Below are 57,671 nucleotides of genomic sequence, written 5' to 3' on the forward strand. Positions count from 1 at the left end.
ACCCGCTACGCCAAACGAGCCGCCTACTACCAGGCCGAACTCACCATCGCCGCCATCATCCTCTGGCTGCGATGACTTACAGGACACGTCCTAGTCGCCGCCGAGAGATTCGTGCCGCACACCCGCAACGACAACGCCCGCCAAGAGGAGCGAACCGCGTACGTCGCCAGAATCGTCTCCGCGGCACGGCGAGTACGGGCGACGACTCCGCACGCGGATTACCTGCGTGGACTCCAAGTCGCGGCGGACGCCGTCCATGCGAGCTGTGCGCACGGCACCGTCGTGCTTTCCGGCTCGGGGTTGCAGGACACGGGGGCGATGAATTTCGCACGCGACGGGCTGCTGGAGGCCGATGGCGACGAGGTCGTCGCGTTCCTGCGCGAGCAAGGACAGTTGCCCGATCTTCGTGAGCTGCGCGTCGTACTCGCCGGTTTCGGAGACACCACTGACCCGCAGAAGACCCTCGACCAGGCACACCGTGATCGTCTCCTCGGTATCTGGAGGGCGGTCCTCACCGCCGCGGGCGCTGAGGTCCAGGTGGACGGGTCGCCTCGGTCGGGAGCGGCACCCGCCTCTGTTCCGGAGGTCACAACGGTCGATGTCCCCGATCCGGCTCCGTTCCCGCACACGTGTTCAATTCGGAACTTTCGACTTCCCGACACCGGGGCGGTGGGTTTTCAGGAGAACACCCCGGCCCTGCGGGAACCGACCGCGGCGCGGCAAGCCGTCGAACAGATCGTCGCTGCCCTACGGGCCTGTCCCGGCGTGCGTATCCAGCTGACGGGAGCCACCTCCAGTTACGGTGACCAGACTCCGGCGGGTGAGGCGGATCGGCGGTGGCTGTCGTTGGCGCGTGCCGATGCGGTGCGGGGTCTGATGACGGCGGCGGGACTCGATGCGTCTCGGATCGAAATCCGCGGCGACGGATACCATTTCGATGGATATGTTCCCGATCGGGACGGCGCCGGTGTTCTGCTGCCGGGCCCCGCGGCCCAGAACAGGTGCGTGTTGGTGAGCCTGGTCTGAGACTCGTAGCGGCGGCGAGCCGGAGATCGGCTCGTCCGCCGCACCTGGGACCACACCTTTAGTGCCGCGACGTGGACCGGATCCCAGACCGGCGAGAACGGTGGGGCGTAGCCCAGGTCCAGCGAGATCATCTGCTCGACAGTCATTCTCGCGGTCAACGCCCCCGCTGCGATGTCGATGCGCTTGCCGCGCCTTCGCATTCGACGACGACCTGCACACCCAGTAAAGCGACCTGTTGTTGTTCCACGAGCATCTTCACCGTCATGAGCTCCGGCGCGGAGTAGCGGGTCAGGCCGGGTCCGGCTCGGAGACCAGGCCCTGGGCTATCAGATTGGCGGACTCACGGTCCAGGATGTCGTTTCGATAGTTCACCGAAACGTGTACGCGATCAGCGGCTTCGATGATGTTGACGCCGATGAAATCGGGGCCCGGGGGTGGGAGAAACATGAGGATGCGCGGTGGGGATTTCTGGGCGGGGGTCGGTGGGGTGAGCCATTTGCTGCCGTACGACATCATCAAATGTGTGGTCGGCGATTCGGTGGGACGGGATGGTTTGGCCTTGCGGTGTTCTCTGCGCGCGTGCACAGCGCGGCAGAATATCAATAGCGGGAGGCCGGAGTCGAGAATCTTCGATACTCGACCGGCCAGTTCACTCGGGTCATTCGGCGGCGTTGGGATTGATTTCGACCAGCTGAAATTTCCGTCGACGGTCATTCGCGCGGGGAGGTAGCGGCGCATATCGATCATCATCACCATTCGGGGGGCGATCACGATGCCCTGGGACCGGAACAAGGTTATCGCGCGAATCGAGAGGATCGACATGATCGTCGCCGCCGGACAGCGACGGTCGCGCTCCTCGCGCATCCTGTTCAGGAACCCGGCATCACTGGTCGCCGACGCCACGTCGAAGCGGTGGTCGTCGCCCGTCGAAGAGTCGCAAACAGGGGGACGACGCACCGGACGAGCGAGCTCGCGCTGTACGCGGATGGCCCTGGCGATACGAAACGGCGAGCGCCCGAACGAGTTCAGCAGCGCGCGTGGAATCGGTGCGAACGTCGGCCGGTTGACTCCCGGGAAGGGCGCGGGCTCGGTGTCGAGGAGGAATCCGATGAAACTCCAAGTCGATACGGCATCCCCGAGCGCGTGCGAATAGCGGATCTCGGCCCAATCGTGGCCGAGCGTCAATGTGAACGGGAGCCCGTCGAGGCGATCATTGTCTCGATTCGCAGATATCGGCGGCGATTCGTCCGCCGAAGAAACCACCAGCGCGCGAATGAACTCGTCCGCGCAATCGGCGGACGGACGGCCACTGACTCCCCGGTCGATATCGAGCAGACGCCATCTGATGTCATCGCCGTGCCGATGGGCGCATTGTTTCAACCGGGCGCGCACCGATTCGACGTCCGGAGTCCGAATCGAGGTGATCACCTTGATCACCCGTACGTGCCGCCACACACGGTCGCGGCGGCGCAGCGGGCGAATATCGACCGCGGTCCACCCGGCGATACTACCTACCCGACCGGATCGATTCAGCATCGCGAAATCCTGTCCATTCTTTGAACCGCCACGAGCGTTATTCGAGAGAGGGATATTGTGCGGTGCCGCGCCGTCAAATAGTCTGCGACCAAACGTCATACATATTCCGCAACGTCGTCACCTCGACCTCTCGCCCCACGATCGGGCTCAGAATCGGCCGCCGGAATTTGCCCAGTGACGGGAACGTCGCGCAGTCGACCGTCGTGCAGTCGTGCTTTTCGGCGGTTTCGATGAGGTATCGGAGGAGGTGGAGTTCGGGCTGCGGGGTGGGGTCGTAGGCGAGGATCTGTTGCCACAGGCGGCCGAGGGGAGCTCGGAGAGGGTTGCCGGAGTGGGCTCTGGTGAGGCGGAGGTCGGATTTGGGAAGGGCGGTGCGCGCGGTGAGGAGTTCGTCGTAGAGGAGGCGCTCGCCCTCGTCGAGGTCTGGGTACGTCAGTTTCGCCACGGGATGTCCTCTGGGTGTGGGCCGCTGTCGGCGGGCGGTCCTTGTTCCCCAAGGTCCCAGAACGGGTGCGGTGTGGCATGCGTATCGAGGTACTCGATTCAACTTCCCTGGCGTACGGCTCCCCAGACCTTACGGGCCGCGACGAGGACCGGATCCCAGACCGGCGAGAACGGCGGGGCGTAGCCAAGGTCCAGCGAGATCATCTGCTCGACAGTCATTCTCGCGGTCAACGCCACCGCCGCGATGTCGATCCGCTTGCCCGCGCCCTCGCGCCCCACGATCTGCGCACCGAGCAAACGTCCGGTCCGCCGTTCCGCGAGCATCTTCACCGTCATGGGCGCGGCGCCGGGGAAATATCCTGCGCGACTGGTGGATTCGATGACGGCCGTGTGGAACTTCAACCCGGCCCGGTGCGCATCCCGCTCCCGAAGCCCGGTTCGAGCCACCTCCAGATCGCACACCTTGCTCACGGCGGTGCCGACGACGCCGGGGAACGTCGCGTAGTCGCCCCCGACGTTGAACCCGATGATCTGCCCGTGCTTGTTGGCGTGCGTGCCGAGCGGAATGTGTCGGCGAGCGCCGGAGACCAGATCCAGTACCTCGACGCAATCGCCTCCCGCCCAGATGTTCTCGTGATCACGCACCCGCATGGACATATCCGTCAACAACCCGTCGTTCAAGCCCACCGGAAGCCCGGCCGCCCGAGCCAGCTCGGTGGCGGGCCGAACCCCCAGCCCCAGCACCACCACATCCGCCGGGTACTCGTCCTCGGCGGTGGCGACGCCCCGGGCCCGACCGGAGTCCGTCAGGATCTCGGTCACCTCCGCGTTGCCGACGACCCGAATCCCCATGCCCTCCATGGCTTTCCGGATCAACACCCCCATATCGGGATCGAGCGTGGACATCGGCTCGGCGCCACGGTTGATCATGGTGACGTCGAAGCCCCGATTGATCAGGGCCTCGGCCATTTCCACGCCGATGTACCCGGCCCCGACCACCACCGCGCGGCGGCCGGGGGTCGAGTCCAGCGTGTCCAGCAACGCCTGCCCGTCGTCGAGGGTCTGCACGCCGTGGACGCCGGGCGCGTCGATTCCGGGGAGCGAGGGGCGGATGGGGGTGGCGCCGGTCGCGAGGACGAGTTTGTCGTAGTGCCACCAGGTTTCGTCGCCGGTCGCGAGGTCGCGAACCCTGACCCGGGTGCCGGGAACGTCCAGTTCCACGGCCTCCGTGCGCAAGCGGAGGTCGATGTCGCGGGACCGGTGTTCCTCGGGCGTCCGGGCGATCAGCTGGTCGCGGGAGTCGACCTGGCCGCCCACCCAGTACGGGATGCCGCAGGCCGAGTAGGAGGTGAAGTGGCCGCGGTCGAACACCACGATCTCGAGTTCGTCGTTCGACTTCAGACGCCGGGCCTGGGAGGCCGCCGACATGCCCGCGGCGTCGGCGCCGATGACCACCATCCGTTCGCTCATACCGATGACGGTACGGACCCTCGGATCAGGCCGTCTCCGAGCCCTGTTCGCGTTGCACGACGAGGGCGACGTGCAGGCGGGACGGGCAGCGCAGGCGCAGCATCACCTGGCGGAGGTGGTTGACGACCGTCCACTCCGCGATGCCGAGATGACTGGCGATCATGCGGTTGGTCATGCCGCGGGAGACGAGAACGGCGACCTCGCGCTGCCGGTTGGTGAGCGCGGCCAGCGACGGGCGCGATTCGGCGGGGCGGGATTGAGGGTGAAGCATAGGATCCATCGAGACACTCGCTTTCGGCTACGGAAATGCATGCCCCACATTCCGATGAGATGACGTCTCATGTTCCGGGCGCGCGCACGCGGCCGGGTGCTTCCACCCCCCTTGCGAGAATACCGACGAGCGGAACCCCCGGTTCCGACGACTATTCCGATGCTACGTATTGTGTGCCCCGTTGCGATGATTGATCTTGCCGTATTGCATGTTGAAGTGAGCACAAAGTGATCCAAGTCACACTATAAGATTCCCATGCCATTCTCGTATCATTGCTGGTGAACAGGGCTGCGGGGGCGTTGCCAGGCCCCCTGGGAGGGTCTTCTCGCTCGTATTCCTCGGGTTTGCCAGGGGCCTTGCCCGGTTGTTTCCTGGAGGTAACAATCAACACCGCTCGTCCCGCCGAGAGCTGTTCGGTGGCCGAACGGTGTGCCGAGGTGCTGTCATTAGCCGGGGTGGTTCGTCGGCATTTGCGATAATCCAACTGGTCGTTCTGCTTCAGCCCTGGCAGCAGATTGCTACTTGCGAAACGTCGACATTTCGGGCGCAATATCAAGAGCCCCTCGGACACGACAACGACGTCGGCTCACCGAACTCATGCGGCTCCGGTCTGCGGGGCCGACGGCACGTCGGAGGTTGCAATTCACGATGCATCGACACTGCGCATCGCGATCGTAGGCGGGGGACCCCGGGGTCTGAGCGTTTTCGAGCGGTTGTGCGCGAACGTACGACGCGGTGGCGGCCGCGATTCGGTCGAGGTGTACCTCATCGATTCCACCAGCATCGGCACGGGGGCGGTATGGCGCACCGACCAGTCCCCGCATCTGCTGATGAACACCGTCGCCGCCCAGGTCACGATCTTCACCGACGAGAGCGTGACGATGGCGGGTCCGGTCGAGGCCGGGCCCAGCCTCTACGAATGGGCGAACTTCCTGACCAAGATCGACGACTTCGCGGGGCTGCCCGAGGAGGTCCTGGCCGAGGCCCGGCGCACCGCACCGGACACGTACCCGACCCGTGCCTTCTACGGGCACTATCTGCGCTGGGCGTATCGGCGCACCCGCGACCGGGCCGCGTCGCGGGTGCGCGCGCACGAGATCGTCGGAACCGTCGTGGATCTCCGCGACCGGGCGGACGGACTCCAGGAACTGGAGCTGAGCGACGGGCGGCGCATCGGTGCGCTGCACGCCGTGGTGCTCGCGCAAGGCCATGTGCCGCTGCGGCATTCGCCGCATTCGGCCACGCTCGCGGCGGAATCGGCGCGGCTGGGGCTGACCTATCTCGCGCCCGGCAATGCCGCGGACATCGATGTCGAGCGCGTACCCGAGCGCGGCACGACGATCATCCGCGGGCTCGGCCTGACCTTCTTCGACTACATGGCCCTGTTGACGGTCGGCCGCGGCGGATATTTCAAGGCGTCCGCGATCGCGGGCGAACTGGAGTACATTCCGTCCGGCCGGGAGCCGCTGATCGTGGCGGGCTGCCGTCGCGGGGTGCCGCACCACGCGCGCGGGGAGAATCAGAAGGGCGTCGAGGGCAGGCACGTGCCCACGCTGCTGGACTCGGGGCGGATCGCCGAATTGCGCAGGCGCGCGGATCGATTCGGGGACGTGTCGTTCCGGCGCGACGTCTGGCCGCTGGTCGCGCGGGAGGTGGAGGCGGTGTACTACGCGCGACTCATCGCCGACCGGATCAGCCCGCGCGAGCGCCGGTGGTTCCACGCGCGCTATCTGGACGCGCCGACCGCGGACGAGGTGCGGAAACTGTTGCGGGAGTACCGGATCGACGAGCGCGATCACTGGGACTGGGCGCTGGTGGCCGACCCCACGGGCGGGCGGCGGTTCGCCGATCCGGACGCCTTCCGGGACTGGCTGCTCGCCTACCTGGACGCCGACGTCCGCCACGCGCGGCTCGGCAATGTGGACGGACCGGTCAAGGCGGCGCTGGACGTGCTGCGGGATCTGCGCAACGAGGTCCGGCTGATCGTCGACCACGGCGGCATCACCGGAAGCTCCTACCGCGACGATCTCGACGGGTGGTACACGCCGCTGAACGCCTTCCTCTCCATCGGCCCTCCCGCCGGGCGCATCGCGGAGCTGGCCGCGCTCATCCGCGCCGAGGTGGTCCGGATCGTGGGGCCGGGGATGCGGGTGCGGCTCGACGCCGAGGCGGGGTGTTTCGTGACGGAGTCTCCGCTGGTCGACGGGTCGGCCGTCACCGGGGTGGCGCTGATCGACGCGTGGCTGCCCGAACCGGATCTGCGTGCCACCGGGGATGAGTTGTTGCGTAATATGCTGCATCGCAAGGAGATTCGTGGCTACGCCATCGCCGATCCGGGCGGGGATCCGTATCGCACCGGCGGTCTGACCGTGGCCCCGGATTCCCATGCCGTCGTCGACGACGCCGGGCGGCCGCATCCGCGCAGGTACGCGCTGGGTGTGCCGACCGAGGCCGTGCACTGGGTGACCGCCGCCGGGCCGCGACCCGGTGTCGACTCGGTGACATTGTCGGACAGCGACAGCATCGCCCGTTCGATATTGCAGCGAAAGGATTGATGTCCATGAGCATCGACAAGGGCCTGCTCGCCCCCGTTCGGGCGGGGGTGCCGGCGGCGGAACTGGTGTCCGACGACGCGTGGCTCGAGGCCATGCTCGAGGTGGAGCTCGCGCTCGCGCGGGCGCAGGCACGGCTGGGCATCGTCCCGGTCGAGGCGGTCGAGCACATCACCGCGGCCGTGCGCGACCATCGGTTCGACGCCGCCGTGATCGCGGAAGCCGCTCGGGGCGCGGCCAATCCGGTGGTGGTCTTCGTTCAGCAGTTGCAGGCGGTGGTGGCCGCGGCCGATCCCGCGTCGGCGATGTACGTGCATTGGGGTTCGACGAGTCAGGACATTCTCGACACCGCCACCATGCTCGTCGCCGCACGGGTGGTGACGGCGATCGTCGCCGATCTGGAGTCGACCGCGGACTCCCTCGCCGACCTCGCCCGCCGCCACCGTGACACCCCGATGGCCGCGCGGACCCTCGGCATGCACGCGGTGCCCACGACGTTCGGGGCGCGGGTGGCGACCTGGCTCCAGGGCGTGCTCGACGCCCGCGACCGGCTGCGACGGGTGCGGGCCGACGGGCTGCCGGTCCAATTGGGTGGGGCGGCGGGCACATTCGCGTCCTATCTGGAATGCGTCCGCGACAGCGGCGGGGAACTGGCGGACGCCCCGGCCGAGCGGATCTACACCCGGCTCACCGAGGAGTTCGCGGGGGAGTTGTCCCTGGCCCGCGCCGACGCGCCCTGGCACAGCGTGCGCACGCCGATCGCGGATCTGGCCGCCGCGCTGTCGATCACCTCGGGCGCGCTGGGCAAATTCGCCGTCGACGTCATCACCCAGGCGCGCACCGAGATCATGGAGGTGGCCGAGCCGGGCGCGGCCGGGCGGGGCGAGTCCTCGGCCATGCCGCAGAAGCGTAATCCCGTGCTGGCCACCATGATCCGCGCGGCCGGAATGCAGGTGCCCGCGCTGGCGTCCACGCTGTTCGCGGCCATGCTCGCCGAGGACGAACGGTCGCCCGGCGCCTGGCACGCCGAGTGGCAGCCGCTGCGGGAGTGCCTGCTGCTGGTGGCGGGCGCCGCGCACACCGCGGCCGAACTGGCGGCCGGGCTGACCGCGGACGCCGACCGGATGGGCCGCGTCCTCGCGGCGAGCCGGGGCCAACTGGTCTCGGAGCGCCTGTCCATCCGCCTGACCCCGCTGCTCGGCCGGGTCGAGGCGAAGAAGGCACTCCAGGCCGCCGCCTTCGAGGCCGAGGCGAGCGGCCGCACCCTGGCCACCGTCCTGGCCGAGAACCCGGTCGTGCGTGAGCATTTCGACGCCGACCAGATCGCCGCCCTGCTGCGCCCGGAGGACTACCTCGGCATGGCCCCGGAACTGGTGGATCGGGTGGTCGGGCGGGTGTGACGGCGTCGCCTCTGAACTGGTGGACCGGGTGGTCGGGCGAGTGTGACAGCATCGCCCCGAATTGGTGGATGGGGCGCTCGGATCGGGTGTGGCAGCACGGCTCCCGAGCTGCTGTGCCGGGCGGTCGGCGAGGTGGAGCGGTGGGTTCTCGGGCCGGTGGATCGAGAGTGACGGCGTAGCCCCAGAACTGGGGTACGGGCGGGAGGGACGGCGTGGCTGCCGGGCTCGGGTTCGGGTCGGTGGGGCGGCACTACGATGGCCGGATGGTTGAGCGGTTGCACAGGGTGCCGTCACGGTTCGTGGTCGAGCATTGGGCGCGGGCGACCTTTCCCGAGGATGACGAGTGGATCGCGTTGGTGCGGGCGCCCGAGGGGTTGACCGTGGTGCGGGAGGCGCCGCCGTGGGCGGAGGGGGAGACGTGGGTCGGGTTCTATGGTGGGGCCGAGCGGGGGGCGCGGCGGCCGGACAGTTTGAGCGCGCTCGCGAATCCGCTGGCGGACAGCGGGATTCCGGTGTTCGTGGCGTCGACGTATCACGCGGATCTGGTGTTGGTGCCCGAGGAGCGGTTCACCGAGGCCGCGGCGGCGTTGCGGGGGGCGGGTTTCGCGATCAGCGAGTAGCGGCCAGGCCGTAGAGCAGGGGGACGATCGGCTCCTCGGGCGGGAGTCGCCACCAGCCGTTGTCGGTCGGCACCATCTGCGGGAAGCGCGGCCACGGGAGCAGTTCGGTCTCGGTGAGCGCGGTGATGCGCAGCCCGGCGGCCAGCAGGGCGGTGATCACCTCGCCGAGGCCGTGCCGCCATTCGTAGGCCGTGGTGTCGCCGGTCAGGGGCGGGCCGTCGGTGTAGGTGTGCGGGCTGTCGCGGAGCAGCGCGCCCCGGCCCGCGAGGTAGTCGTCGTGGAGCAGCAGCGCGCGCGGGTCCGCGCCCGGCGGGGGCGTCGGGCCCAGCGCGTGCAGCAGCGGATGGAATTCGACGATGTACACCAGCCCGCCCGGCCGCAGCAGCCCGGCCAGCACCCGCGCCCAGCGGGTGAGGTCCGGGAGGTAGCAGAGCGCGCCCTTGCCGGTGTACACGATGTCGAACGTCGCCCCGCCGAGCGCGGACACCGCGTCGTGCACGTCGGCGCAGACGAATTCGACGGCGTCCCCGGCGAATTCGCGGGCGTGGCGCAGGGACTCGGCGGAGAAGTCGAGGCCGACCGCGCGGGCGCCGCGCCGCGCGAATTCGACCGTCTCCGTGCCCAGATGACATTGCAGGTGCACGACGTCGCGATCGCGCACGTCGCCGAGCACATCCCATTCGAACGGCGCGAACCAGAACCCCGGCTCGTGGCCGCGGTAGAACTCGCTCGCGGCGTGGATCGGCGCGCGAGCGTCCCAGTTCCGTCGGTTGGTCAGCAGCGGGTCCATCGGGTCATGGTAGGGGCCGGGACCGCCGCGCGGGTGTCATCCCGCTGCCGAATCCGCCGTCGCGGTCGCCTGTGCCGACAGCGCGAATTGCAGGTCACCGCGCCGGGCCACCGAGAGTTTGCGGTAGACGCGGGTCAGGTGCTGTTCGACCGTGCTCGTGGTGATGGCCAGCGATTCGGCGATGTCGCGATTGCGTTTGCCCAGCGCGGCCAGCTCCGCGACGCGGCGTTCGGCCGGGCTGAGGGTTTCGGCGCTGCGGGCGGTCGCGCGGGGACGCGGGCCCGCGGCGGGAGCTCGGTCGCCGCGTAGTCGCCGGACCAGCGGCACCGAACCGCACGCCTCGGCCAGCCGCACGGCCTCGCGCAGCAGCGGCCGGGCCTTGTCGGCGTCGCCGATGCCGCGGTGGGCGCGGCCCAATTCGGTGAGCGCCGTGGCCAATTCGTGGTCGTCGCCGCCCGCGCGGGCCACCGCCACCGCCCGGCGCAGCAGCATGACCCGCCGATGCGGGTCGCCGGTCGCGGCGAGCAGCCGCAGCGACACCGAACCGGTGCGGTGCCGGTCCGCGCCGCCGATCAGTTCCAGGTGCATGGTGGCCAGGGTCTGGGCGCGGCGCTGGTCGCCGAGCTCGAGATAGGCCGCGGCCAGATCGTTGCGCCAGGGGACCAGCCACGCGAAGTCGAGATGCCATTGGCGCATGAGGTTTCCGCACTGGCGGAACTGCCGCAGCGCCTCCTCGGGCCGCCCCGCCGCCAGACAGTGCTGACCCCAGGCGTGCAGATACGGCAGCGCGAACCGGGATTCGAACATCGCCCGCGGCACCGGGCGGCCCAGCTGCGCGGCGGCCTCGGTGTGCCTGCCCTGCGCGGTCAGCGCCCGGACCAGCACCGCGATCGGGCGGCCGACCCAGACGCCGAGATGTTCGGCCGGGACGAGATTCAAGGCGAGCGTGGCGTTCTCGATCGCGCCGGTGAGATTTCCCTTGCGCAGCAACGTCTCCGCGCGCAGGGCGGCGAAGACCGAACGCCAGGTGGGCGCGCGGCGCGCCTGCGCCTCGGCGAGCAGCGAGGTGCACCAGGCGTCGGCGGTGTCGAGATGGTCGCCGTAGATCAGGCTGTCGACGGCCGCGACCAGCGCCTCCACCGAGGTGACGGCCAGCCGGTGCCCGGCCAGGATGCGCTGGGCCAGCCCGGCGATCTCGGCGGGCGGATGCTGCACGGTCTGCGCGCCGAGCAGGTCGGCGGCCTGGCGATGCGGGGAGCGGCGGTCGAAGGCGGCCCGCCCGCCCTCGCCGACCCGGGTCGCGAACAGGCGGCGATGCCGGTCGACGTGCGGCGGATGGGTGTAGCGCAGCCAGGCGCAGAGGAAGTCGACGGCCGGGTCGACGATGCGGTGCGGGTCGCGGTCGAGCCGGGCCAGCGCCTGATCGGCGTGCTGGGTGTTGCCGTGCCAGAGCATGTGCAGCACGGCCGTGGGCAGTTCGGTGTCGGGGACGCGGCCGGTGTAGAGCGCGGCCTTGAGGCGCGCGAAGTTCCGCGTGCGCGCCGAGGGATTGACCCGGCGTTCCACCGAGACCAGCCGGGTGGCGATCGCGGCGCGCGCTCCCGCCCGGCGGCTGGCCCGATAGGCCAGTTCCAATCGTTGCGCGGCGCCGTCGATATCGTCGTGGACCAGCGCCTCGTCGGCGGCCTCGACGAGTACCTGCGCGGCCCAGGAGCTGCGCGGTTCGCCACCGGCCACCAGCTGGGCGGCCACCGCCGCGGCGGGAAAGTCGTTGCGATACAGCACCTCCGCCGCGCGGGTGTGCAGATTCGCGCGATCGTCGGCCGGGATCGCGCGCAGCAGATGCGCCGCCACCGCGGGCGGATGCAGCCGCTGTCCGTCCACCATCCCCATCGCGGCCAATTCGGTGACGGTCTCGCGCACCGAATCCGGATCCGTCTCCAGAAGTTCGGCGACGAATTCGATGTCGGACGCCGCCCCCAGCACCGCCATCGCCTGTGCCACCCGATGTCGTGCCTCGTCGGCTGCCAATACGGCCGCCAGACTGTCGCACTCCAGTCGCGCCCCCCGCGCGAGCTGGGGTTCTTGTGGACCGATGACGACCGCTGCCCGGCCTCGGTCTCGAGCGACCGACCGCTGCATGCTCGTTGTCCCTTCGTCGATTCAATGGCCCCGACTGAAGGGGAGTACGTCTCGGGAGACGCGGTCTTGCAGGGAGCGGCAACGTTGCAGCTGTGCGTCGCGGAACACACGGGAATTCAGCCGGTGCACAATGGTTTTCGGCGACCACCGGGGTGCATCCCATCACCACCGGCGACGATCTGTCGCGTGAATTATGCTACATGTCAAGCTGTTTCGCGTATAGATCGACATCTTGCCGATCGGCGCGAATGGGCACGTGCCGATTCGCGACGCGAGCCGTCCTCGCCCCATCGAATCGGCCCGGACGGATACCGCGAGTGCGCCTTTTCCGCACAAACTCGGCAACCGCCGATACGCCGCCGATCCGGCCGTCGGAGACCGCGGAATCCGCTGCCCCGCAAGCCCGTTCCGGACGGCTGACCAGCAGGAAACCCGTTCGGGTGACCAGCTTCGCGCGGTTCGGCGTGAAATCTTTCGCGGCGGCCCAGCGCTCAGCCGGAAAATAGCCGCGACCGGGCCCGCGCCGCCGACACCCGCCGCCCCCGACGGGCATCGGGTGCGCGGCGGCGGGGGCGGGCGAGCGAACCGGAGAGACGTAGATCACATACTTGTTCCGAATGCCCGTGATTGGTTCGAGATTCGACGGACCCCGCGTCGCGGGCGCCGCGAACCGCGCGGCGGCCCCGCCGGGCGTGCCCGGCCGGACCGTCCCGGTCGATTCGAAACGTGCGTGCATGGACCCCTGCTCTCTCGACGGATTACCGATTCCCTCGAATTCTGTTGCGAAGAAAAGGTATTGGCGTCGCTGCCGAACCGGGAGATTACCAGGGGAAGTGCGGTGAATTTTCGTTCGAGGCGGCGTCGTTATCCCGTTCGTGATCCGAAACGGCAAGGTGAGGGAACTTTTCGGAGGATTCCTTCCGGCATATTCCAATAGGGGGTCATAGGGGTTCCGACAACTGGGGGTCCGGCGGCATCGGCCCAGGTCGGCAAGGCTGTCGGACCCGCCTGGCATAGTTCGGTCGCGATGGGATCCCTCGACGACGACGGCGCGACGCCGCTCCCGACTTCGCTGCTGAGCGTGCTGGTTTCGTGGCGCTCGGCGCACGCGCTGGACGCGCACGCGCTGTTGCTGGCGGCCGACGGCCGGGTGCGCTCGCGCGCGGACGCGGTGTTCTTCAACGCGCCGCGGCATCCCTCGCAGGCGGTCACGCTGGATCAGCGGCCCGAGCCGCGCACCGCGCGCTTGTCGGTGTCGTTGCCGCGCACCGAATCCGAGGTGACGCGCGTGCTCGTCGCGGGTTCGGTCACCGACGGCGCGCTGGCCGATCTCGAGCGCCCGGAGGTGACCGTGTTCGACGCCGAGGGGCCGGTCGCCCGCTGCGATGTGGCGGCCGTGCCCGGGGCGCGGACCATGGTGCTGGCGAGCCTGTTCCGGCGCGACGGGCGCTGGTGGTTCCGGCCCGAACACTCCGGATTCGACGGGCTCGCGGACCTGTTGGCGGCCTTCGGGGTTCGCGAGGTGTCGACGATCCGCGCGCGGGTCGCGGCGCGCGTGGACGACACGCCCGCGCCGCCCGGTGACCCACGACCGGACTGGCACGATGATCCGCGCGACGCCACGATGTCGCGCTGGTGGGACGGCACGCGGTGGACCGAGACCACCCGCGAGCGCGTCCCCGTCGACCCCCGGATCTGCGCGCGCTGCGGCCGCCCGCGACGCTGGCGGCTGCGCGGCACGCCCACCCCCTGCCGCGCCTGCGAGGCCGAGATCGAGCGCTACCTCGAGGGCTGGCGGGCGCGGGCGTGGCGGGTGCTCACCGCCGACGGGCCCCGCGGCCGGGCGTGGGACGAGTTGTGGACGGCGTTGCGCTACCGGCACATCGACGCCGAGCGCGGGCGCGCGGCACTGCGCGGACCGGGGCTGGCCTACGCCGAGCGGCTGGCCGCGTTCGCGGTCGCCGACGGGGAGGTCGGCGCGGACGAGGTCGACGACTTCGACCGCACGGTGGCCGCGCTGGCGCTGACCGGTCCGCAGGTGGACGAGTTGCGCCGCAGGCTTCGTCGCGGCCGCGCGCTCACGCGGTTGCGCGCGGGCGAGTTGCCGACCGTGCGCGCGCCGGGGCTGCACCTGGACCCGGAAGACGCGGTCCACCTGGACATTCCGGTGACGCGGGTGCGGCAACTCGCCCGCGGACCGCGCGCGACCGACGGCAGACTGATCTGCTCGGCCCGCAAGCTGCGCTTCGTCGGGCCGGAGGCGGGCATCGAAATGCCCTGGGCGCGCGTGGTTTCGGTGGTCGTCGCCGACGACACGGTCGTGGTGGCCGCCACCTCTGCCCGCGGCGGGGCGACATTCCGGGTCGAGGACCCGGATCTGGTCGCGGCCGTCCTGGAAGGCGCGCTGCGCGTGGCCAAGCGGCTCACCCTCGCACCCGGTCGCCGCGACCGTCGTTCCATCCCACCCGAACTCAAGGCCCAGGTGTGGCAGCGCGACGGCGGGCGCTGTGTGGAATGCGGGGCGACCCACTATCTGGAGTTCGACCACGTCATCCCGCTCAGTCGCGGCGGTGCGACCAGCGCGGCGAACCTGCAGATCCTGTGCCGTGCGTGCAACCGGGGCAAGGGTGCTCGCATCTGATGATGTGATGCGGCAACCGTGGCAAGGGCGCCCGCGTGTGGCGATACGACGCTTGCGACCAGGCCAAGGACGCTCGTATCTGACGATACGACACGTGCAACAGTGCCCGTGTATGGCGCGATACGACCGGTTGGTTCGGGGCGGCGGGGGCACTTCGTCGTGCGGCTCGTCGTCCGACACTCGCCTCGTCGCGGGTGCCTGTCGTATCGGATCCTCGATCGGCTCGTCTTTCCGGGGGTTGACCTTCGTCCGGTTTCGAAACGTGCTGGGCGGAAGTTTCGTTCGGTGGGTCAGTGCGCGCCGAGGGCGCTGAGTACGACCTGACGCAGGACGCCGAGGACGTCGGCGGTCTGTTCCTCGCCGGTGCCGTAGGTGTGCGCGGCGATGGTGAAGCCGCTGCCGTAGGAGGCCGAGGCGACCTCGGGCGGGCCGAAATCCGACCAGCCCCACTTGGTTCCGAGCACGCCCGGGAGTTTCGCTGTGCCCCAGTCCTGTACGGTGCCGTCGGCGGCGACCGGATCGGCCTCGGCCATCCAGGTCAGCAGCCGGGAGTCCGGATCGGTGCGCAGTTTGGCGTCGAGGAAGTCGGCGAGGTCGGCGGTGCTGGTCAGCGAGGACTCCCACGATCCGTTGCGGCGGGTGGCGGTGAGGTGATACTCCGCGGCCACGGCGTCGATGGCCGTGGGGTATTTCGCGTCGAGTTGCGAGGCGGCGGCGTCATCTGATTTGCGAATCATTTGCTCTCCCAACCGAATATCATCGGGGGAGCCGTCGCCGTGGCGCAGTGCGTAATCCACCAGATAGAGCTTGACCATCGACAGCGCGCTGTGCGGCTCGTGGTCGTTGGCCGTGTCCCAGCGCATCCAGGGCAGCGCCGAGCGGACCGCGATGGCCGTGCGTGGTGGCACATCGGCGGGATCGGGCAGGTCGGGGGCGGCGGTCGCGGGTCCCGCCGCGACGATGATCGCGCCCGTCAGCAATCCGGTCAGCAGCGCCCGACAGTTCATGTCTCGCCTCCGCGGTCCGTGAACACGTGCTCCCCAGAATGCGCCCGGATTGCCCGGAATGCGGCGTGTCGCGAGGCGACACACCGATTGCTGTTTATTCGCCCGAGGTCAGGCGGTGGTCCGGGCATGGGCCACGGCGGTCACCGCGTCGAGCGCGGCGGCGGCCTTGAGGACCATTTCGCGGTATTCCTGTTCGGGATCGGAATCGAGGACGATCGCCCCGCCCGCGCCGACCCGCCAGCGGCCGTCGTGGCGCACGGCGGTGCGGATGACGATGTTCAGATCGGCGGTGCCGCCGAGGCCGAGGTAGCCGAGGGTGCCCGAATAGATGCCGCGCGCCTCGGTCTCCAACTCGTCGAGGAGCTCCAGCGTGCGCAGTTTCGGGGCGCCGGTCATGGAACCGCCGGGGAAGCAGGCCCGCAGGCAGCCGACCGCGTCGATCTCCGGGCGCAGGGCGCCGCGGACGGTGGTCACGAGCTGATGCATGGTCGCGTAGGTCTCGGCGGTCATCAGGCTGGGGACGTGCACGCTGCCCGGTTCGCACACCCGGCCCAGATCGTTGCGCAGCAGGTCCACGATCATGAGGTTCTCGGCGCGGGTCTTGGGATCCGATTCCAGTGCGCGACGGGCGATTTCGTCGGTGCGGGGGTCGGGGTGCCGGGCGGCGGTGCCCTTGATCGGGCGGCTCTCCACCGTGCGGGCGCGGTCGATCCTGAGGAATCGTTCGGGGGAGGAGCAGGCGATCTCGAGTTCGCCGAAGCGCAGGAACGCCGCGTAGGGGGCGGGGTTGCGGCGGCGCAGGACGCGGTGGACGTCGAGGCCGGGGCAGTCGGCGTCGGTGTCGGTGTTGTCGGTGAGGTTGACCTCGTAGGTCTGGCCCGCGCGGAGATGGTCGCCGATGGCGGCGATGTCGGCGAGGTAGCGGGAACGGCCTCGATTGGGTTGGCGGGGCGGGAACGGTGGCGGGGGTTGATCGGGTAGCCGATCGTCGGGGGTCGGAGTGGACGTTATCGCGGCGCGGGTCTCGGTGAGCCAATTCCGGGCTGTCGCAAGGGAATCGGCGTCGGTGAGGGCGAGGAGGTGGGTGCGGGCGGTGTGGTGATCGACCACGACCAGGCGGTCGGCGAAGATCCACTGCGCGTCGGGGGTGGGGGAGCGGTGGCGGGCGGTCGCGCCGCAGTCGGCCTTCACCTCGTAGCCGAGGTAGCCGACGTAGCCTCCGGCGAAATCGAAAGGGACGTCCGGGAGTTCGATGCGGCGGCGGGCGAGTTCGGTGGACAGATAGTCGAGCACGGTGCCGGGTACGGTTCGGGAGCCCGATCTGGAGTCGACCCGGACGAAACCGTCGCCTACTCGGTAGTGGACCACCTCCGACAGCGGGCCGGACGCGTCGCCGAGGTACGAGAAGCGGGCCATGCCGGTTTTCAGGTGGGCGCTGTCGAGCCAGAAGGCTGTTTCGGTGTCGGCGTAGCGGGCGAGGAAGAGGGCTTCGGTGTTGGTGGGGTGGTCGATGGTTTCGTGGAGTACGTGGTATTCGAGGGGGGTGGGTTGTGGGGGGTGGGAGAGCGGGTGGGTCTCGGTGTTGCGGCGGTCCCGCTCGCCGGTCCCGGTGGTGTGGCGGCGGTCTCGCTCGCGGATCTCGGTGTTGCGGCGGTCTTGCTCGGGGGTCTCGGTGTTGTGGTGGTCTTGCTCGGGGGTCTCGGTGTTGTGGTGGTCTTGCTCGGGGGTCTCGGTGTTGTGGTGGTCTTGCTCGGGGGTCTCGGTGTTGTGGCGGTTTCGCTCGCCGGTCTCGGTGTTGCGGCGGTCTTGCTCGCGGGTCTTGGTGTCACGGGGGTCCCGCTCGCGAGTCTCGGTGGGGCGGCGGCCTCGCTCGCGGGTGGATGCGGTCCTCGCGCTCGGGGAGCCCGCTTGGGTGGGCGCGATGTCGGGTCGCCAAACCTGGATCGTCCGACGTACCTCCTCCTCCGCTGGCGTCGGTGCCGCACGGCGGGGCGGCGTTTCCCGGGTCAGCCGGGCGAAATTGGCGAGTATCGCTCGGCCGTGCTCGCTCGCCACGGATTCGGGGTGGAACTGCACGCCCCACTGCGGCCGATGTCTGTGCCGGACGCCCATGATCACCCCGTCGGGGGCGGTGGCGGTGATCTCCAGCGTCTCCGGCAGCGGCCGCCCCGCGCACAGCGAGTGATAGCGCACCGCCTCGAAATCCCTTGGGACACCGGCGAACAGACCGCGCCCGTCGTGCCGGATGCGGTCCGGGTAGCCGTGCCGGGGCAGCGGCGCGGGCACCACCGATCCGCCCGCGCCCAGCACGATGCCCTGATGCCCCAGGCAGACACCGAGCAGCGGGAGGTCGCCGTGCTCGATCAGCGCGCGGGAGATGCCGAAATCGCGGGGAACATCGGGGCGGCCGGGGCCGGGGGAGATCACCACGTTGTCGAACCGGTCGAGATCCAATTCGCCGAGATCGGCCACCTCGTCGTTGCGCACCACCACCGGTTCGCAGCCCTCGACCTCGCCGAGCAGATGGAACAGGTTGTAGGTGAACGAGTCGTAATTGTCCACCAGCAACGTGCGCATGCCCGACACGGTAATCGGTGCGGGCGAGCGGGGTGCGCCGCGCTTTGATGGCAGGTGCCCGCAGTTTCTCGCCGATCGTGGTGCACAATGTGGGCATGTCTGAGGTGCAACCGGCCGCAGTGGCGCGGGACGTGGTCGATTTCGCGGTCGTCGGGAAGTGGATGGACGAGCAGGGGCTGCCGGGCGGGGAGATCGAGGATGCGACCTCGCTCGGCGGCGGCACCCAGAACATCATGGTGCGGTTCGCGCGCGGCGGGCGGGAGTACGTGTTGCGGCGTGGGCCGAAACACTTGCGGCCCAAGAGCAATGAGGTGATCCGGCGCGAGTCCCGGCTGCTCGGTGCGCTGGACGGGACCGGCGTGCGCGCGCCCCGGGTGATCGCGGCCTGCCCGGACGAGTCGGTGCTGGGCGCGGTGTTCTACCTGATGGAGCCCATTCACGGCTTCAATCCGCAGACCGAACTGCCCGCCCTGCACGCCGGGGATCCCGAGGTGCGGCGGCAGATGGGACTGTCGGCGGTGGAGGCCATCGCGCGGCTGGGCATGCTCGACTACCAGGCGCTGGGACTGGCCGACTACGGGAAGCCTGCGGGTTTCCTGGAACGGCAGGTGCCGCGCTGGCTGGGCGAGCTCGAGTCCTACGGCTCCAACGAGGGCTATCCCGGGCCGGAGATCCCGGGGGTCGAGCGGGTCGGGGAATGGCTCGACCGGAATCGGCCCTCGCAGTGGCGGCCGGGCATCCTGCACGGGGATTGTCATCTGGCCAACATCATGTTCACCTACGACGGGCCCGAGGTCGCGGCCATGGTCGACTGGGAGATGTCGACCATCGGCGATCCGCTGTTGGATCTGGGCTGGCAGATCGCGACCCGGCCCGAGCCGGGGACGACGGGTGCGGCGCTGGTCGGCAAGCTCGGGGCGGCCGGTGGCCTGCCGACCGCCGAGGAGATGGTGGCGCACTACGGGTTGTTCTCCGATCGCGATCTGAGCGCTGTCACCTGGTACACCGTGCTGGCCTGTTTCAAGCTCGGCATCGTGCTCGAGGGGACGCACGCGCGGGCGTTCGCGGGGAAGGCGCCCAAGCAGGTGGGTGACTTCCTGCACGCCATCACCCTGGAGTTGTTCGAGCGGGCGCGGCGTCTGATGGAATGACCGCATCTCGCGGAGGTTTGGCAGTTTCTTTGTGGCGGTAGAGTTTCCGCCAGTCTAGGTTGAGTCCATGCCGATCGTGCCCGAAGACAAGGACTGGACCTGGGTCCTGGAACGCCGTTGCCCCGAGTGCGGATTCGACGGTCCCGCGACGCCCTACGAGGCGGTGCCGGGTCTGGTACGGGACGCCGCGAGCCGCTTCGCGGCGATGCTCGAACGGCCGAATGTCGCTGTGCGCCCGAACGATTCGACGTGGGCGCCGCTGGAATACGCCGCGCACGTGCGCGATGTGTGCCGCATCTTCGCGCATCGCCTCGACATCGCCCTCGGCGGCCCCGGCCCCGACCCGGGCATCGCGGGCTTCACCGGCACAGTCGGCTTCGCCGACGGCCTACCGGTATTCGAGAACTGGGACCAGGACCACACCGCCGAGGTCGGCCACTACCTCTCCCAGCCCCCGTCCACCGTCGCCCAGCAACTGACAACCGCCGCCGAAACCACCTCCGCCGCATTCGAATCCGTCCCCGAGGCCGACCGGGATCGAGCCGCCCGCCGCAGCAACGGCTCCCTGTTCACCGTCGACTCCATGGCCCGCTATTTCCTCCACGACCTGGTCCACCACCTACACGACGTCCGCGCCTGACCTCACGACACGCGCCCGACCTCACGACGTATGGGCCTGACCTCACCACGTACACCCCTCATCCAACGCCCACCTACCCCAGGTACGGCAGCCCAGCCGCACCCTTTATTCGCCGTCGCACCCCCTGCAAGGTGTGCGGATCCAGATAAAGGGTGCGGCTGAGTTGCTGTACCTGGGGGTTGTGCTCCCTGGGAGCGAAGCGCTTCCGGCGTGCGGTCCTGAGGGTGTGCGCCGACCTCAGGTGGGGCAGCCCAGCCGCACCCTTTGTTTGCCGTCGCACCCCCTGCAGGGTGTGCGGATCCGGATAAGGGGTGCGGCTGGGTTGCCGTACCTGGGGGTTGTGCCGCTTGGGGCGAAGCGCTTCCGGGGTGCGGGCCTGAGGGTGTGCACCGACCTCAGGTGGGGCAGCCCATCCGCACCCTTTATTCGCCGTCGCACCCCTTACAGAGTGTGCGGATTCGAATAAGGGGTGCGGCTGGGTTGCTGGGCTTGGGGGAGTCAGGGTTTGGTGCAGTGGATTGTGGTGTGGTGGAGGGTGCGGGCTCGGGGGTCGTCGAGGACGGCTGTGCCTAGGCGGGTGGGGATGTAGGCGAAGCCTAGGCCGGTGGTGGGGTCGGCGAAGGCTGTGGAGCCGCCGAAGCCGGTGGTGCCGTAGGCGTGGGGGGTGGAGCCGAAGGGGAAGGTGGGGGTGGGTTTGCGGAAGCCGAGGTGGTAGTGGCTGGGGGTGTGGAGGATGAGGTCTCGGGGCGGGACCCCACCGGGGGTGTCGGCGGTGGCGAGGTGGTCGAGGATCGCGTTGTCGATGGGGAGTTCGCCGGTTCGGGCGGCGGCCGCGGCGTAGACGCGGGCCAGGGCGCGGGCGGTGCCTACGCCGCCGGAGCCGGGGTGTTCGACGCCGAGGTAGTCGCGGCGGGCGGCGCGGGCGGGGGCGCCGAGGCGGGGGCTGTTCAAGGCGCGGTAGGTGGCGCCGCGCTTGGCGTAGAGCTGAAAAGCAATGCGCAGCGGGACTTCTCGTTCGTAGCGCAGCAGGTCCAGGCCGGTCGTGGCGGACAGTTCGGCGACGCGGTCCATGGGCACGTCGTCGGGCAGGCCGATGAAGAAGTCGACGCCGAGCGGGTCGGCGAAGCGTTCGGCGAAGATCCGGCCCAGGGTGCGGCCGTGCGGATCGATCCGGCGGATCAGCTCGCCCTGATACAGGCCCGCGGTGATCGGATGGTAGCCGTGCCGGGTTCCCGGGCGCCACAACGGTTTCTGATCCGCGAGGATCGCCGCGACGGCGTCGAGATCGGCCAGATCGCGCAGCCGGACGACGCGATCGAGTTCGGGCAACCCGGCCTGATGATCGATCAGTTGACGCACGGTGATCGATTCCTTGCCGTGCGCGGCGAATTCGGGCCAGTACCGCGCGACGGGCGCGTCGTAATCCAGCAGCCCGCGCGAGACGGCCTCGGCCAGGACGAACGCGGCCATCCCCTTCGTCGTGGAGAACACCGGCGCCATCGTGTCGCGCTCCCACGGCAGGGTGCGGGCCCGATCCCGGTGTCCCGCCCACAGATCCACCACGGGACGATCGCCGAGGTAGACCGCGACGGCCGCCCCGATCTCCCCGCGCCGGGCGAAGTTGCGCCGGAACGCGTCCGCGACGGGGCCGAATCCGGAATCCACATCGCCGTGGACGGCAGGCAGTGCGCTCATGACGGAGTCGATGCTAGTCGCCCGCGGCGAGGTCGTAGGCTTCGGTGCGTGCGAGCACTGGAGCAGATTCGGGAATGGCCGGTCCGGCATGCTGCGGCGGGTGTGGTGACCACGCGGGGGATCGCGGCGAGCGAGGGGGACGCCGATCGGGTCTTCGCCCTCGCCTCGGTCACGAAACCGCTTGTGGCGTACGGGGTTCTGGTCGCGGTCGAGGAGGGCGCGATCGAACTGGACCAGCCCGCCGGGCCGCCGGGATCGACCGTGCGGCATCTGCTCGCGCACACCTCGGGGCTGGCCTTCGACACCACGGTGATCATGGCCGAGCCGGGCGCCAAGCGCATCTACTCCAGCGCCGGATTCGAGGTGCTGGCCCGATTCGTGGCCGAGCAGACCGGGATTCCGTTCGAGGACTATCTGCGCGAGGGCGTGTTCGAGCCGCTCGCCATGAAATCCTCGGTGCTGCACGGGTCGGCGGGGCACGCCGCGCGCTCCTCGCTGAGCGATCTGCTGCGCTTCGCCGAGGAACTGCTCGCGCCCACGCTGGTGTCGGAGCAGACGCTCGCCGAGGCGACCTCGGTCCAGTTCCCGGGTGTCAACGGGGTACTGCCGGGCTACGGATCGCAGCGCCCCAACGATTGGGGGCTGGGCTTCGAGCTCCGCGATCACAAGACTCCGCATTGGACCGGGGCGTCGAATTCGCCGCGCACCTATGGTCATTTCGGGCAGACCGGCACGTTCCTGTGGGTCGATCCCGAGATCGGGGTGGCGTGCGTGGCGTTGAGCGACGAGAATTTCGGGGACTGGGCGCGGGCGCTCTGGCCGCCGCTCAGCGAGGGGATCATCGCCGAAATCTCGACGTCACACGACACGGGGGAAAAGTAACACCCGTAACTCGGGGCACTCCAGTAAACTCGGGCCACGCCAGCTCGACGGGCCGTTGGGGAAGACGTCCGACGTCGAGGCTGGAGGTGTACTGGTGCGCGGATCGAATCAGTTCGCGGACGGGACGGGTGGTGTCGTGTACATCCACTCGTCGCCCGCGGCGCTGTGCCCGCACATCGAATGGACGCTCTCCTCGACCCTGAAGGCCCCCGCCAAGCTGCGCTGGACCTCCCAGCCCGTCGCGCCGGGCCAATTGCGCGCGATCACCGACTGGTTCGGTCCCGTGGGCACCGGCGGCCGCCTCGCCACCGCCCTGCGCGCCTGGCCGGTCCTGCGCTTCGAGGTGACCGAGGACCCCAGCGACGGCGTCGACGGCGAACGCTACAGCTTCGTCCCCGGCCTCGGATTGTGGTGCGGCGCAACGAGCGCCAACGGCGACGTGATGGTGGGCGAGATGCGCCTGCGCGCGATCGTGCGCGCGGCCCGCGAACGGGGCCGCGCGACGGCCGCGGAGATCTCCGCCGACATCGATTACGCGCTGGGCACCGCGTGGGACGCCGACCTCGAGCCCTACCGTTGCGGCGGCGAGGGGGCCGAGGTCACCTGGTTGCGCCGGGACGTCGGCTGACCGCACCTACTCCAATTCCCTTGTGAGGCAAGAGATTTCGTTTCTCGGCCCCAGGGTGGGTCGGGGCGCAGGGCCTCAGAGCGGGATGTTCTTGGTGTGCGCGGCTTTCGCCGGGGCCGAGGCCAGGGCGGCGGCGATGATCGAGCGGGTCTTGGCCGGGTCGATGACCTCGTCGACCACGCCGATCGACAGGGCGCGGCTCACCCCGCCCGCGATCTGCTCGTGTTCGGTGGTGAGGCGGTCGAGCAGGGCCTCGCGGTCCTCCTCGGGGGCGGCGGCGAGGGCCTTCTTGTGCAGGATCTGGACGGCGGCCTTGGCGCCCATGACGGCGACCTCGGAGCCGGGCCAGGCGAAGACAGCGGTCGCGCCGAGGGAGCGGGCGTTCATGGCGATGTAGGCGCCGCCGTAGATCTTGCGGGTCACCAGGGTGACGCGCGGGACGCGGGCCTCGGCGAAGGCGTGCAGCAGCTTCGCGCCGCGGCGGACCACGCCCTCCCATTCCATGCCGACGCCGGGCAGGTAGCCGGGCACGTCGGTGATGACGACCAGCGGGATGCCGAAGGAATTGCACAACCGCACGAAACGCGCTGCCTTCTCGGCACTTTCGGAGTCCAGGCAGCCGCCCAGATGCAACGGGTTGTTGGCGAGCACGCCGACCGTGCGCCCGGCGAGGCGGCCGATGCCGGTCACCATCGAGCGGGCGTACCCGCCCTGCAACTCCTCGAAGGAGGATTCGTCGGTGCCGTCGGGGGAGGGGACGCTGTCCAGCAGCGCGTGCACGATGGGCTTGACATTGTAGGCGCGCCGCGCCGACTCCGGCAGCAGCGCGCGCAGGTCGATGTCGCCGTGTTCGGCGGCCACCGGATCGAATTCGCCCTGTTCGGCGAACATCGACACCAGCCGCCGCGCGCGATGCATCGCGTCGGCCTCGTCGTGGGCGGTGATGTGGCTGACGCCGGACTTCTTGCCGTGCGTGACCGGACCGCCGAGGGTGGCCATGTCGACGTTCTCGCCGGTGACCGAGCGGACCACGTCCGGTCCGGTGACGAAGATGCGGCCCTCGGGGGCCATGATGACGATGTCGGTGAGCGCCGGACCGTAGGCCGCGCCGCCCGCGGCGAATCCGACCACCACCGAGATCTGCGGGACCAGCCCGGACGCGCGGACCATGGCCTCGAAGACCAGGCCGACCGCGTGCAGCGACTCCACGCCCTCGGCGAGGCGGGCCCCGCCGGAATGCCAGATGCCGACCACCGGAACCCCGGAATCGATCGCGGTGTCGATGGCGTCGACGATGTGCTTGCAGCCGTCCACGCCCATCGCGCCGCCCATGACGGTGGCATCGGAGCAGTAGGCGACCGTGCGCACGCCGTCGACCTCGCCGATGGCGGCGAGCACGCCGGACTTGTCGCGGGGGTGCAGCGGCAACACCGTGCCGGGATCGAAGAAACGCTGCAACCGTCCCAGCGGATCGCGGGGATCGGCGACGGCGTCGGCGTGAGCCGGGGCCATGATGGTCATAGCGAGTCTCCTCGGCAGCGAATGTCGTTGTCCCGGCGGGTTGTTCGCCCGCCGGGACCGCTTCAGTTGTCCGATCGCTACCGGGGATCAGTAGCGGCCGAAGGCGAGCGCGACATTGTGCCCACCGAAACCGAACGAGTTGTTGATCGCGTAGTCGATGTCCTGGCGGCGGGCCTCGCCGCGCACGACGTCGAGATCGATCTCCGGATCCTGGTTCTCCAGGTTCAGCGTGGGCGGCACGATGCCGTCCCGGATGCTGAGCACGGTGAGCACCGACTCGAGGGCGCCGACCGCGCCGATCGAGTGGCCCAGGGCGGACTTCGGCGCGTAGACCGAGGCGTGCTGCACGCCCGCCTTGTGGATGGCGTTGGCCTCGGCCGTGTCACCGATCGGCGTCGCGGTCGCGTGCGCGTTGATGTGGCTGACATCGCTCGGCGACAGACCGGCGGTCTGCATCGCGCGCTGCATGGCCCGCGCCGCGCCGCTGCCCTCGGGATCGGGGGCGACGAGGTGGAAACCGTCGGAGGTGATGCCCGCACCCAGCAGCCGCGCGTGAATGGTCGCGCCGCGCGCCTTGGCGTGCTCCTCGGTCTCCACGACCAGCAGCGCACCGGCCTCGCCGAAGACGAAGCCGTCGCGGTCCTTGTCGAAGGGACGCGAGGCGCCCTTCGGGTCGTCGTTGCGGGTGCTCATCGCCCGCATCATGGAGAACGCCGCGATCGGCACCGAGTCGATGTATCCCTCGACACCGCCGGTGACGACCATGTCGGCGTCACCCATCACGATCATTCGCCAGGCGTTGGCGATGGCCTCGGAGCCGGACGAACACGCCGACACCGGAGTGACCACTCCCGCCCGGGCCTGCAACTCCAGGCCCACAACGGCGGACGGGCCGTTCGGCATGACCATCTGAACGGCCAGCGGCGAGATCTTGCGGTAGCCGCCGGTCTTCAGCTTGTCGACCGAATCGACGAGCGCGTCACCGCCGCCGAGGCCGGTGCCGATCGCGACGCCGAGACGTTCCGGATCGACCTCCGGGCTGCCGGCGTTCTTCCACACCTCGCGACCCAGCACGGTCGCCAGGCGCTCGACATAGGCCATGCGACGGATCTCGACCCGGCTCAGCAACGTGTCCGGGTTGACCTTGAGGTGACCGCCGATGCGAACCGGCAGTTCGTATTCCTCGATGAAGGAATCCTCGAGCGTGTCGATACCGCTCTCGCCGTTGAGGAGTCCCTTCCACGTCGCATCGACATCGCCCGCGATCGACGTGGTCGCCGCCAGGCTAGTTACGACGACGTTGGGGAAGTTCCCGTTCTTGGTGGAAGGAGTGGTCACGGTTCGGCCCTTACTCGCCTGCGCCGAACTTGGCCTTCAGCTCCGCGGCCGCCTCGGAGTTCTCGGCCTCGAGCTTCTGGATGTAGGCGACCGCGTCACCGACGGTCTTCAGGCTCGCGAGGTCCTCGTCCGGAATCTTCACTCCGTACTTGTCCTCGGTCTGCACCGCGATCTCGACCATCGACAGCGAATCGATGTCCAGGTCATCGACGAAGGACTTCTCCAGAGTCACCTCGGACGGCTCGATGCCCGTCACCTCCTCGATGATCTTCGCGAGTTCCTCGACGATCTGTTCCTGGGTCAGAGCGGCCACTTCGTGGCTCCCTTCTTGTTGCTCTCGGGGGTCTTTTCTTCTTTTCGGAGCGAGCCGGTCATTTGTTTCCGTCCGGCTCTGTCGTGGCCGCATCGTTGCGGGCCGCGACGAAAGCTATCCGGTTGCCGAGACAGTCGACAACTCCGCCAACGCGACGAGGTCGGCCGGGGCCTTCACCGCCAGATTCGGGGTGCCCTTCAGCTCCCGCTTGGCGATCCCGACCAGCGTTCCGGCCGGGGGCAGTTCGGCCACCGCGGACACCCGCGCCTCACGGACGGTTCGGGTGCACAGGTCCCACCGCACCGGGCGGGTGACCTGGGCGGCGAGCTTGTCGATGGCGTCGCGGCCCGAGGAGACCGGCTTGCCGTCGAAGTTCGACAGCAGGGTCCGGGTCGGCTCGCCCGGGGTGATCCGGGAGATGGCCTCGGTCACCGCGTCCTGGGCGGGTGCCATGAACGCGGTGTGGAACGCGCCCGCCACGGGCAGCGCGCGGACGCGCGCCTTCTCCGGCGGGTTGTCGGCCAGTTCGGCCAGCGCGTCCAGCCGCCCCGCCGCCACGATCTGCCCGGCCGCGTTGCGGTTGGCCGGAATCAGCTCGAGTTCGGCGAGCCGGGTGAGCACGGCGGCCTCGTCGCCCCCGAGCACGGCGGACATGCCGGTGGGTTCCAGCGCGCACGCCTTGGCCATCTCCGCACCGCGGATACCGGCCAGCCGGACGGCGTCGTCGGCGGAGATGACTCCGGCGACCGCCGCGGCGGCGAGCTCACCCACCGAATGTCCGGCGACGATGGTATCGGCCGGAACGGCCCGCGCCGGGATTTCCGCGAACGCCAACAGCGCCGCGGCGACGACGAGCGGTTGGGTGACCGCCGTGTCGGTGATCTCCTCTGCGGTGGCAGTGGTCCCGAGTCGAAGCAGATCCAGGCCACACGCCTGGGACCACTTGTCGAGACGGTCGCGCGCGCCGGGGAGATCGAGCCAAGGCGCGAGCATGCCTGGGGTCTGGGAGCCCTGTCCAGGGGCGAACAACGCGATCACGTCTACAAGAAAACACCCCGGGGGCCGATTCCACAGATGTCGACGCGGATGAAGCTTGTCGACCGCTTTTGTGTGGACCCCACAAAACGGCACGTGGGATGTCCCGATCGACCGATTCGGGTCCCGCGTTACAGTCGATCCTCGAAGAAGGTGTCACCGGCGTCTTCTGGGGCGGATGTAGGCGATTCGTTACGAGTTCGTGTCAATCGACCTACTGTGGCGGCGATCCGGAGCACGTACGCGTCCCGCGGATTCATCGGATCCCGGCCGGTGATGTCGGCGATTCGCTTCAACCGGTAGCGCACCGTATTTGGATGAACGTACAGCTGCCGCGCACAGGTCTCGACGGCTCCGCCACAGTCCAGGTAGGCGTCGAGAGTGTCCGACAGAGCCGACCCGGCGGCGGCCAACGGTAGCACAAGATACTCGTTGAGAGCGTCGACCGCAGCACGGTCGCCGAGCATCACCCGTTCGGGCAGCAGTTCCGAGGCGTGCACCGGGCGTGGCGCGCCCCGCCAGCCCACCACGGCCTCCATTCCGGCCATGGCCTCGACCGCGCTGACGTGCGCGGCGGCCAGGGTGCGGGTGGTCGGGCCGATCACGACGGGACCGTCGGAGAAGACCTCGTTCAGCAGTTCGGCGAGAAACGGTGAGGGATAACCGGTGTCGCCGAGATGCCCGCTGACCACCATCACCAGCCGCGAACCCTGCACCACGGCCAGCGCGGCGTTGCCGTGCCGGGCGGCGATGGTGTGCACCGAACCGACCGCGGCCACTTGGTCATTGACCGGGGTGCCGACGAGGACCGTCGCGGGCGCGGTGGCGTCCCAGTTCAAAGTGGCCGCGCGCGAGAGCATTTCGGGTCCGGTGTCGCCGCGCACCACGGCGTCGACGACCAGGGCCTCGAGCCGGGTGTCCCAGGCGCCGCGGGATTCGGCGGCGCTGGCGTAGACCGAGGCGGCGGCGAAACCGAGTTCGCGGCCGTAGCGCAGCACCGCCTCGGTGAGCGCGACGAGCTGGCGGTCGTTGCGGGCCAGGGCGGGCAGCCACTGTTCGAAGAACTCCATGGCCACCCGGACCATGTCGACGGTCTGGCGCAGGGTGAGCCGCCGGGCCAGATCCTGCGGGATCACCTGAAAGGCGTCCAGCGAGAAGCGGATATCGCTCTCCGGGTCCTGGAGCCACTCCAGGAAGTTCACCACCGCGGTCTGCACCAGCATCTGCACGCCCGCGCGCTGCGCGGCGTCGAGATCGCCGAAGAACGGCAGCCGGTCCTCCATCGAGGCGATCGCCTCGGTCGACAACCGGCCCGACAACTGCCGCACCCGCTTGAGCAGCGTGTCCGGCAACGGATCCCGGGTCTGCCGATTGGGCGACAGCGCCCCGGTCGGCAGATAGACCTCGTGTTCGGAGGAGCCCTCGGAGATCCGCCGAGGCCGCGGCGGTTTACGTTCCACCATGCAATATTCCCTTGCGGCCCCCGCGCCGCAGCAGACCCCCTTGATATGGGCGCGCCGCCCCGGCGAAAAGCGTGCCGGGGCCAGAGGAGGTCGATGCGCCGGGGCCAGGAGAGGTCGATGCGCCGGGGCCAGGAGAGATCGATGCGCCGGGCACGGGGGAAGTTGGCGCGCCGGGGCCAGAGAAGGTCGGCGTGCTGAGGCCAGGGGGGATGGGCGCCCTGGGCCCGAGGGGGGTGGGCGCGCCGGGCCCGGGTGCACTTGTCACGCCGGGCCCGGCCGAGGGTCGGGCGCCCAGGGGGGTCACGCCAGTTGTTCCTCGGTGCTGGTGGACTGCGGGGCCGCGTTCACGTCGTGGATGCGGTAGCGGTCGGCGGCCTCGGTGACCTTGGCGCGGTCGATCTTTCCGGCTCGGGCGAGGCCCGCCAAGGCGGCGACGACGATGGATTCGGCGTCGACGTTGAAGACGCGGCGGGCGGCGGGGCGGGTGTCGGAGAAGCCGAAACCGTCGGTGCCGAGGGTGATGTACTCGCCGGGGATCCACTTGCGGATCTGGTCGGGTACGGCGCGCATCCAGTCCGAGGCGGCCACGAACGGGCCCTGGGCGGTCGAAAGCGCTTGCGTCACATAGGGAGTGGCGGGCTCGGCGCCGGGATTGTGCAGGGCGTCGATCTCCTTGGCCAGGGCCTCTTTTCGCAGTTCGCTCCACGAGGTCACCGACCAGACATCGGCCCGCACACCCCAGTCGGCGGCCAGCAGCTCCTGCGCCCGCAGGCCGTCGGGCACGGTCACCCCGGCGACCAGGATCTGCGCGCGCACGTCGCCCTCGCCGCCGCGCTTGTAGAGATACAGCCCCTTGAGCAGACCCGCGATGTCGACGTCGTCGGGCTCGGCCGGTTGCGCGTAGGGCTCGTTGTACAGGGTGATGTAGTAGAAGACGTTCTCCCCGCCGAAGTTGTCGTTCGGCATGTGCGGATTCGTCCCCGGCAGCACCGTCGACTCCGGCGCGGGCTTGCCGCCGCCGTACATCCGGCGCAGCCCGTCGCGCACGATGTGGGCGATCTCGAACGCGAAGGCCGGATCATAGGCCACCACAGCGGGATTCGTGGAGGCCAGCAGCAGCGAATGACCGTCGTTGTGCTGCAACCCTTCTCCGGTCAGTGTGGTTCGCCCGGCGGTTGCTCCGAGCACGAAACCGCGCGCCAGCTGATCGGCCGCGGCCCACAGTCCGTCGCCGGTGCGCTGGAATCCGAACATCGAGTAGAAGATGTAGAGCGGGATCATCGGCTCGCCGTGGGTGGCGTAGGAGGTGCCCGCCGCGGTGAACGAGGCGGTCGATCCGGCCTCGTTGATGCCCTCGTGCAGGATCTGCCCGACCGTGCTCTCTTTGTAGGCAAGCATCAATTCCGCGTCGACCGACGTGTACAACTGGCCGTTGCGGTTGTAGATCTTCAACGAAGGGAACCACGAGTCCATGCCGAAGGTACGGGCCTCGTCCGGGATGATCGGCACGATCCGCTTGCCGATCTCCTTGTCGCGCAGCAACTCCTTCATCAACCGCACGAAGGCCATCGTGGTGGCCACGTTCTGCTTGCCCGACCCCCTGCGGATCGAGCGGTAGGGCTCGTCGCCGGGCAGTTGCAGAGGCTTTGCGACAGACCGGCGTTCGGGCAGGAACCCGCCCAGGGTGCGGCGGCGGTCCATCAGGTACTGGATGGCCGGGTCGTCCTTGCCGGGGTGATAGTACGGCGGCAGCTTGGGATCCGCCTCCAATTGCGCATCGGTGATCGGAATGCGCTGCACGTCGCGGAACGCCTTGAGGTCGTCCAGCGTCATCTTCTTCATCTGATGCGTGGCGTTGCGGGCCTCGAAGTGCTTGCCCAGGCCGTAACCCTTGATGGTCTTGGCGAGGATGACCGTCGGCTGACCCTTGTGCGCGAGCGCCGCCGCGTAGGCCGCGTAGATCTTGCGGTAGTCGTGGCCGCCGCGCTTGAGGTTCCAGATCTGTTGATCGGAGAGGTTTTTCACCAGTTCCTTGGTCCGCGGGTCGCGGCCGAAGAAGTGCTCGCGGACGTAGGCGCCGTCGTTGGCCTTGTAGGTCTGGTAGTCGCCGTCGGGGGTGGAGTTCATCAGGTTCACCAGCGCGCCGTCGCGGTCGCCGGACAGCAGCGCGTCCCACTCCCGGCCCCAGATCACCTTGATGACATTCCAACCCGCGCCGCGGAAGAACGACTCCAGCTCCTGGATGATCTTGCCGTTGCCGCGCACCGGACCGTCGAGGCGTTGCAGGTTGCAGTTGATGACGAAGGTCAGGTTGTCCAGGCCCTCCATCGCCGCGACGTGCGCGAGCCCGCGCGACTCCGGCTCGTCCATCTCGCCGTCGCCGAGGAACGCCCACACGTGCTGATCGGAGGTGTCGGTGATGCCGCGGTCGTGCAGGTAGTGGTTGAACCGGGCCTGGTAGATCGCGTTCATCGGGCCCAATCCCATGGAGACCGTGGGGAATTCCCAGAAGTCGGGCATCAGGCGCGGATGCGGGTACGACGACAGGCCGTGGCCCGGGCCGCCGTGGCTGTACTCCTGGCGGAAACCGTCGAGCTGATCCTCGCTGAGCCGGCCCTCGAGGTAGGCGCGCGCGTACACGCCCGGGGAGGCGTGGCCCTGGATGAAGATCTGGTCGCCGCCGCCGGAGTGGTCCTTACCGCGGAAGAAGTGGTTGAACCCCACCTCGTACAGCGCCGCCGACGACGCGTAGGTCGAGATGTGGCCGCCCACACCGATTCCCGGCCGCTGCGCGCGATGCACCATGACCGCGGCGTTCCAGCGGATCCAGGCGCGGTAGCGGCGCTCGACCTCCTCGTCGCCGGGGAACCACGGCTCGTTCTCGGTGGGAATGGTGTTGACGTAATCGGTGGAGGTCAGCGCGGGGATGGCGACATGGCGTTCCCCGGCGCGCTCGAGCAGGCGCAGCATCAGGTAGCGCGCGCGGCCGGGGCCCTCGCGATCGAGCATCTCGTCGAAGGATTCCAGCCACTCGCCGGTCTCCTCCGGATCGATGTCCGGTAGGTAGGACGCCACACCCTCACGGATCACCCGCACGCGCGCGCCGGTCGGCTTGGGAACCGACTGTGCTTCGGCCGCAGCGCCGTTGGGCGCGGAACTCGACGACATCGGGTGCATGAGGTCTGTCAAAATCAATGCTCCTCGTACATGGGGTGGACAAGCTGATGGCTCTAACCCCGGACAGCCACGCTGGTGGGCGGAGGCGGTCCGTCGAATACTGGCTGGGTCGCATCTCACATCCTTGTCGATGATGCGTCCCCGGTCATCATGTCAGCCGGAAATCCAGTACCGTTCGCTAGGCGGCGCGGTAGCCCGATCCGGATCGTTCCCGCGGGCGCCACCATCGGACATCGTCGAGGCATCGAGAAGCGGGGAGATGATGAAGCTGCTGAACCCACGCGGGTTCGGGTTGGTGTGCGCGACCGTCGCGGTCGGCATCGGACTGACGGTCGCGGGCTGTTCCAATGCCGTCCACGGTACTCCCACCGTGGACCAGGCCGACGCCGCCGCGTATCGCACCGAGATGGCCTCCTCCTCGGCGGCGGCCACGTCCTCACGCAAGGCGGCCGCGGAGGCGAAAGCCGTGAGCGACAACTGCACTCCCTTCCGCGACACCACCGGCGTCGCGGTCACCAAGTACAACGAGTTCGTCGACGCGCACGACAACAACGCGCCCGATCAGGACGCCAAGCGCGACGCGTCGGCGGAGACGCTGGAGAACGCGGCCAAGACGGTCGAGGGCCGGGTCAGCGGCGCGGGCGACGCGCTGCCGTCGGATCTGGCGCAGAAGTTCACCGACTACGTCGCCGCGGCCCGCGCGCTGGCCGCGGAGACCCGGAAGATGACCTACACCGCGCCGGTGGGGCCGCTCAACGACGCCAGCAAACGCGTCAACGACGCCCTGAACGCGGTGCGCAACGCCTGTCCGGCGCGCTGACTTCCGCCCGGGTCGGCGCGACATTTCGAGGGCCAATTGGCCGGATCGGCTTGCGTTGCGGCGGATAACCATGTTCGCTTGCAATGACCTGACTGTCGGGAGTTGAGGAGGACACCACCGTGGTCGCCGCGGCGGACGCGCAGAACTACGCCCAGAAACTTGGCCTCGAACACGATATGGCCGTCCAGGAGCTGGGCTGGGACGAGGACACCGACGACGACCTGCGGGCGAGTGTCGAGGAACTGATCGGTTCGGAACTGCTGGACGAGGACACCGACGAGGTGGTCGACGTCGTCCTGCTGTGGTGGCGGGACGGGGACGGTGATCTCGTCGACGAGTTGATGGACGCCATCGGCCCGCTCGCCGAGGACGGCGTCGTCTGGGTGCTCACGCCCAAGACCGGTCAGCCCGGCCATGTGGATCCGAGCGAGATCGCCGAATCGGCGACCCCCGCCGGCCTCACGTCGACGACCCCCGTCAGCCTCGGCACCTGGACCGGTACCAAGCTGACCCAGCCCAAGACACCCTCGAAGCAGCGCTGACCCGCGCTCCTCGATCATTGTCTCCGCCGGGGGCGTCGCGCGCGATGCCGCCGGCGGACGTCGCCACGCCGACCGGAGGGAGAATGCGCGCATGCCGCTCGAAGTGGGCTCGCCCGCGCCCGATTTCACGCTGAAGGACCAGAACAACCAGGACGTCACCCTGTCCGCCTACCGCGGCCACAAGAACGTCCTGCTCGTGTTCTACCCCTTGGCGTTCACCGGCATCTGCCAAGGCGAGCTGTGCAAGGTCCGCGACGAACTGCCCAAGTTCCAGAACGACAACGCCGAGATCCTCGCCATCTCCGTCGGCCCCCCGCCCACCCACAAGATCTGGGCGGCCGAACAGGGCTACACCTTCCCCCTGCTCTCCGACTTCTGGCCGCACGGCGCGGTCGCCCAGACCTACGGCGTCTTCAACGACAAGACGGGCTTCCCCAACCGCGGCACCTTCGTCGTCGACAAGGACGGCATCATCCGCTTCGCCGAGATGAACGGCCCCGGCGAGCCCCGTGACCAGGCGGCTTGGGAGAAAGCGTTGACTGCGTTAGATTCGTAGTTCCCCCGCGTTGTTGGGCGCGGGTTCTCTCGTCTGCTGTGGTGCGGGCGGGTTGCGGGCGTATAGCTCAGTGGTAGAGCACTGGTTTTACACACCAGCGGTCGGGGGTTCGAAACCCTCTGCGCCCACTACGGTATCTGAGGCCACCCTTCCCCGGGATCATGTCCGCAGTCCGTCGATCTGAGCCTCGTCGATACTCGTCCTGAGCCAGAAAAGAACATCCACTCGGTCGCGCTCATCGAGCGTATCGAAAACCGCACGCGCACAAGCCCGCGCCACCGGCGTGTCCGCGGCCAGCAATTCGCCGATGACCATCCACGTCAGTGACGCCCAATGGAACAGCCGTTCCGCTCGGAGCAGCGGCAATTTCGCCAACTCCGCCACCAGCCGTGCAGCCGCGTCGTCATGCGCGCGGCTCGCCAATTCGCAAACGGCGGCAACCCAATTCGGCTCCCGGTTACGGGCGAGGGCATCGAGCTCGCCCAGGCTCGCGCGTCGAAAGTCTCGGAGCGGGCGTGGGGGAACGCGCGGGATGTCATCCAGTTCGGTGAACGCCATCAGCGCGGCGATTTCCTCATCGGTGATGTCGTCCTCGTCATGGCTCACGTCGAATCCGGTCTTCGGTCGTGTCGGGCGGTTCTCGCCGAAACATTGCCTGCTGCACTGGGTTTCGCCGAATCGGATTCCGATGGTAGGTCCATTCGGTGTGGTAGGCCAGCAGTCTTTCGGTCTTCTCTGTCGTCCGCCGGAGCTTCGAGGAAGGCGAGAGGCACGCGCGGACGCCGCTGCCCCGGGGGTGCGAATATCGCTCGGCGAGACGAGCCACACAGACGTGGACGTCGCCGCGCACGCTGCCGAGAGCGTGGATTCCGCTGGCGGACATCGGCCTTTCGTCCCAGAGGCGACCGACCCCGCAACCTCCTCGAGCTGACACAGCGGTTCAGCGAGACTGTCTGGATGCGGCGGGCCCGCGCAGTTTCTCACTGGCCCGCTGGGGACGCTTGTGACCGGCTCGATGCCACCAGGTAGAAGCTTCGGTGGTTTGTTGGCGGTAGCGCAGTCGGACGGCGAGGTTGTGCATGGCATTGGTATGACCGGCTTCGGCGGCGCGCCGATACCAGACGAGGGCATCGTCGGATCGGTGGGATTTGTCGAGCATGAGGGCGAGGTTGTACATGGCGTCGATGTCGCCGGCCTCGGCGGCGCACCGCCCCCAATGCTCGGCATCGGTGTCCTGGTGGACTCGGTGCAGTAAGTCCGCGAGGTTACCCATCGCGTGTGTATCGCCGCGGCGGGCCGCTTCGAGGTACCACGGGTATGCCTCACGAAGCTTTCCCTGCGTGCACAACAGATTGGCGAGGTTGTTCATCGCACCCGTGTGCGCTTGGGCGGCGGCTCTGCGCCAAGCGTTTTCGGCTTCGACGAGGTCGCCTCGATCGGCCGCCAGTTGGCCGTCGGCGAAAATGCGGTCGGTGGTGCTGTCTGGAACGGCGAGCGGATCGATCGCCGGAGTGATCACAACATCATCCGATCGCACAGTGTCGCCAGGCGGGGTGAAGAGGCGCAGGCTCCCGGCGACGTTGACGCTTCGTCGCACTGGGCGGGGGTGACCATTGCCGTGCAGGATCCGATCGATGGTCCCGAAGAGTTGGTCGAGCGTTCGGCCGGGGTCCGCGGCGGCGGCGAGCAAGGCGGCGGTGAACGCGGTGTTCCGGTGCCCCTCGGGCGCGAGGGAGGTTTCGTTGCGGGGCGAGGACGCGATCGTGTACGTGCCGTTGATGTCGATCTGGCCGTCGACGACGGTGACCGGGGCGCTCATCGCTTCGAAGGCTCGCCCCGAGAAACAGCAGTCCAGGATCAGAATGCGGGCGCGGGCGCGGGCGGTTGCGAGTTCGTCGCGCAGGGTGGAGAACGGAATCGAACTCCATTCGGGATGGTCGGGGTCGCTGCCGGCCAAGGCAAGATGCAGGCGTCCGCGCCGATCCAACAGGCCGTGTCCGGTGTAGTACACCAGCAGGACCTCGTCGGCTTGGTCGACGGCCCGTGCGAGGAGCTCACCGACCTGCGGAGGCCGGTCGGGATCGACCAGTGCGATGCAGTGCTCAGGAGCGAGCGAAGCGTTGGTGGGCGCGGTGAGGAGCCGACCGAGGTCGCGAATGTTGTTGGCGGCGGCGGGAATATCCGTGATCGAGGGATGGCTGTATCGGCTCACCCCGATCAGGGCGGCGCGCCAGCCCGAACGGTTCTGTGCGGAGATCACTGAATCTTGTCCGCATGGGCGAGCATTGCCTGAAGCGCGCGAGCGATTTCGGGAGTCTTGACGCGCTTCGCGTCGACGGTGATCTGGGTGTGATCGAGGGTGAGGGTGACCGCGATGTCGGAGCGCCTGTGGGCGAGCCATGCGGTCAGCGATTGAACCAGTGCGGTCGCTACACCTTGCGCGCCGAGCGCCACAACGAGCACCTCGGCCAAGTCGCCCATTCGACCGGGTCGAATCGGCGTAGTCGGCATGCTCACCCGGCCGCGCAGTTCGTCGTCCTCGGTGAACCACTCGAGGAGGCCGAAAAGGTCGTCGGCACTACCGTCCGTGTGGATCGTCAACGCGCCCTGTCCATTCGGCATATCGTGCGTCCTGTTTTCTCGAAGCTATCGAAATTTGGGAGATCGGCCGTGTCGAAATGAATTGCCGTGTTATTGAACACTCGAATGCTGTATCGCAGCAAGACTTCGCCGGTAGTCTTCGGCCTCGGCGAGCTCGTTGAATTCCAAAAGTCCTTTGGTGAGATCCTCCAGATGTTCGCGTACCTCCGCCGGAGTGGCGCGGAAGAATTCGCGGCGAAGATTGACTTGGTTCACGCGTTTGTGTGCCAGGCGGCGATGGAGTTCTTCTTCTATACCCGCGGCATCGACGTCGAAGAACATGGTGTGCACGTCGTACTTGAACGGGACCGAGGAGTTGCTCAAGTCGCTGATGCGGTCGTACGGGTCGACTCGGCGAGTCATGCCGATCTGGACTACTCCCTCGCCGAAAGCGCCGATATTGGACACGACGTACACATGGCCCGCGCGTAGATTGCCCGCTCGGTTTGCGAGGGCTGTGATGTCCTGTTCCAAACTCGCGAGCTTGCTCTGGAGGTCGCGTGCCTTCGTGGAGTCGGTGTCACCGGCGGCTTCGAATGCGGTGAGGTCGGCCAGATATTGCTGATGCTGCTTCTCGAGTCGCCGTTGTTCGCGTTCGATCTCCTGTTGCGCTTTGCGTTCCTCGCGGAGGCGCTCGCGTTCATCGCGTTCGGCCTCCTTCTGACGGGCCAGCTTCTCCAGATAATCGGCCGTCAACTCCAGCTCTTGGCGGCGGAGTTGGTGGTACCAGGGGGTGACGCGCAGTTTCATGGTCGCGCCGAGTCGTTCGATGGTGACAGCCAGGCGTTCGAGGCGTTCGAGTGCGCTGTTCAGCTTGTATGGTTTGAGACTCCGGACGAGATTGTCGGCCTCGGCGTTGTACGCGCGCAGCATCAGTTTCGAATATTCACGGATCATTTTGCGGCCCGCAGCCGCAGAACCATTGACTTCCCAGACCTGGGACGCCTCGATCGCGCCGCCGTCCCGCGCTGCGGCGTACTTGATCTCACGTTGCAGTCGGTCCAGTTCCGCGCGGTAGGCCACCACGTCGGAGAGTGGATGGCGGTACTGATAGATCCCTATTTCCTGGAGCACCTGCTCGTCTTGGGTGTTGATTATCTGAGTGCGCAGGCTGTCCAGGCGTGCCTGTTCGGTGGCAACTTGCGCGGTGAGTTGCTCTCGACGGAGTTGGAGTTCTGCGATATCGAGTCCGCCGACGCTGGCCAGCTGGGTGCGAAGTCGGTGGACCTCGGCCAAGGCGTCGGCCAGTTCTCGAGATTGCCGCTTCGCGTATGCGCGAGTGCCGAACATCGGTACCTTCGGTGCCGAAGGAGAGCCCGGTACCGTCGGTGCGGGTACGTCGGTTGTGGGAGAGGGTGTCGGTTCCCCGACCCAGTGCGTGCCGTTCCAGTATCTCGAGAAGCCCGGATTCTGTGGATCGGGATACCAATTCGGTGGAGCGCTGTTCATGATCTTCCCCCTTGCTACGGTCGCACTATAGAGAATGCCATCAGCCGCACCCGCCGAACGCCGAAAGCGTGGAATTTCTGAGGGTGTCCGCGCTTACCTGATCCATCGAGGGGGCTGTCTGTCCCGATGGGCGCTGGATCGGGAGGTTGGGCGCCCGAGTCTGCGCGGACGAATTCCTGGAGGACGCTCGGCGTAGGGCGGGGAATCGAGTAGCCCACTACCCGTGCCCCACCCCACCCCCGCTCCCTAGCGTTCCCCCCGAACGCGTAGGGGCGAGGGCAAGGAGAGGGACATGCCGCTCACGCCGATTCCGGAACTCGGCGATCGGATTCTGATCGTCTTACGCGAGATGGGTGCCGGGAGTCCGGCCGAGGTGATCGATGCCGTCGGGCGGCTCGGTGGGTTCACGCCGACCGCGGAGGATCTGCGGATCGATGAGCGGACGAAGTTGCCGCGGTGGCAGGCGCGGATTTATGGGGCGCGGCGGTATCTGGGGGACGAGGGGTGGGTGCGGGCCACGCGGAACCGGTGGCGGATCACCGAGGAGGGGAGGGCGGCGGCGGATGAGGCGCGTAAGCGGTGGCCCGAGTCGGAGACGCCGCCGGTGACGCGGAATCCGGATGAGCGAAATCTGGTGCAGTACAGCGTGATCGCGCAGCCGTTGCTGGATCCGGAGATTCGGGCGCGGGTGCTGAAGCAGCCGACCGACGACGACAGTCCGCTGCCCGTGGTGATCGAGTTGAACCTGGGCTACCCCGAGGGAGTCGCCGGGGCGAACGCGGCGCTGGCGGAGCTGGTGGGGCGGCTCGGGGAGCGGCCGGGGGTGGCCGCGCCGCCGAAGCCGTTGTTCGACGAGTACGCGTGCGCCGATCTGTCCATGCGACAGGTGCGGGAGCTGGTCCGGATCGACCACGAGAATCGCAGGAACCCCCGCACGACCCACGTCATACATCGGATCTGGCCGAACTTCCCCGTCGAACCGTTGATCGATCTGTCGGCACGCACGGTCAAGGCCGACGCCGCGCGCCGGTCGTTCGACGCGGCCGGACGCGACATCTGTTGGGCCGTGGTCGATTCCGGGATCGACCGCCATCACCCGCATTACGTCGCCGAGAAAACCCTCGAGGCCGACGACGTCAAATATCTGCATCGCGACTTCACCAAGTCGTTCGCCCCCGGTATCGAGACCGTCGACTCGGCCCTCCAGGACGAACTGGGGCACGGCACCCACGTCGCCGGGATCATCGCTGGCCATCTGCCCGATGCGTACCCGCGCGAGAAGATGAAGGTCGTCGTCCGCCAGCACACCGAACCCGGCGACGCCCATCCGTTGTGCGAGGAGCGCTCGGTAGACCCCGGACTGGTATCGGGCATGTCGCCGCTGACGCATCTGGTGAGCCTCAAGGTGCTCGACAGCGAGGGCTCCTCCGACATGGTCGCGGTGATGGCCGCCCTGCGGTACGTCCGAGAGACCAACGGCGACAACGACAAACTGATGAAGATCCACGGCGTCAACCTCAGCCTCGGCTACGAGTTCGACGCCGAATGGTTCGCCTGCGGCCAGAGCCCGCTCTGCAAGGAGGTTGACCGCCTCGTGCGGTCCGGTGTCGTCGTGGTCGTCGCCGCGGGCAACACCGGATACGGGCGGTTCAGTTCCAAAGAACGGCAGACCAATGTCGGGCTCACCATGACCATCAACGATCCCGGCAATGCCGAGCGGGCCATCACAGTCGGTGCGACACACCGGGATTCGCCGCATACCTACGGCGTGTCGTACTTCTCGTCGAAAGGGCCGACCGGGGACGGGCGGCTGAAACCGGATCTGATCGCGCCTGGGGAGCGGATCACGTCCTGCGCGACCGGGCGGACCGCGGCGCGCTGGGGGTTGACCGATGTCGCCCCGGACCTGGCCTGTTATGTGACCGACACCGGAACCAGTTTCGCCGCGCCGCATGTGTCCGGCGTCATTGCCGCGTTCCTGTCGGTGCGTCGCGAGTACATCTGTCGGCCCGACGAGGTCAAGAACATCTTCATGAAGTCGGCGACCTCCCTGGGACGGGAACGGTATTTCGAGGGTGCGGGGCTGGTCGACCTCATGCGCGCCCTGCAATCGATCTGAGACACGGAGGCCGCGATGACGATCGACATCCAGGGACTGCCGCTGGTGGAACTCGCGTTCGACGCGGACGGCGACGTCGACCCGGACGGCGCCGCCGCGCTGCGCGCCGCGCTCGACGAGCACGCGCCGACGGATCTGCTGGTGTTCAGCCACGGCTGGAACAACACCCCCAGCATCGCCGACCGGCTCTACCGGGCCTTCTACGGCGAGCTCGCGCCGCTGCTCGCCCAGCACGGCGCGCCGGATCGAAAGGTGTTGCTGCTGGGCGTGTTCTGGCCCTCGGCGCGGTGGACGGACGAACCGATCCCGGACTTCGAGCCGGGCGCGGCGGTCGACCTGGGCGACGGCGGCCCGGCCGCGGGGCTGGGCGACGCCCCCGAATTCCCGCCGCCCCCGCCGCCCGACCCGGACCTGCGCGCGCTCGTGCGCGACGCGTTCCCCGCGACGCAGGGTCCGGCGGTGAAGGAACTGCTCGATCTGCTCGTCGAGCGGCCCGCCGACGAGACGGCGATCGGCCGGGCCCGCGACCTGGTCGCCGCGCTCGCTGCCGCCACCGGAACCGGCGGGGACGGCGAGCAGGACGACGCCCCGACATCGCTGGCCCAGTCCGACCCGAAAGCGGAGGCGTTCGAGCGGTTCGCCGCCGCGCTCGAGGAACTCGGCGTCGTCACCGGGAATCAGGGCGGCGCGGCCGGATTCGGCGACCGGTTCGCCCGGCTGTGGCACGGGGCGCAGGAGGTCGCGCGGCAGCTCACCTACTGGCAGATGAAGCGGCGCGCCGGGACGGTCGGCAGCCGCGGGCTGGGTCCGTTCCTGGGCGAGCTGGTGCGGGAGCGGCCGGAGCTGCGAATCAGCTTGATAGGACACAGTTTCGGCGCGCGCGTGGTGTCCTACGCGCTGACGGGCCTGCCGGACGGCGCGGCGGTCGAATCCGTCACGCTGTTGCAGGGCGCGTTCTCGCACTTCGCCTTCGCCGGGGCGCTGCCGTTCGATCAGGGCCGCTGCGGCGATCTGTTCGGGGCCCAAGCGCGCGTGCGCGGGCCGATCGTCGCCTGCCATTCGCGCTTCGATTCCGCTGTGGGCGTGCTGTATCCGCTCGCGTCGCTGCTCGCGCACCAGGACGCGGCCGCGTTCGAGGACGAGACCTACCGGTGGGGCGGCATGGGCCACGACGGGCACCAGCCGGACGCGCCCGCCGTCGCGTTGCGCGACGCGGGGGAACCGTACGGGTTCGGGCACAGTCTGGTGAACGTGGACGCGGCCCGCGTCGTGAAGAACGGGAAACCGCCGTCGGGCGCGCATTCCGACATCGTGCACGCGGAATTGGCGTGGGTCGTGCTGTGCGCCGCCGGTCTGGTGGCCCAGAGGTAGTGCGCTACTCGCGACGCGGCCGCCGTGTACGGGAAAGCTGCGGTACGCAGTACGGCTGATCGGGAGAGGCGAACGGTGCGCAGCGATATCGACAACCTTCTGGACGTGGTGATGCCGGTCACCGCCGCGTCCGATCCGTTCTGGATCACCTCCGCGAACATCGTTGCGGCGCACGGTGATCCGTTCCGATCGCCGGTCCGCGAGGTGACGGCGGTCGTGTTCGAGTCCAGTTTCGACAGCCGGTCGCGGTTCGATCCGGTGCCGGTGGCCCGCGCCCTGCGCGCCCGGCTGCCGCGACCGCCGCGGCTGGCCGTGGCGATGGTCGCGCCGACGCTCGAGATCCCCGCGGCCACCCAGCACGCCCTCGCCTACGAGACCGGACTCGCGCTCGACGTGCCCGACGTGCGCGTGGTGACCGCGAGCGACGCCCGCCGGTACGGGGACGGTGCGGAACGGGCACTGGCCGTGGTCGAGGGCGAGACGCCCGGCCAGGACGTGGATCCGATCGCGGCGGCGTTCGCGCACGCGTATCTGTCCCGGCAGCAGCGGCGAATCCCGTTCCGCTGCACACCCTTACAGCGCCGCATCCTCGACGTGGTGGCCGCCGGGACGATCGTGCCGACGACCGCCGCCATCGCCGCGGCGGTGTACTCGACGGAGAAGAAGGTCAGCGAGAGCATCGCGGAGCTGGTCGCCGAGTTCTGCCCGGGGCGCGCGGACGGGACGGGTCTGCGGGACGGACATCAGCGGCTGTACTGGCTGATGCACCGGTTCGGCGCGTGGCTGCGGCTGGTGAACGGCCGGATCCGATAACGATGCCGACCGGATCGAGGGGCGACCACGCGGGCGCCGAGGCCATCGGGCGGGACAGCGTCGTGCTCGCCCGGGTGCTCGGCGCGCGGGTGACGGAGCCGAGCACCGTCGTCGTGGTGGACGAGGTGACCTATGTGGCCGTCGCGCTCGTCGAGCGCAGCGCCGACGTCACGGCCCTGTTCCCCGCGCACTATCCCGAGATGCCGCCGCTGGTGTTCCTGACCCCCAGGCCGGGCGCGATCGGATTCCTCGCGGATGTGGCGGCCCGGCTGAGCGCGGGCGCGGCCGAACCCCCGGCCTCGGTGGCGCTCCCGCTGCCGTGGAATCTGAGCGTCGATCCGGAGTTCCGGCTGTCGAACGCGCTCGGCCGGAGCTTGCAGAAGAAGTCTCGATCGGGAAACGACCCGGAATCCGAGTTAACGCGATACCGTGCCGAAACGATAATCGGCGGCATTTCCGAAGCGTGTCGCGAAAATCGCGGATAAAAAGGCGAGAATGCGTTCGCACACCGACCCAGGCAAGCCTGACCTTGCTGTTCAGGAGTGCGAAAGCCCTCTACCATCGGCCTCGAACACCCCCTCGGCTAATCCGGCCGAGGACGCTGCGATGGAAGGAGGAATTCATGACCACGATGGAGATGCCGCACGTCAGCGAATGTACGGTCGCGGACTGCTCGTACAACCATGACGGCTGCCATGCCTACGCCATCAACGTGGCGGGCCAGAACGGCTCGGCCGACTGCACCACCTTCGTCCCACTCTCCAGCAAGGGCGGCCTCGACCGCGTCACCTCGATGGTCGGCGCCTGCCAGCGGGCCGACTGCAGCTACAACCAGAACCTCGAGTGCAGTGCCCCCTCGATCCGCGTCGGCATGGGCGCGGGCGACAACACGGCCAACTGCCTGACCTACAGCCCCGCCTGAGGTCCACCGGCGAACGGGCGGCACCCTCGCGGGCGGCCGCCCGTTCGCCGATCTCCGGTCGATTTCTCGAATTCTCTGGTTAACCCCGCGTTACCGGTATACGCTGAGACCCGTTCTGTCGACAACAGATATGCGACTTCGGTAGGCCGATCCGGCCGCATCAGAATTCAATACGCTCGCGGTGAGCCGCGAGCGGTTCCACGCAACAAACGGGTTCGCAATATGAAGTTTCAGAGATCGATCGCAACGACCGCTTTGTCGGCAACTTTTGCCGGTGCAATTCTGCTGGCTCCGGTGGTAGCCGCGGCGGATCCGCCCGATCCGGCCGACGCGCCGGATCCCGGCCTCGTCCACCCGGTCGCCTCGCAAGTCGAGAACCAAAGGGCCATGGGCGAATTCGCCACCGAGTTCGGCATCGCCGTGACGACCGGAGGGTTCATCGGATCGGCGATCGGCCTGGGGGTCGGGGCCGCGGTCGGGTGCGTCATCGTCCCGGCGGTGGGCTGCATCCCGGGCGCGCTGTCCGGCGCGTCCCTCGGCGCGATCATCGGCACCCTCGTCGTCGGCGGCCCCACCCTCGCCATCTCGGGCGCCGACCTGATCACCACCCTCAACTCCCCGCCCGGCAGCACCCGCTGGTCGGACGAGAACTACTACTACCAGAAGCCCGCTCCCTGACCCGTCGACGGCGCCCGGGGGAGCGGGCGCCCTCGCAGCGGTAGGCCCACTCTCGCCGATGACCACTACGCACGGTCCGTCGATCCTGCCCGCCTCGTAGAGCGATTCGTCCAGATGGGTGGCCATAAAGGTCATCCACCGAATCGAGCTGTGTGCCAGGGACTTACACAGCTCTCGTCGCTGCGAGACCTTCGCGTGAGCCGGGCATACGGTCGACCGCGCTGCGGTGAGCAACCGAGGACGGCTGTGCGTACCTGACCACGGATGTCGTCCGAGCCGCCGTGCACGCGCTGCCGTTCGTCGGAATCTGCTGGTAATCTCCGATGACCAGGAGGGGGCGACTATGACGTTCGAAGTGAACCCGGACGGGTTGCGGGCCGCCGGTGGGGCGTTGGCGCTGCTGCCGACTGATATCGATAACGCACCGAAGCTCGATGCCGAACCGGTGGCGACATCGCTCGCGGGCCTCACGGTCGGCGCCGAGCTGGCCGAGTCCAACGCCGCGAGTACTCGGGCGAAAGAACTACTGAAGGCGCGCTTCAACGAATTCTCGGCGTTGCTGGTGGTCCGCGCCGACAACTTTCACGGGAGCGATCAGGAAGCCGCTCAGCGTATCGCGGCGGTCGCGGATCTCAACTCCGGCGACCCGCACTCGGGGAGGTAGCCATCGCGCCGACCCCGAAACAAGTGCTGGCACTGGATATATCGGGTTTGCAGGGTGTCGCCGACCGCGCGACCCAGATCGCCGACGCGATTGTCAAGGCGGCTGGGGCCATGCACACCACGATCCACGACGGCCTGGCCTGGCAAGGTGCGGCGGCGCGAGCCGCCGGTGACAAGGCCGACCGTGAACAGACCCAGATGCGAGCGATCGCGACCGCCTACGACGATCTCAGTGCCGCCTGTGCGGGTGCGGCGCGCGACTTGCAGTACCCGGTGGCGGAAATCAAGGCGATCTTTCAGACCTATGTCGTCGGACCGGTTGCGGTATCTGACGACTGGAGTGTCACCGGCGTAGACGATCCCGATTCCGAAGCGGGCGTACAGCTTTCACGCCTGCCTGGGCTGGTGGCCAACTTGCAGTCCGCCGATGCGCGATGGGGCGCCGAGATCGCCGCCGCGAACAGCGAATTGGCGAGGATGGCGCCGGCGACCACGCTGACGGCGGTCCAGGTCGCCGACACCAGCTTCAAGTCCACAGATTCGCGGGCCGACCCCGATCGGCTCCGCACCTCCGCCGCGGCGTTCCAACAGGTTTTCGGACGTCCGCCGGTCAGTGCTTCCGATTGGAGCACGGCCGAGGTTCTCAACCCGAAGAGCTACACCCCGGAATTTCAGGGAGTCGGGCCGGAGATTCGCGTCGTACGAATCCAACCTGTTCCGGGACAGGGAGTGGTCCGTGCGTCCCAGTACATCGAACAACGTGATGTTTCCGACCTGGATCTGAACCCGTTTCATGGGAATTTCGGCGCGCGCGATTTGGGCAACAATCGCACGGCCGACCCGAATTTCGATCCTGAACATACGAAGGTTACGACGTATATCGACTACGAAAACGGGATCGTTGTCATGCGTCAGAACCCTTCTGTTCGAGAGAACCACGACGGAAGTCCGGGAGAAGTCAAAGTCGGAGCACCGGAAGGGACGGTGTGGCAGAACCCCGATGGATCGGTGCGCATCCAGTACGAGTCCGGTAATCCGCTGCCACCGGCGGTGGCTACCAAGCCGCCGTTGTCGGATGGCCATCACGTTACAGTTAACGGTGACTTGGTGTTCCAGCCTGGGCCGAACGGAGTTCAAGTGAACGGTACGCGCAGTGATTACCCCTCGTTGGAGGTATATCAGGACACTCCCGACGGTCGTACGCAGACAATCGCATTGGACCCGGCGCAATCCGGGAGTTCGCTCGGCCCCGCGATGAATCTGCCGTTCCACCACGACATCGGTGTAGGAGGTCTTGCGTTCGCGCCGTTCTCCGAGTGGAATGAGCAGTTCGATGTACCGGGAAACCCGAAACCGTCGACACGGTTCGGTTCGGTTATCGCACCCCCCAACGTACCGGCCCAGCCGCTGCCCAGCGGGACGGCCTGAATGGAGCGGTCACCGTCGGCGGATGACACCCGTTTCTGGCGCCTTGCCACCTGGAGTCTCGCGGGATTCTTTGTACTGCAAGTGGCATTCATGGCGATCACTTCGCTGATCTCGAACTCGGATACCGTTGCTACGTATGTCGGCTCGTTTGTCGCCGCTTCGATAGCCGGAACCCTCCTGGCACTGCTGGTGCGGTGGAAAACGCGCGGCGCTGGTCGTGGTGTTGCCCTCGCTGCGGCGACCGCGGCCGGGATCTGGATCGCTTCGACGGCCGCTATCGGTTTCCTGATTGCGGTCGGGTAATGCAGCAGAGGCGCGGCGCTTGGCACGGACCGCTGTCGTTTTGCAGTGCTGCGATCTTCTTGACGCTGAACGTGATTCCGCTCTTCCTCTACTTTTACCTGCTATACCTTCTCGTCGTGGTGTACGCGGTTGAAATGATCGCGGCGGCTGTGCTGTCCGCCTGCGGTGGCCGCGCCCGGCAGTGGGGCACGGGTATTGCAGCCGCCCTGGTGGGCACCGCAATTTGTCTCTTCCTGATACCAGTGTGGATGCAGTACGTCTGAGCCCGCCCCGAGACGTGCGTGCCGCACTCCTGTCCGTTTGGTGTCCTCCGGCAAGGGGCGGCCGGATCGGTCCGCCCCTCGCCGGACGACTCATACCGTTTCCAGAAGCATTGTCCTGGAGGCGGATTCGCTCAACGCCGTCCGTCGGAGCTCGGCGAGGGCGGTCCGGTAGTGATCGACTTCGCCGGAGCGTTCGAGGTAGAGGTTTCCGACGTATTCGGTGATGTGGACCAGGGGCGGTTCGTTGAGGCGGGTGTGGGGCAGTATCGGGAACTCCAGCAGGGTGAACGGTCCGGTGAGTGCGCCGATGCGGCTGCGGCCGTTGATGGGCACGACCCGCAGGGACACGTTGGGGAGGTGGCTGATCTCGGCGAGGTGGCGTCGTTGCTCGGCCATCACGCCGGGGCCACCCCACTCCTCACGGATGGCCGCCTCCGAGATGATGATCTCGACGGCGAGGTTCGAATCATCGAGAGCGCGTTGCTGTTTCGCGGCCGCGTGGATGCTTTCCTCGACCTGGTCGGTGGGCATATGGGGCGACCGGGTCCAGGCGACAGCGCGACTGTAGTCGGATGTGCGCAGGATAGGAGGGAGCAGCAGCGTCGCCCACGCCGTCAGCCGGATCGCGGCGTGATCGAGAACCACCCGCGGATCGAAATCGTGTGTGTCCCGATCCAGGTCCGGCCGCCACCACCCACCGCCGCATTTCGCGATGAACCGAACCTCCCGCGCCAGCGCGAGGATCACCCGCCGATCCGCGTCACCCACCCGATACCGATCGCACAAGGTGTTCAAATGCAGATCACTGGCGATCCGCGCCGTCACCCCTTCCTCCAACCGCCCGATCGTCTGCGCCGACACCCCCAGCACACCCCCCGCCTGGTTCTGACTGACCTCGGCCCTCTTGCGGAAGGAACCCAACTGCCGCCCCAGCGCTCGCTTGGCGAGTGACGAACCTTCTCTGCGCAATGCAATACCTCGCTCTCTTGTTGATTGTTCTGTGAAATCGGCTGTTTCGGGTTCTTGGTGGTCTTGGGAAGCGGACGTCGGGGTCGGCAAACTCCCGACCAGTCGGCGCACTCCCTAGAGCCGAAAACGCTCGTTGCAGAAGCTCCTTCGTCGAAGCTTCGGTGAGCGGCCCTAAGAAACATGTATCGACCCGAAACACGCTGTTGGATATGCTGAAGGCATCGGGTATTCTCGTTGTTCCTCGGTAACAGCACTACAGGTACACTTTGTTATCGATGGTTACGAGACTGCAAGGTTGTCCAGAACTCGTGTCGGATTTCGTCCCAAAGGCCGCAGAGTCGCGGTATCCTTTCACGCGCTTCCGCCAAATCTGGAAAGTTGTTCGAGCTGAACCAGATCCAGCCCGAAGTTGCGTCCTGCCTTCGCTGACATACCGACAAAACTCGGATATCCCTACCCGAAAGCCTCCACAGAGCCTCGTCACCGCCGCGAGAGACCGTGCGATGCAACCACTCCCGTTCTGATAACCGTTGGATCATCATCTCAGCTCCAGCCCTTCCGAGGGTTCTGCCGAGACCCAGCTTGCCCGCGAAATGTGTGGCATTCAAGGGATACCTATGATGCCTTTATGCGACGAGAGCGACTCATACAGGCGCGCAGGAGCTCTGGTAGGAACCAAGAGCAGATAGCCCAAGTCGTAGGGGTGGACCGCACCACGCTGGGCAAGTGGGAGCGTGGGGAGAGCACCCCTCATCCGAACCAAAGAGTCGCGTACGCACAGGCGTTGGGTGTTACCCTCTCGGAACTGGATGCGATGCTCCATGGCGCTCCGAAGGGGCTGAGGGAAGAGATGCCGGACTGGCTCTCGCCCTTTCTCGGCCTGGAGCAGTCGGCGATCGAGATCCACATTCATGAACCGCGCGCGGTGCACGGACTCTTGCAGATTCCGGACTACACGCGAGAACTGGTGAGCAGGCTCGGCATCGAAGGACCATCGGATTCCTATATCGAGACCATGGTGCGGCAACGAATTAAGCGGCAGAAGCGAATTCAGGCCGGAGATCTCTCACTGGTTGTGATTCAACCCGAGTCGGCGCTACGCCTGGTCGTCGGAAGCGCCTCAACAATGGCGGCACAGCTCGACGCGCTCGTGGAGCTCTCTCGGCTCCCCGCCATCACAGTCCTGGTGACGACCTATGAGGTAGGGCAGTACGAGGCCCGGCGTATAGGGCCGTTCAGCATAATGACGCACCCCTGGGGGAGGCCCCGGGTCTACCATGAAACATGGCGAGGGGCTGAGGATATAAACGACGACGAAGAATTGAAGTACTTTCGGAGCGCGTTCGAACAAGCCTCGAGGTCGGCTCTGACTCCTGACGAGTCGCGTACGTTCATCGCCGAGTTGGCGGAAGAATGGAGCACAAAGAAAAACGAGTCATGCCGTAGGAAGTCGGGTTTCACCGGCTGAATCACACAAAGGTAGCCTACCCGCCCCGAATTCGCCGATTGGGTCAAGGGGTGCGCAGCGGGAGAGTTCGACGGCTTCGCGTAATCAGCCTTCACGAGCGGGTGTCCTCATTCATTCTTCAGGGGAGACGTCTTGTGCGCCACGGCCTTCGAGGGGCCTCTGTGAGGGATTTATGAGCGGGTCCGTCCCCGGGCTGGGGTTCCTCGCTCGCCTCACGCGGTCGAGGGGGCGCCCTTGCCGGACAACCCGGTTCGTTCCGGAAGCAGGTTGTTCTGGGGCGTCGCGTTTTCGCGCGCTCTACGCGGGCCGCGGCCGAGACGGCCCGCTCGTTCTGCGGTAATCTCCTGGCAGAAGGAGGTTTTCGCGGTGAGGTTGGTGGCCGGGGATGTTTTCGCCGGGTACCGGATTGTGCGGCTGGTGGGGGTGGGTGGGATGGGGGAGGTGTATCTCGCGGAGCATCCTCGGTTGCCGCGGCGGGATGCGGTGAAGATTCTGGATGCGGGGTTGGGGGGTGATCCCGAGTTCCGGTTGCGGTTTCTGCGGGAGGGGGAATTGGCCGCGCGGCTGGAGCATCCGAATGTGGTGTCGATCTATGACCGTGGGGCCGAGGGGGAGGTGTTGTGGATCGCGATGCGGTATGTGGAGGGGGCGGATCTGGCCGAGCTCACTCGGGGCGGGGTGTCGCCGGAGCGGGCGGTGCGGATCATCGGGCAGGCCGCGCGCGGGCTCGACGCCGCGCATCGGGCGGGGCTGCTGCATCGGGATGTGAAGCCCGCCAATATCCTTGTCGCCGCCGGTGACGACGGCTCCGACATCGTCCGGATCACCGACTTCGGGATCGCTCGGCAGCTCGATGCCGGGACCTCGGTGACCGCCTCCGGTGCCATCGCGGCCAGCCTCGCCTACGCCGCCCCGGAACAACTGAGCGGTGAGCCGCTGAGTCCCCGCACCGACGTCTACGCCCTCGGCTGCACCCTTTTCGAAATCCTCACTGGCCGAACCCCTTTCGGCCGTCGCCCGGTAGCGGCCCTCCTGCACGCCCACCTGAGCGAACCGCCCCCACGCCCCTCCACCCTCGCCCCGATCCCACCCGCCATGGACGCGGTGATCGCCCGCGCCATGGCCAAGGACCCGGCCCAACGCTTCGCCAGCTGCGGGGAACTGGCGGCGGCCGCCGCCGAGGCCCTCACCGCCCCACGCTGGCCCCGGTCGGCCTCGGCGGGGCCGGATTCGGTGCGGCTCGTCGGGCCTGAGTCCGCGCTGGCGGGGTCGGGTTCGGTGCGGTCTGCCGGGCCGGAATCAGGTTGGGCGGGGTCTGGTTCGGTGCGGCCGTTCGGGCCCGAGTCGGCGTCGGGGGGACCACGTTGGCACGAACCGCACTCCACGCCAAGGCATTCAATGGGCTCCCTTGGGCTGCGGGTGGCGGTTGTGGTGGGGGTGCTGGTTCTGGCGGGGGTGGCGGTGGTGGCCGGGGTGCGGTTCGGTGGGGGTGTTTCCGGGAATCCGGTGGCCGCGTCGACGACGACGGCGGCGGTGAGCACGACTTCGGCGGCCGCGACCACAACACCGGCGGGGGCGGCGTGGGGTGCGGCGGCCTATATCGTGGCGGCCTTTCCCCGATTGCTGCCCCCGGACCCCGAGGGGACGGGCTACCAAGGAATGCGATGCGCCCTGAACGACGATCGCGGTACCTGGTTGCACTGTCCCACCGATGAACCCGGGCATTTCAGCGTGAACATCCACTGTTCGCCGGACCGGCGGGCGGTCACCTACAGCGCGGATCGGACGGGGCTGGCCGATCTGCACGAGGAGCGGTGGACTAGGCCCTCGGGCACCGGCACGGTGCGCTGGGCATCGGACAGTCTGGCCGGATTCGGTTTGCTGGACATCGCTTTCGACGATCCCGGCCGGAACTTCTGCGTGGTCGGTGCGTCCGGTGGCAGCGGGGGACGGGATGTGTACGACAACTGGTGGGTGGGCGCGCCGCTGTGAGCGAGGATCTCGGGCCGGGCGGATACCGGATCGAACGGGTGCTCGGCTCGGGCGGGATGGGCACGGTGTATCTGGCCCGGCATCCGCGGTTGCCGCGCTCGGTGGCGTTGAAGGTGCTCGGCCGGGCCGCCGACGCCGAGTTCCGCGCCCGGTTCACCCGGGAGGCCGAACTCGCCGCCCGCGTCGACCATCCGAATGTGGTGGAGGTCTACGACCGCGGCAGCGATGGGGACCGGCCGTGGATCGCCATGCGCTACGTCGCGGGGACCGATGTGCGCGCGCTGATCCGGCAAGGGCCGCACGGACTTCCGGCCGCCCGGGCGCTGGGCATTCTGGAGCAGGCGGCCGCCGGGCTCGACGCCGCGCACCGCCGGGGCCTGATCCACCGCGACGTCAAACCCGCGAATCTGCTGGTGGGCGACGACGACGGGACGGACCACGTCTTCGTCACCGACTTCGGCATCGCCCGCGCGGGCGACGACCCGGTCCGGCTCACCGCCACCGGAGCCCTGGTCGCCACGCTCGCCTACGTCGCCCCGGAGCAGATCCTCGGCGCGCCCGTCGACCACCGCGCCGACATCTACTCGCTGGGCTGCACCCTGTTCGAAATGCTCACCGGCACCGTCCCTTTCGGCCGCCCAGCCCCCGCCGCGATAGTCGCCGCCCACCTGAACGATCCGCCGCCGCGCCCCTCCGAATCCGACCCCGCCCTGCCCCCGGCCATCGACGAGGTCATCGCCCGCGCCCTGGCCAAGGATCCGCGCCAGCGCTACCCCACCTGCGCCGCCCTGGCCGCCGCCGCCCGGCAGGCCCTCGCCCCGCGCCCGACTTCGTCCCTGTCCCAACAACATCCGGGCGCGCATGCGAGCCCCTCGTCGCCGCGCGAGGTCTCGCACTCGACTCCCTCACCGCCGCAGGACATTCCACATCCACCCGCTGGTTCTGCGTCGCAGCCGCACGGCATTCCATACCCTGCCGCTGGCTCGAGTTCATCGTCGCATGGCATTTCGCACACTGCTACGGGCTCGGGTTCGTCGTCGTGGGGCGGGTCACGTCCGATCGCGGACCCGATCGGATCATCGGGAGGTGTTGTCTCGTACTCGGTCGGCGGGCCGCCGCGGGACGATGTGTATTCCCCCGTGGGTTCGACCGCGCCGTCGGGACGCCGAGCCACCGTATCCGGACGGGGGAGCGGCATCCGCCGGACCGTCCTGCTCGCACTCGGCCTCGCCACGGTCGTCGGAACAGCCCTCGCGGCAACGATTTTCGCCACGCGGGACGATCCCGGGCCGCACCCGCTCCCGACCACCACGATGGCGGCACCGGCCACCGCATCCCCGCCGTCCACCACGAGCACGCGCCCCGGCGTCACCGCGTGGGGCCGGGACAACGACCTCGTCGCCCTCTTCCCCGGACTGCTGCCACCCACCCCAGGGCAGCCCGGTTATCAAGGCGCACACTGCGAGGACCTGAACGTGCTCAACAACGGCGGCGCCCCGGCCGTCAGCTGCACCCAGGACAATGGCATCGAGTGGACGGTCTGGTCGTTCCGGCGCGGCGATCCGCGCCGGGATTCGATGTTCGCCACCAATATCGCCAATGACACCACCCGCGAACAGGTTTGGTCGCGGCCGTCGGGTACGGGCCGGGTGCGGACGAGCTACTACCCGGGCGGCAATACCGGACTGCTGACGGTCGCGTTCGACGATCCGGCCCGCGCCTGGGTCGTGATCGACGTCGGCTGGGACCACCACACCGGCCAGGACCTGGCCGAGCAGTGGTTCGCGAACGCGCCGATCTGACGGCTCAGGACGAGACGGGCCGCGCGGGCCGTTCCTCCTCGTTCTCGTCCACCTCCGGCGGCACCCCGCTCAGCGCGCTCTCGTGCAGGCTCTTGTTGGTGAGGGTGAAGACCGCGATGATCGCGGCGACGAATCCGAAGATCGCGCACATGGTCATCGTCTGATGGAAGCCCTCGGTGAAGGCGAACCGGCCGTCGGCCACGATCTGATCCGCCACCTGCGGCACGGGCGCTCCCCCGGCGACGGTCTCGATGGCGCCCGCGCTGATGGCCGAACCCGCCTCGTGCGCTTGCGGTCCCAGCGCCGCGCCCATCTGGGTCTGCTCGAACGAGTGGATCACCCGGTTCTCGAAGAACGACCCGGCCACCGCGAGCCCGAGCGCGATGCCCACCTGCTGGAACGTCTCGTTGATCCCCGACGCGACCCCGGCCCGCGCGGGCTCGAAGACGCCGATGGACAGCGCCGCGCGCGCGGGCTGGAAGGTGCCCATGCCGACCCCGGCCGCGACGAGCGCGGGAATGAGCTGCACCCAGGTGCCGTGCGCGTCGCTGAGCCGGGTCAACAGCAGACCCGCCCCGATGGTGACGAACGCCAGTGACAGGATGACCCGGAACGGCACCCGCTGGATGAGCGGACCCGCGAGCGCGCCCGCGACGAACATGGCCGCGGTCATGGGCAGGAACCGCAGGCCCGCCTCCCACGCCGAATTGTGCAGCACGCTCTGCATATACGTGGTCGCGATGAAGATGAACGGCATCCCGCCCGCGTTCATGATCAGCGTCGCGACGCACAACCCCAGGAACGTGCGCCCGCGCAACATGGTCAGATCGAGCATGGCCCGCTCCGAGCGCGCCCGCGCGATCACCAGGAACACGATCAGGAACACCACCGAAACCGCGTACAGCACAACGTTGCTCACCGAGAACCAGCCGTCGGCGTTGCCGCGGATGATGGCCAGCACGATCGCCGACAGCGAGATGGTGAACGCGACCATGCCCGCCACATCCGGCGGCACCGACTTGGCGAGCCGGGATTCGCGCAGCTTCGTCCAGGCGAGCGGCAGCATGACCAGGCCGATGGGGACGTTCATCAGGAAGATCCAGCGCCAGCCCGGCCCGGCGGTGAGCGCGCCGCCGATGAGCGGTCCGGCCGCGGCGGCGATACCGGTCGCGGCGCCGAACACCGAGAACGCCTGTGCCCGTTCCTTACCGTGGAACTCGTGGCCCAGCAGCGCCGGGCCGACGGCGTACATGATCGCCGCGCCGACGCCCTGCACACCGCGACTGATGTTGAGCGCCAAGCTGTTCAGCGCCAGACCGCAGGCCAGGGAGGCGACGGTGAACACGAGCAGACCGAGGACGAAGACCCGCTTGCGGCCGTACCGGTCGGCCACCGATCCCGAGGTGACCAGGAACGCGGCCAGGGTGAGCGCGTAGGCGTCGAAGACCCATTGCAGATCGCTGAAGCTGGAGTGCAGGGACCGCTGGATGCTCGGCAGCGCCACCGCGACGATGCTGAGATCGAGGATGAGCATGAAGGTGCTCACCGAGACGAGTGCCAGGGTCCACCAGCGTACCGACGATCGGGATCGGGTCGTTGCCATGCTGCCTCCGCGAGTGGTTGAACTGGGGGGAGCCGATGACACAGGAGAGCACTGGTCGGTCACCGTTTGGTACAGGGGCGACTATACAGAGGGGCACTTGTGCGTTCAATCGTAAAAGCAGCTGTTTCCGATGCCGATCACCGTGACTTTTTTCCGCTGATACGGGTGCGCCGCCGCAGTTCTGCAAGGTTCGCATCGCGTCCCTACGCACAAGGTGAACCCGGTGGTAGCATTCGGTTGGTATCTGAGACGGGGGAGGTTCTGTTAACTGGCAGTTACTACCATGCAATAGTCCCTTGAAATCCGCGATGCGACACGAAGCGTCCCTTCGTCGTCGTCTCCCGGAATTCTCTGCTGTTCGCCTGCGCGGTTAGCGGTACCGCTGTTCGGGGGCGGCGAACTTCGAGACAACTTTGTGGGGACACTTGACATTTCACCGCTTCGGCCGCGAGGCGAGGAATTCGATCGCTCTGCCCGGCAGTCCAGTGGGCTCGATATGGACCGCCTTGTCGAGGGTGTCGTCGGAACGATCAGCACAGACATCACCTGTTAGCAGGAGGGTAATAGGATGAGCGTAAACGATGACCATGGCCCGGATGATGAAATTATGCGTTTCGGGTATCGGACGGGTCAACCGGAGCTGATCAGCGAAGTGGGCGAGCTGGCGATCTCGGAGATCGTGGGGAGTATTTCACCGCGTATCGCCGGCGAGGATGTGGCCCACACCGAACTTCTGGCACGCTCGTACGACGTGCTGCCGCCGATCCTGGTGCACCGCGCGTCGATGCGCGTGATCGATGGGACGCATCGGGTGCGGGCGGCGACCCTGGCGGGCAAGGACGTCGTCCGGGCGCGCTACTTCGACGGGACCGAGGAGGACGCGTTTCTCCTGTCGGTGCGGTTGAATATCGCGCACGGCCTGCCGCTGTCGCTGGCCGATCGCCGGGCCGCCGCTCGAAGGATGCTGCGGATCCATCCGGAATGGTCGGACCGCAAGGTGGGGTTGGCCGCGGGCCTGGACCACAAGACCGTCGGTTCGATCCGCCGCGACCCGAGTGGGGAAATTCCCCAGTTGGCCGCCCGGCAGGGGCGCGACGGACGGGTGCGGCCCGTGCGCAACCGCTCCCGACCACGGCGTTCCCCGGCGAAGGCGACCGAGGCCGAGGCGAATTCGACGGGTCATGATTCCGGGGAGGCGCCCGCCGGGCGGGTCAGCGAGTTGTGGTCCGGCGCCGCGCGGGGCGGCCGCCAACGGCCCGAGCGCGGTGCGGTATTCGATCGAGAAGCCATTATCGCGAGCCTGAAAGCGGACCCGTCGCTGCGTTTCAGCGAGGCGGGGAGAATGCTGATCCGCTGGTTGGATGCCAGCCCGCGCACCGGCGAGGAATTGAGCCGGATCGTCGATCAAACGCCCGAACATTGCCTCGATATCATTGCGGCGCTGGCCGCGTGTAATGCGGAAAAATGGAGCGAGATCGAGGCGAAGTTGAACAGCAGGAAACGCCGCGCCTGGGACGAGGGGAAGTCCGGAAAGGCGCTCTGAATCCCCGCGATGACCCGTCGGGAGCGCTCCGACTGCTTGCACAGGGCCGATCCCTCGAATACTTTGAGAAGTAACGGCGTGGTTCTTCTCGAGGTATTCCCGCGTGACCGCATCCGGCAATGTGCGGATCCAGTATTGGAGTAGTATTGTCATGGGTCATTATATAGCCGATATCCGCGATCTGGAATTCAATCTGTTCGAGGTGCTGGGCATCGGTTCCGTCCTGGGGAAGGACGCGTTCGGGGAGCTCGACGACGACGCCGTCCGCGATATCCTGCGCGAGGTCCGACGCCTCGCCGAGGGTCCGCTGGGCGAGGCGTTCGCCGACGGCGACCGGAATCCGCCCGTCTTCCATCCCGAGACGCACAGCGTGTCGCTGCCGGAATCGTTCAAGGCCGCGTGCCGGACCCTGATCGACGGTGGCTGGGACAAGCTGGGCGTCGCCGCGGATCTGGGCGGGATCACTGTGCCCGCGGCGGTGTTCTGGGCGGTAGCCGAACTGGTGCTGGGCTCCCAGCCCGCCGCCTTCATGTACACCATGGCCGGGGCGGGTTTCGCCGACATCTTCCACCGCCTCGGGACCGAGGAGCAGAAGGGCTGGGCGAAACTCGCCGTGGCGCAAGGCTGGGGCGCCACCATGGTGCTCACCGAGCCCGACGCCGGTTCGGATGTCGGCGCGGGCCGCACCAGGGCGATCGAACAGGCCGACGGCTCTTGGCATCTGGAGGGCGTGAAGCGGTTCATCACCTCCGCCGACTCCGATGATCTGTTCCCGAACATCATGCATCTGGTGCTGGCCCGTCCCGAGGGCGCGGGGCCGGGCACGAAGGGTCTGTCGCTGTTCTTCGTGCCGAAGTTCCACTTCGACCACGAGACCGGTGAGCTGGGCGAGCGCAACGGCGTGTTCGTGACCAATGTCGAGGACAAGATGGGCCTGAAGGTCTCCGCGACCTGCGAGGTCACCTTCGGCGGCCACGGCGTCCCGGCCAAGGGCTGGCTGGTGGGCGAGGTGCACGACGGGATCCGCCAGATGTTCGACGTCATCGAGGTGTCGCGAATGATGGTGGGCACCAAGGCCGTTGCCACCCTGTCGACCGGCTACCGCAACGCGCTCGCCTACGCGAGACAGCGGGTGCAGGGCCCGGATATGACGAGGCTGGCCGACCCGTCCGCGCCGCGGGTGCCGATCGTGCGACATCCGGACGTGCGTCGGGCACTGCTGTTCCAGAAGGCGTATGCCGAGGGTCTGCGGGCGATCTACCTGTACACGGCCGCGCATCAGGATCCCGTTGTGGCCGAGCGGGTTTCGGGTGCGGACGCGGATCTGGCGGCGCGGGTGAACGATCTGCTGCTGCCGATCGTGAAGGGCGTGGGTTCGGAGCGGGCCTACCAGTACCTGACCGAGTCG

General features: G+C 68.1%; 49 protein-coding genes, 1 tRNA gene and 1 pseudogene (1 of these 51 running past the window's edge). 28 read left to right on the forward strand and 23 right to left on the reverse strand.

Annotated features, from left to right (window positions below; translation table 11 throughout):
* Nucleotides 1-318 precede the first annotated feature (318 nt).
* Nucleotides 319-1,026: an OmpA family protein gene (locus tag ACWDSJ_RS31135; protein ID WP_450036143.1), complete on the forward strand. Its 708-nt coding sequence runs from the start codon at nt 319-321 to the stop codon at nt 1,024-1,026.
* Nucleotides 1,027-1,314: 288 nt separating this feature from the next.
* Here ACWDSJ_RS31135 and ACWDSJ_RS31140 read toward each other — a convergent pair whose 3' ends face one another.
* The 4 genes from ACWDSJ_RS31140 to ACWDSJ_RS31155 form a co-directional block, all read right to left on the reverse strand.
* Nucleotides 1,315-2,562 carry a hypothetical protein gene (locus ACWDSJ_RS31140; RefSeq protein ID WP_450036144.1) on the reverse strand — a complete coding sequence of 416 codons (1,248 nt, stop codon included), beginning with the start codon at nt 2,560-2,562 and terminating at the stop codon, nt 1,315-1,317.
* 73 nt (nt 2,563-2,635) lie between these two features.
* Nucleotides 2,636-3,007, reverse strand: coding sequence for a hypothetical protein (locus tag ACWDSJ_RS31145; RefSeq protein ID WP_450036146.1), 372 nt, complete (start codon nt 3,005-3,007; stop codon nt 2,636-2,638).
* Between the two features lie 98 nt (nt 3,008-3,105).
* Complete coding sequence (locus ACWDSJ_RS31150; protein ID WP_450036147.1) at nt 3,106-4,476, reverse strand: FAD-dependent oxidoreductase; 1,371 nt, start codon at nt 4,474-4,476, stop codon at nt 3,106-3,108.
* 25 nt (nt 4,477-4,501) lie between these two features.
* Nucleotides 4,502-4,756, reverse strand: a complete 255-nt coding sequence (locus ACWDSJ_RS31155) for a helix-turn-helix domain-containing protein (RefSeq protein WP_387370947.1) — start codon at nt 4,754-4,756, stop codon at nt 4,502-4,504.
* 662 nt (nt 4,757-5,418) lie between these two features.
* Here ACWDSJ_RS31155 and ACWDSJ_RS31160 point away from each other — a divergent pair.
* The 3 genes from ACWDSJ_RS31160 (at nt 5,419) to ACWDSJ_RS31170 (ending at nt 9,319) form a co-directional block, all read left to right on the forward strand.
* Nucleotides 5,419-7,302 (forward strand): FAD/NAD(P)-binding protein, encoded by a 1,884-nt coding sequence (locus tag ACWDSJ_RS31160; protein ID WP_450036227.1) that lies wholly within the window; start codon nt 5,419-5,421, stop codon nt 7,300-7,302.
* A complete protein-coding gene (gene pcaB, locus ACWDSJ_RS31165; protein WP_450036149.1) occupies nt 7,302-8,699 on the forward strand; it encodes a 3-carboxy-cis,cis-muconate cycloisomerase in 1,398 nt (465 codons plus the stop codon). Before ACWDSJ_RS31160 ends, pcaB begins: the two co-directional genes overlap by 1 nt.
* 263 nt (nt 8,700-8,962) lie before the next feature.
* The gene (locus ACWDSJ_RS31170; RefSeq protein WP_450036150.1) at nt 8,963-9,319 is read left to right on the forward strand and encodes an ACT domain-containing protein; all 357 of its coding nucleotides are present in this window, start codon (nt 8,963-8,965) and stop codon (nt 9,317-9,319) included.
* Here the strand turns inward: ACWDSJ_RS31170 and ACWDSJ_RS31175 are convergent.
* From ACWDSJ_RS31175 to ACWDSJ_RS31185, 3 genes are all read right to left on the reverse strand, one after another.
* Entirely contained in the window at nt 9,309-10,109 is an 801-nt protein-coding gene (locus ACWDSJ_RS31175; RefSeq protein WP_450036152.1) for a class I SAM-dependent methyltransferase, read from the reverse strand. The two genes, ACWDSJ_RS31170 and ACWDSJ_RS31175, sit on opposite strands and share 11 nt — an antisense overlap.
* A 36-nt stretch (nt 10,110-10,145) precedes the next feature.
* Complete coding sequence (locus ACWDSJ_RS31180; protein WP_387370955.1) at nt 10,146-12,113, reverse strand: LuxR C-terminal-related transcriptional regulator; 1,968 nt, start codon at nt 12,111-12,113, stop codon at nt 10,146-10,148.
* A 334-nt stretch (nt 12,114-12,447) separates the two neighbouring features.
* Entirely contained in the window at nt 12,448-12,987 is a 540-nt protein-coding gene (locus tag ACWDSJ_RS31185; RefSeq protein ID WP_450036154.1) for a hypothetical protein, read from the reverse strand.
* Between the two features lie 291 nt (nt 12,988-13,278).
* On the opposite strand from ACWDSJ_RS31185, the gene ACWDSJ_RS31190 reads away from it, so the two are divergent.
* Nucleotides 13,279-14,892: a TerD family protein gene (locus tag ACWDSJ_RS31190; protein WP_450036155.1), complete on the forward strand. Its 1,614-nt coding sequence runs from the start codon at nt 13,279-13,281 to the stop codon at nt 14,890-14,892.
* 290 nt (nt 14,893-15,182) lie between these two features.
* On the opposite strand, the gene ACWDSJ_RS31195 is transcribed toward ACWDSJ_RS31190, so the two are convergent.
* On the reverse strand, nt 15,183-15,899 hold the full coding sequence (locus ACWDSJ_RS31195) for a hypothetical protein (RefSeq protein WP_450036156.1): 717 nt from the start codon (nt 15,897-15,899) through the stop codon (nt 15,183-15,185).
* 108 nt (nt 15,900-16,007) lie between these two features.
* On the reverse strand, nt 16,008-18,476 hold the full coding sequence (gene pabB, locus ACWDSJ_RS31200) for an aminodeoxychorismate synthase component I (RefSeq protein ID WP_450036157.1): 2,469 nt from the start codon (nt 18,474-18,476) through the stop codon (nt 16,008-16,010).
* A gap of 95 nt (nt 18,477-18,571) precedes the next feature.
* Here pabB and ACWDSJ_RS31205 point away from each other — a divergent pair, with 95 nt between their 5' ends.
* Nucleotides 18,572-19,627 (forward strand): phosphotransferase family protein, encoded by a 1,056-nt coding sequence (locus ACWDSJ_RS31205; protein WP_450036158.1) that lies wholly within the window; start codon nt 18,572-18,574, stop codon nt 19,625-19,627.
* 67 nt (nt 19,628-19,694) lie between these two features.
* Nucleotides 19,695-20,267 carry a DinB family protein gene (locus tag ACWDSJ_RS31210; protein WP_450036160.1) on the forward strand — a complete coding sequence of 191 codons (573 nt, stop codon included), beginning with the start codon at nt 19,695-19,697 and terminating at the stop codon, nt 20,265-20,267.
* A gap of 498 nt (nt 20,268-20,765) precedes the next feature.
* Here ACWDSJ_RS31210 and ACWDSJ_RS31215 read toward each other — a convergent pair whose 3' ends face one another.
* Nucleotides 20,766-21,962, reverse strand: coding sequence for a serine hydrolase domain-containing protein (locus ACWDSJ_RS31215; protein ID WP_450036162.1), 1,197 nt, complete (start codon nt 21,960-21,962; stop codon nt 20,766-20,768).
* Nucleotides 21,963-22,010: 48 nt separating this feature from the next.
* On the opposite strand from ACWDSJ_RS31215, the gene ACWDSJ_RS31220 reads away from it, so the two are divergent.
* Both ACWDSJ_RS31220 and ACWDSJ_RS31225 read left to right on the forward strand, forming a co-directional pair.
* Complete coding sequence (locus tag ACWDSJ_RS31220; RefSeq protein ID WP_450036164.1) at nt 22,011-22,844, forward strand: serine hydrolase domain-containing protein; 834 nt, start codon at nt 22,011-22,013, stop codon at nt 22,842-22,844.
* A gap of 94 nt (nt 22,845-22,938) precedes the next feature.
* The gene (locus ACWDSJ_RS31225; protein WP_387370971.1) at nt 22,939-23,472 is read left to right on the forward strand and encodes a DUF3145 domain-containing protein; all 534 of its coding nucleotides are present in this window, start codon (nt 22,939-22,941) and stop codon (nt 23,470-23,472) included.
* A gap of 75 nt (nt 23,473-23,547) precedes the next feature.
* Here ACWDSJ_RS31225 and ACWDSJ_RS31230 read toward each other — a convergent pair whose 3' ends face one another.
* The 6 genes from ACWDSJ_RS31230 to aceE form a co-directional block, all read right to left on the reverse strand.
* Complete coding sequence (locus ACWDSJ_RS31230; RefSeq protein WP_387370973.1) at nt 23,548-24,993, reverse strand: acyl-CoA carboxylase subunit beta; 1,446 nt, start codon at nt 24,991-24,993, stop codon at nt 23,548-23,550.
* An 87-nt stretch (nt 24,994-25,080) separates the two neighbouring features.
* The gene (locus ACWDSJ_RS31235; protein WP_387370975.1) at nt 25,081-26,331 is read right to left on the reverse strand and encodes a KasA/KasB family beta-ketoacyl-ACP synthase; all 1,251 of its coding nucleotides are present in this window, start codon (nt 26,329-26,331) and stop codon (nt 25,081-25,083) included.
* Between the two features lie 10 nt (nt 26,332-26,341).
* On the reverse strand, nt 26,342-26,644 hold the full coding sequence (gene acpM, locus ACWDSJ_RS31240; protein ID WP_062505319.1) for a meromycolate extension acyl carrier protein AcpM: 303 nt from the start codon (nt 26,642-26,644) through the stop codon (nt 26,342-26,344).
* A 114-nt stretch (nt 26,645-26,758) separates the two neighbouring features.
* Nucleotides 26,759-27,682: an ACP S-malonyltransferase gene (locus tag ACWDSJ_RS31245; protein ID WP_450036167.1), complete on the reverse strand. Its 924-nt coding sequence runs from the start codon at nt 27,680-27,682 to the stop codon at nt 26,759-26,761.
* 128 nt (nt 27,683-27,810) lie between these two features.
* On the reverse strand, nt 27,811-29,142 hold the full coding sequence (locus tag ACWDSJ_RS31250; RefSeq protein ID WP_387370979.1) for a PucR family transcriptional regulator: 1,332 nt from the start codon (nt 29,140-29,142) through the stop codon (nt 27,811-27,813).
* A 300-nt stretch (nt 29,143-29,442) separates the two neighbouring features.
* Nucleotides 29,443-32,319 carry a pyruvate dehydrogenase (acetyl-transferring), homodimeric type gene (aceE, locus tag ACWDSJ_RS31255; protein ID WP_387371016.1) on the reverse strand — a complete coding sequence of 959 codons (2,877 nt, stop codon included), beginning with the start codon at nt 32,317-32,319 and terminating at the stop codon, nt 29,443-29,445.
* A gap of 259 nt (nt 32,320-32,578) precedes the next feature.
* Between aceE and ACWDSJ_RS31260 the strand changes: the two genes are divergently transcribed.
* The 4 genes from ACWDSJ_RS31260 (at nt 32,579) to ACWDSJ_RS31275 (ending at nt 34,365) form a co-directional block, all read left to right on the forward strand.
* Nucleotides 32,579-33,139: a hypothetical protein gene (locus tag ACWDSJ_RS31260; protein ID WP_387370981.1), complete on the forward strand. Its 561-nt coding sequence runs from the start codon at nt 32,579-32,581 to the stop codon at nt 33,137-33,139.
* 119 nt (nt 33,140-33,258) lie between these two features.
* Nucleotides 33,259-33,681 carry a DUF3052 domain-containing protein gene (locus tag ACWDSJ_RS31265; protein WP_387370983.1) on the forward strand — a complete coding sequence of 141 codons (423 nt, stop codon included), beginning with the start codon at nt 33,259-33,261 and terminating at the stop codon, nt 33,679-33,681.
* 91 nt (nt 33,682-33,772) lie between these two features.
* Nucleotides 33,773-34,237, forward strand: a complete 465-nt coding sequence (locus tag ACWDSJ_RS31270; RefSeq protein ID WP_387370985.1) for a peroxiredoxin — start codon at nt 33,773-33,775, stop codon at nt 34,235-34,237.
* A 56-nt stretch (nt 34,238-34,293) separates the two neighbouring features.
* A tRNA-Val gene (locus ACWDSJ_RS31275) sits at nt 34,294-34,365 on the forward strand.
* A gap of 31 nt (nt 34,366-34,396) precedes the next feature.
* Here the strand turns inward: ACWDSJ_RS31275 and ACWDSJ_RS31280 are convergent.
* The 5 genes and pseudogenes from ACWDSJ_RS31280 to ACWDSJ_RS31300 all read right to left on the reverse strand — a co-directional run.
* Nucleotides 34,397-34,843, reverse strand: a complete 447-nt coding sequence (locus ACWDSJ_RS31280; RefSeq protein WP_450036170.1) for a hypothetical protein — start codon at nt 34,841-34,843, stop codon at nt 34,397-34,399.
* 334 nt (nt 34,844-35,177) lie between these two features.
* Entirely contained in the window at nt 35,178-36,497 is a 1,320-nt protein-coding gene (locus ACWDSJ_RS31285) for a caspase, EACC1-associated type (protein WP_450036171.1), read from the reverse strand.
* Nucleotides 36,494-36,838, reverse strand: coding sequence for an effector-associated constant component EACC1 (locus tag ACWDSJ_RS31290; RefSeq protein ID WP_450036173.1), 345 nt, complete (start codon nt 36,836-36,838; stop codon nt 36,494-36,496). The genes ACWDSJ_RS31285 and ACWDSJ_RS31290 overlap by 4 nt, the downstream gene beginning before the upstream one ends.
* 90 nt (nt 36,839-36,928) lie before the next feature.
* A complete protein-coding gene (locus tag ACWDSJ_RS31295; RefSeq protein WP_450036229.1) occupies nt 36,929-38,167 on the reverse strand; it encodes a DUF4041 domain-containing protein in 1,239 nt (412 codons plus the stop codon).
* Between the two features lie 63 nt (nt 38,168-38,230).
* Nucleotides 38,231-38,326: pseudogene (locus ACWDSJ_RS31300) on the reverse strand (DUF2510 domain-containing protein); the annotation flags it as partial.
* A 292-nt stretch (nt 38,327-38,618) separates the two neighbouring features.
* Here ACWDSJ_RS31300 and ACWDSJ_RS31305 point away from each other — a divergent pair.
* From ACWDSJ_RS31305 to ACWDSJ_RS31350, 10 genes are all read left to right on the forward strand, one after another.
* Nucleotides 38,619-40,445, forward strand: coding sequence for a S8 family serine peptidase (locus ACWDSJ_RS31305; protein ID WP_450036174.1), 1,827 nt, complete (start codon nt 38,619-38,621; stop codon nt 40,443-40,445).
* 15 nt (nt 40,446-40,460) lie between these two features.
* Nucleotides 40,461-41,816: a serine-threonine protein kinase gene (locus tag ACWDSJ_RS31310; protein WP_450036175.1), complete on the forward strand. Its 1,356-nt coding sequence runs from the start codon at nt 40,461-40,463 to the stop codon at nt 41,814-41,816.
* A gap of 75 nt (nt 41,817-41,891) precedes the next feature.
* Nucleotides 41,892-42,629, forward strand: coding sequence for a hypothetical protein (locus ACWDSJ_RS31315; RefSeq protein ID WP_450036176.1), 738 nt, complete (start codon nt 41,892-41,894; stop codon nt 42,627-42,629).
* Between the two features lie 2 nt (nt 42,630-42,631).
* Nucleotides 42,632-43,114: a hypothetical protein gene (locus tag ACWDSJ_RS31320; protein WP_450036178.1), complete on the forward strand. Its 483-nt coding sequence runs from the start codon at nt 42,632-42,634 to the stop codon at nt 43,112-43,114.
* A 137-nt stretch (nt 43,115-43,251) separates the two neighbouring features.
* On the forward strand, nt 43,252-43,551 hold the full coding sequence (locus ACWDSJ_RS31325) for a DUF1540 domain-containing protein (RefSeq protein ID WP_387371001.1): 300 nt from the start codon (nt 43,252-43,254) through the stop codon (nt 43,549-43,551).
* A gap of 294 nt (nt 43,552-43,845) precedes the next feature.
* Entirely contained in the window at nt 43,846-44,229 is a 384-nt protein-coding gene (locus ACWDSJ_RS31330) for a hypothetical protein (protein WP_450036179.1), read from the forward strand.
* 343 nt (nt 44,230-44,572) lie between these two features.
* On the forward strand, nt 44,573-44,893 hold the full coding sequence (locus ACWDSJ_RS31335) for a hypothetical protein (RefSeq protein WP_450036180.1): 321 nt from the start codon (nt 44,573-44,575) through the stop codon (nt 44,891-44,893).
* Between the two features lie 23 nt (nt 44,894-44,916).
* Entirely contained in the window at nt 44,917-46,320 is a 1,404-nt protein-coding gene (locus ACWDSJ_RS31340; protein WP_450036182.1) for a hypothetical protein, read from the forward strand.
* Nucleotides 46,321-46,410: 90 nt separating this feature from the next.
* Entirely contained in the window at nt 46,411-46,623 is a 213-nt protein-coding gene (locus ACWDSJ_RS31345; RefSeq protein WP_450036184.1) for a hypothetical protein, read from the forward strand.
* Complete coding sequence (locus ACWDSJ_RS31350; protein ID WP_450036186.1) at nt 46,623-46,886, forward strand: hypothetical protein; 264 nt, start codon at nt 46,623-46,625, stop codon at nt 46,884-46,886. The genes ACWDSJ_RS31345 and ACWDSJ_RS31350 overlap by 1 nt, the downstream gene beginning before the upstream one ends.
* Before the next feature lie 90 nt (nt 46,887-46,976).
* On the opposite strand, the gene ACWDSJ_RS31355 is transcribed toward ACWDSJ_RS31350, so the two are convergent.
* Nucleotides 46,977-47,855 (reverse strand): helix-turn-helix domain-containing protein, encoded by an 879-nt coding sequence (locus ACWDSJ_RS31355; RefSeq protein WP_450036187.1) that lies wholly within the window; start codon nt 47,853-47,855, stop codon nt 46,977-46,979.
* 628 nt (nt 47,856-48,483) lie between these two features.
* Here ACWDSJ_RS31355 and ACWDSJ_RS31360 point away from each other — a divergent pair.
* The 3 genes from ACWDSJ_RS31360 to ACWDSJ_RS31370 all read left to right on the forward strand — a co-directional run bounded on the left by ACWDSJ_RS31360 (nt 48,484) and on the right by ACWDSJ_RS31370 (nt 53,117).
* A complete protein-coding gene (locus tag ACWDSJ_RS31360) occupies nt 48,484-49,323 on the forward strand; it encodes a helix-turn-helix domain-containing protein (RefSeq protein ID WP_450036188.1) in 840 nt (279 codons plus the stop codon).
* A gap of 366 nt (nt 49,324-49,689) precedes the next feature.
* Nucleotides 49,690-51,315, forward strand: a complete 1,626-nt coding sequence (locus tag ACWDSJ_RS31365; RefSeq protein WP_450036189.1) for a serine/threonine-protein kinase — start codon at nt 49,690-49,692, stop codon at nt 51,313-51,315.
* The gene (locus tag ACWDSJ_RS31370) at nt 51,312-53,117 is read left to right on the forward strand and encodes a serine/threonine-protein kinase (protein WP_450036190.1); all 1,806 of its coding nucleotides are present in this window, start codon (nt 51,312-51,314) and stop codon (nt 53,115-53,117) included. Before ACWDSJ_RS31365 ends, ACWDSJ_RS31370 begins: the two co-directional genes overlap by 4 nt.
* Nucleotides 53,118-53,121: 4 nt before the next feature.
* Here ACWDSJ_RS31370 and ACWDSJ_RS31375 read toward each other — a convergent pair whose 3' ends face one another.
* A complete protein-coding gene (locus ACWDSJ_RS31375) occupies nt 53,122-54,720 on the reverse strand; it encodes an MFS transporter (RefSeq protein ID WP_450036192.1) in 1,599 nt (532 codons plus the stop codon).
* A 568-nt stretch (nt 54,721-55,288) separates the two neighbouring features.
* Here ACWDSJ_RS31375 and ACWDSJ_RS31380 point away from each other — a divergent pair.
* Nucleotides 55,289-56,263 carry a ParB/RepB/Spo0J family partition protein gene (locus tag ACWDSJ_RS31380; protein WP_450036193.1) on the forward strand — a complete coding sequence of 325 codons (975 nt, stop codon included), beginning with the start codon at nt 55,289-55,291 and terminating at the stop codon, nt 56,261-56,263.
* A gap of 151 nt (nt 56,264-56,414) precedes the next feature.
* Nucleotides 56,415-57,671: the 5' portion of an acyl-CoA dehydrogenase gene (locus ACWDSJ_RS31385; RefSeq protein WP_450036195.1), read on the forward strand. 573 nt of this gene lie beyond the right edge of the window; only the first 1,257 of its 1,830 coding nucleotides appear in the window; it begins with the start codon at nt 56,415-56,417; its stop codon lies beyond the right edge, outside the window.

The sequence above is a fragment of the Nocardia sp. NPDC003482 genome, from assembly GCF_053588115.1.

What these genes read in the sequence shown, in the direction of transcription:
- ACWDSJ_RS31135 (WP_450036143.1), top strand. Translation starts at nt 319, where the DNA reads ATGAATTTCGCACGCGACGGGCTGCTGGAGGCCGATGGCGACGAGGTC.
- ACWDSJ_RS31140 (WP_450036144.1), bottom strand. Translation starts at nt 2,562, where the DNA reads ATGCTGAATCGATCCGGTCGGGTAGGTAGTATCGCCGGGTGGACCGCG.
- ACWDSJ_RS31150 (WP_450036147.1), bottom strand. Translation starts at nt 4,476, where the DNA reads ATGAGCGAACGGATGGTGGTCATCGGCGCCGACGCCGCGGGCATGTCG.
- ACWDSJ_RS31155 (WP_387370947.1), bottom strand. Translation starts at nt 4,756, where the DNA reads ATGGATCCTATGCTTCACCCTCAATCCCGCCCCGCCGAATCGCGCCCG.
- pcaB (WP_450036149.1), top strand. Translation starts at nt 7,302, where the DNA reads ATGTCCATGAGCATCGACAAGGGCCTGCTCGCCCCCGTTCGGGCGGGG.
- ACWDSJ_RS31170 (WP_450036150.1), top strand. Translation starts at nt 8,963, where the DNA reads ATGGTTGAGCGGTTGCACAGGGTGCCGTCACGGTTCGTGGTCGAGCAT.
- ACWDSJ_RS31175 (WP_450036152.1), bottom strand. Translation starts at nt 10,109, where the DNA reads ATGGACCCGCTGCTGACCAACCGACGGAACTGGGACGCTCGCGCGCCG.
- ACWDSJ_RS31185 (WP_450036154.1), bottom strand. Translation starts at nt 12,987, where the DNA reads ATGCACGCACGTTTCGAATCGACCGGGACGGTCCGGCCGGGCACGCCC.
- ACWDSJ_RS31190 (WP_450036155.1), top strand. Translation starts at nt 13,279, where the DNA reads ATGGGATCCCTCGACGACGACGGCGCGACGCCGCTCCCGACTTCGCTG.
- ACWDSJ_RS31195 (WP_450036156.1), bottom strand. Translation starts at nt 15,899, where the DNA reads ATGAACTGTCGGGCGCTGCTGACCGGATTGCTGACGGGCGCGATCATC.
- pabB (WP_450036157.1), bottom strand. Translation starts at nt 18,476, where the DNA reads ATGCGCACGTTGCTGGTGGACAATTACGACTCGTTCACCTACAACCTG.
- ACWDSJ_RS31205 (WP_450036158.1), top strand. Translation starts at nt 18,572, where the DNA reads ATGTCTGAGGTGCAACCGGCCGCAGTGGCGCGGGACGTGGTCGATTTC.
- ACWDSJ_RS31210 (WP_450036160.1), top strand. Translation starts at nt 19,695, where the DNA reads ATGCCGATCGTGCCCGAAGACAAGGACTGGACCTGGGTCCTGGAACGC.
- ACWDSJ_RS31215 (WP_450036162.1), bottom strand. Translation starts at nt 21,962, where the DNA reads ATGAGCGCACTGCCTGCCGTCCACGGCGATGTGGATTCCGGATTCGGC.
- ACWDSJ_RS31230 (WP_387370973.1), bottom strand. Translation starts at nt 24,993, where the DNA reads ATGACCATCATGGCCCCGGCTCACGCCGACGCCGTCGCCGATCCCCGC.
- ACWDSJ_RS31250 (WP_387370979.1), bottom strand. Translation starts at nt 29,142, where the DNA reads ATGGTGGAACGTAAACCGCCGCGGCCTCGGCGGATCTCCGAGGGCTCC.
- aceE (WP_387371016.1), bottom strand. Translation starts at nt 32,319, where the DNA reads ATGCACCCGATGTCGTCGAGTTCCGCGCCCAACGGCGCTGCGGCCGAA.
- ACWDSJ_RS31260 (WP_387370981.1), top strand. Translation starts at nt 32,579, where the DNA reads ATGATGAAGCTGCTGAACCCACGCGGGTTCGGGTTGGTGTGCGCGACC.
- ACWDSJ_RS31270 (WP_387370985.1), top strand. Translation starts at nt 33,773, where the DNA reads ATGCCGCTCGAAGTGGGCTCGCCCGCGCCCGATTTCACGCTGAAGGAC.
- ACWDSJ_RS31295 (WP_450036229.1), bottom strand. Translation starts at nt 38,167, where the DNA reads ATGTTCGGCACTCGCGCATACGCGAAGCGGCAATCTCGAGAACTGGCC.
- ACWDSJ_RS31305 (WP_450036174.1), top strand. Translation starts at nt 38,619, where the DNA reads ATGCCGCTCACGCCGATTCCGGAACTCGGCGATCGGATTCTGATCGTC.
- ACWDSJ_RS31310 (WP_450036175.1), top strand. Translation starts at nt 40,461, where the DNA reads ATGACGATCGACATCCAGGGACTGCCGCTGGTGGAACTCGCGTTCGAC.
- ACWDSJ_RS31320 (WP_450036178.1), top strand. Translation starts at nt 42,632, where the DNA reads ATGCCGACCGGATCGAGGGGCGACCACGCGGGCGCCGAGGCCATCGGG.
- ACWDSJ_RS31325 (WP_387371001.1), top strand. Translation starts at nt 43,252, where the DNA reads ATGACCACGATGGAGATGCCGCACGTCAGCGAATGTACGGTCGCGGAC.
- ACWDSJ_RS31335 (WP_450036180.1), top strand. Translation starts at nt 44,573, where the DNA reads ATGACGTTCGAAGTGAACCCGGACGGGTTGCGGGCCGCCGGTGGGGCG.
- ACWDSJ_RS31345 (WP_450036184.1), top strand. Translation starts at nt 46,411, where the DNA reads ATGGCGATCACTTCGCTGATCTCGAACTCGGATACCGTTGCTACGTAT.
- ACWDSJ_RS31350 (WP_450036186.1), top strand. Translation starts at nt 46,623, where the DNA reads ATGCAGCAGAGGCGCGGCGCTTGGCACGGACCGCTGTCGTTTTGCAGT.
- ACWDSJ_RS31360 (WP_450036188.1), top strand. Translation starts at nt 48,484, where the DNA reads ATGCGACGAGAGCGACTCATACAGGCGCGCAGGAGCTCTGGTAGGAAC.
- ACWDSJ_RS31375 (WP_450036192.1), bottom strand. Translation starts at nt 54,720, where the DNA reads ATGGCAACGACCCGATCCCGATCGTCGGTACGCTGGTGGACCCTGGCA.
- ACWDSJ_RS31380 (WP_450036193.1), top strand. Translation starts at nt 55,289, where the DNA reads ATGAGCGTAAACGATGACCATGGCCCGGATGATGAAATTATGCGTTTC.